Raw genomic sequence first — 57,671 nt, forward strand, 5'->3', positions numbered from 1 at the left:
GTTATTGGTTTGATTAGCTCTTTCTTTGGAGCGCATGCCATCAACATCGCAGGCCCTATGACAGCCATTTGTTCGGCTGATGACGTAGGAAAAAAAGAGAGCCGGTACACGGCTTCGATAGTATGCGGCGTCCTGTTCTCAACCTTCGGCCTGTTTGCGGCGGCGGTGGTGCCTCTCGTCATCGCCATGCCGGGAGTAATTATCAGTGTCATCGCTGGACTTGCCATGCTCGGCGTTCTCATGAATTCACTGAAGAAAGCCTTCTCTACAAACAACTTCCAGATGGGCGCATTCTTTTCTCTAATCATCGGTATGTCAGATATTAGCTTCCTGAACATCAGCGCACCTTTATGGGCAATCGTTGGTAGTTTACTCGTTTCATTCCTAGTTGAAAAAGAGCACTTCGTCTCGGATAAAAAAGTGGAAACGGCTGTGTAGGACACCGGTAACCGGCTCCCTATATTCCGTGATCTAGCCAAACAGCCAGCGTTCGCCAAGCCAAGCGATTCGTGAATACGCATACGAAACCAAAGATTCCTAAGAGATATTTAGCAACGAAGTTTAAAAGAAGTGCCAGACGGGGAAAATAAAGAATAGAAAGTCGGGAGCAATAGAAATTCGAGCATAAAAAAGCGTTTGAGCATGATCGCAAAATGCGAACTGTTCAAACGCTTCACTATGATGCCCTCGGCGGGAGTCGAACCCACATTTTGAGCTTCGGAGGCTCACGTGCTATCCATTGCACCACGAGGACTAAACGTGTAGTATCAAGCTTTAACTATAATTACTCCACTACAGAAAAAAGCTTTTCTTCTGTAAGAGACATCTTCCATTATATCGTAGAATATAATGAAAAGCAATGTGTATTTTTAAGGCAAATGATTTGACCTTTGTTGACCTTAATAGGTAAAATACAGTTATAGTTGAAATACGAAATGATTTCAACCGAACGAATATTATGAAGTAATTAAAGGAGGAAGTCTAATTGAATCTAATTCCTACAGTTATTGAACAAACAAACCGTGGTGAGCGAGCGTACGATATTTACTCTCGTCTATTGAAAGACCGTATTATCATGTTGGGTAGCGGCATTGACGACAACGTAGCCAACTCTATCGTTGCACAACTGCTATTCCTAGAAGCTGAAGATCCAGATAAAGATATCTCCATTTACATCAACAGCCCAGGTGGAAGTATCACAGCAGGTATGGCAATCTACGATACAATGCAATACATTAAGCCAGACATCCGCACAATCTGTGTAGGTATGGCAGCATCTATGGGAGCATTCTTGCTAACAGCTGGTACAGAAGGTAAACGTTACGCTTTGCCAAACGCAGAAGTAATGATTCACCAACCACTAGGTGGCGCACAAGGTCAGGCAACTGAAATCGAAATTGCCGCAAAACGCATCTTGCACCTACGTGAAAAACTAAACCAAATCCTAGCAGATCGCACGGGCCAGCCAATCGACGTCATCGCAAAAGACACAGACCGCGATAACTTCATGACTGCCGAACGCGCTAAAGAATACGGCCTAGTCGACCACGTTCTAGAACGCAGCGAAATCGAAAAGAAATAACAACAACAGGTTGTCCGGAAAGCCAAATGGCCTTCCGCGACAACCTTTTTATCTTGTGTTTTTATATAAATTGAGGGTTGGGTTTAATCTTTACCACATAATGTCTCAGCTCTCTAACTCCAGAACGAGACAGCTAGTTGATCGGAGTGGAAGGCGGCGACTCAGGGAGGATCAGCCCGACAGGTTAGACAACCAAAGGGAGCTCGCGACCTGGTTGGCTAACCGCGGGCCCTCCTGAACGCGTCCGCCTGGAACGCAGATCAACGGCTCCCCATCCTCTCTAATTCCCGTACTCCTTCATTCTAGAAAACAAAAAAGATGACGAAACCTAAAAAGGTCATCGCCACCCATATTCAACACGATCCGACTCACTGCTCAACTTCGACTAAATCAGCCAAATTCTGAAGAGCCAAATCCTCATCAATCCCGTCCGTAATCAACGTGATCTCCGTCCCCTTCGCAATCGCCAAACTCATAATTCCCATAATGCTCTTCGCATTCACCTGACGATTATCCTTCTTCAAATAAATATCAGCCGTATACTTATTGGCCTCCTGTACAAATAACGCCGCCTGTCTAGCTTGCAAACCAGGTTTAATTCCTACTTTTACTGTTTTTTCTACCATAGTGTGTGCTCCTTTTCTTCCTCTTCTCTTGAAGGATCTACTAGTTATTTAACGTAAACGATCTGCGATTTCTTCAATCTTACGCAAACGATGATTGACACCCGATTTACTGACCGGTGCACCCGTTACCAGTTCACCTAGCTCCTTTAGCGTCACGTCTTGGTGCGTAACACGTAATTGAGCAATTTCTTGCAGACGATCCGGTAATTGATCTAAACCAATCGTGCGCTCAATTAACTTAATATTTTCTACTTGCCTTTGTGCCGCACCGATTGTCTTATTCAGATTGGCAGTTTCACAATTCACTAGCCGATTCACACTGTTGCGCATATCACGCATAATCCGCACATCCTCAAACTTCATAAGGGATACATGCGCACCAATGATGCCAAGAAAATCGGATATTTTTTCTGCTTCTTTAAGATAAGCGATAAATCCTTTTTTACGTTCAATAGATTTCGCATTCAACTGAAAATGGTTCATCAACTCAACAAGTGATTGACTATGTTCTTGATAACTTGAGAAGACTTCCAAATGGTAAGAAGACGTCTCCGGATTATTAACGGAACCTCCTGCCAGGAAAGCTCCCCGTAAGTATGCGCGTGCACAGCAGTCATTTTCAATTAGCTGTGGATCGATCGTATTGATCATTTGGAAATCATGCGTCATAATTGATAATTCTTCTAGTAAATGTTTGGCTCCATCTCGGATCCGACAAATATAGATATTATTTTTCTTTAAACGCATTTTTTTTCGTACAAGCAATTCCACTTTATATGGATACAACGCCTTCACGTTCGAATACAGACGACGCGCAATAGAGGCATTTTCTGTTTGAACGTCAAGACTCAGTTGTTTATTAGAAAAAGACATAACACCATTCATTCGGATGAATGCCGCAATTTCTGCTTTCGTACAGCAGTCATCCGCCTCAATCTGCGTCAGTTCCTTTTTCGTTTTGGATGCAAAAGACATGATATTCCCCCTTTTCGGCGATCTTCATATCTATCCGCCTTCTACGTTCTCTCTATATAACGCATCAACATATCTGATACTTCCATCGTTTTATGCATGATCGTTCCATCTAATATTGTCGCAATCTCCTGCACAAATACTTCAGGCACTAGTGATTGAAGTATTTCTAGGTCATTCTCCACAAGCCAAGGTTCTTCATTTTCACTCAGGTTATGCGTACGTCTGAACGCTTCTGCATTGTTCACTAGTACTGCATCGAGAAATGGTTCTCCCGCATGATCATAAAGCGCCTGAACATGCTCAGAAGCAGTATAGCGATACGTTTCGCCACGTTGCGTAGTTAAATTACCAACATAGACCTTTTTTGCAGTACTTTCGAGAACCGCTTCACGGATATCCTGCACTAAAAGTGTTGGCAAAGTACTAGTATACAAGCTTCCCGGTCCAAATACGATTAAATCTGCATTTTTTATTGTATCCGCTGTTTCTGGCAAAGGTTTTACATCTTGTGGCGTGATGAAAACGTTACGGATTTTCCTTCCATAGAGAGGGATTTTCGATTCACCTGTAATGATTGAACCATCTTCAAGCTCGGCATGCAAGGTAATTCGCTGATTTGCTGCAGGTAGTACCGTTCCTTTAATATTCAGTACAACGCCCATCTGCTCGACTGCACGTGCGAAATCGCCAGTAATAGTCGTTAGGGCTGTAAGCATTAAATTCCCTAGAGAATGTCCTTTCAAGCCATCGGATCCCTCAAAACGATGCTGAAACATTTTCTCGATCATAGGCTCAACATCTGAAAGCGCTGCCATAACTTGCCTTATATCTCCAGGCGGCGGGACGTTATACTGGTCGAATAAACGACCTGAACTTCCCCCATCATCCGCTACCGTAACAATCGCTGTCAATTCGATCGGATAACGTTTTAAGCCACGAAGGATATTGGATAATCCTGTGCCACCGCCGAACACAACAACTCTTTTCATCGCAGTGGATTGCATATTCATGTCAACCCTTTCTTTTTTCAACGTCTCGATGCGATACATGTGTCGGGTAGTCGTCTTTAAAAACACCTGTAAAGTATTCGGCAAGTGTAACAGAACGATGTTGACCACCTGTACAACCGAATGCGATAACCGCCTGACCTTTTCCTTCTTGTTTATACTGAGGGATTAAGAATTTAAATAAATCGGTTAGCTTTTCAATTAATTCTTTTGTATCTGACCATTTCAATACGTAATCCGATACTTCGCGATTCAAACCTGTCAACGGACGTAATTCTTCCAAATAAAACGGGTTCGGTAAAAATCGAACGTCGAACACTACGTCTGCATCAATTGGCATCCCATGCTTGAATCCGAATGATACAAAATTCAAGGTGAAGTTTGGCTCGCCTGCTTCAGAAAATTCACGTGTGATTTTCTCTCGTAATTGCTTAGGCTTTAACTTAGATGTGTCAATAATAGAACGTGAAAGTCCTTTTATTTCAGTCAGTAAATGACGTTCTTTGCGAATCCCTTCGAGTAACACGCCTCCTTCAGATAACGGGTGTGATCTGCGCGTTTCTTTATAACGTTTCACAAGTGCTTCGTTATCTGAGTCGAGGAATAACAAACTTGTTTTAACATCTTCCATTTTAAATAATCCTTCGAGTGCAGTAACCATGGAATCAAATAAACTTCCTCCGCGCGTATCCATCACAGCGGCAATGCGTCTCATCTGATTATCCGACTTCATCATCAAATCCAGGAATGTTACAAACAATTCGGGTGGCAAGTTGTCTATGCAATAGAATCCCATGTCTTCAAAGCATTGCATGGCGACTGTCTTGCCTGCACCTGACATCCCTGTAATAATTACGACTTCATATTCATTTACCGCTTGTGGTTGATCCATAAATGTTATTCACCTTCCATTGATTGTTGAAGCGATTCTCGCAAGAAGCGGAATTGCTCTGTATAATAGAACGTTCCATATTGCATACCTTTCTGACTAACCGCAAAGAGCAAATTCTTGCGATCACCTTCCGCCATTGGCAGTGTATGCAAACTTTCAAGCGGATGCCATTCCAGTTCACCTTCGACGGTTGTCTTCATTAATTCTCCGGAATAATCATGTGCGACAAATGTGAAGAGTAACCATTCGTTCAATAATTCTGTTCCCTCATCATCCATAATCATCATCGTATATACGCCTTTTAAATGTGGCGAGATCGCCTGCGCACCGGTTTCTTCGAGAAATTCACGAGTAGCTGCTTCATATACAGACTCACCTTCATCGATTTTCCCTCCCGGTGCTACATACCAACCACGCCTTGGCTTCTTTAGTAATAGGACTTGGCCGTCTTTTACCACGAGCAAATTAGCAATTTTTTGCATATGTAGTTCCCCACTTTTCAAGTATGTACTTATAGTATACAACGCTTTCATTAAAAACGAAAAAAAAAGGTGACTATTCACGGAAGTTTGTACCGTAAATAGCCACAAAGTTGCTATATTATGAAAGGGGGGTCTTTCTTCTTTCTATTATCCCCCTTTTTTATTGCAGACCCATTACATAGACGTTACAAATGGATAACCTGTTTTACGCCTTCGCTTCTACTTCTTCCATCAACTCTTCAATATACTTCTGAGCTGCTTGAGCTGCAATACTGCCGTCTCCTGTAGCGGTTACGACTTGACGTAATAATTTCTCACGCACATCACCTGCAGCAAAGATTCCAGGAATTTTTGTTTCCATGATGTCGTTCGTTTCAATATAGCCGTTTTCATCCAAAATGCCAAGATCTTTGAAAGGCTCTGTTATTGGATCCAATCCGATATAAACGAACATACCTTCAGTTTCCATTTCACGTTCAGAACCGTCTTCAGTAGATACCAACGTTATAGAACCGATCTTCCCGTCTTTTTCATTCACTTGCTTAACCGTTGAATTCCAAATGAAATCAATCTTCTCATTTGCAAACGCACGCTCTTGGACGATTTTTTGTGCACGCAATGTATCACGACGGTGGATAATAGTTACCTTATTAGCAAAACGTGTTAAGTATGAACCTTCTTCTACCGCTGAGTCACCGCCACCAATTACGACGATATCTTTATTACGGAAGAATGCCCCGTCACATACTGCACAGTAACTTACGCCACGGCCCGTTAATTCTTCTTCACCCGGTACACCGATCTTTCGGTATTCTGCACCCGTAGTCAAAATAACTGCACGTGCTTTATAACTTTTCTCGCCTACATGAACCGTTTTGAATTCACGGCCGTCTTCGATTTTCGTTACGTCTCCATACGCATATTCAGCTCCGAAACGTTTCGCATGATCGAACATTTTCGTAGAGAGATCCGGACCTAAAATACTTTCAAATCCAGGATAGTTCTCAATATCTTCTGTATTGGCCATTTGACCGCCTGGCAAGCCTCTTTCTAGCATCAGTGTGGACATATTTCCACGTGATGTATAGACAGCTGCTGTCATCCCTGCTGGACCTGCTCCGACGACGATCACATCATATACTTTTTCTTCCGTTGTCATGGTGTTTTTCCTCCTTCAAAATACGCATCCCTTGGTGTTCATTCATATCACCAAACATTTTATCTGACTGGCAGATAAAACTATTGCTACATAAAATCGTACGAGAAATACACGTGAATTTCAACTTAAATGCAACATCTACAGGTAGTTATTCTTTTGAATAAGGCAGAAATTGAAGCAGTTCTTGAATATACTTAGAAAGTGTTGCAACTGATACGCTATAATTTTCTGCGATAGACTTCTTTGTCACTTTTTTGTCATGTGAAGATTGGAACATAAAATCTGCAGCGGCAGCAAGTGCATGTACATTGCTGAACATGTATTTTTGTTCAAGCGCATTTTCACATAAAGAGAACCACATTTGAAAGAGCTGTACTCCTTGCTCATCAAGCGGTTTATACTCTTCATACAATAGATCACAAATTGCTAGCGCTTTTTTCAAAGCCTTTTCGAATGGAGTAGTCACCTTGAATGAATAGTTCAGGCTGTGCGCTAAAAAAAGCTGTTCTGCAGCAGTCAATTTTTCCACATCTATATATCCCGGATGCGATAAGATCTCCTGTAAATGTGACGACTTTCCTACTAAGTACAAACCGAGCATTCGCTCACTGTGATAAGGGTTTGAAATCTTTTCAATCAAGAACGGCACATCCTCTTCGTAAGAATCCGTGTCCAGTTCTTCATCCAGTGATTTCCAAGGTTCAAAACCTTCTTTAGTAGGATCCAACTTCAACAAAGCTTCATTTGCCTGTTCTGCTACTTTTCGATGACCCGTAAAGTATGCGGCATTCGCTAGCCAGAAGTAATATCCGACATCTCCTTCAAATCCGCGCTTTTGCAGACTTCGAAGCCAGTGGTACGCTTCTTCATAACGACCTGTTAGTGCAAATGTCGCACCTAATTTATAGCGTTGCTCGAATTGATACGGTTTAATTTTCGACAACAACTCCATCATGCTGTTCAGACGTTCTTCATCTCGGTTGTAATAAAAGAACACTGCCAAGTTACATAGCGCATGGATATTACCTTTCTCTTCACGTAGGACATCATACAATATATCTTCTGCATGCTTCTCTTTGCCAATATAAAAATACGCAAGCGCCAAATTATTATGGACAGCCCATGTTTTCGGATAATCCACTAATAAATCTTCTAGCACTTCTATAGCATCTTCAAAATCTCCTTGTTCCATCATGCGACGTGCTTTTTCTTGCCTAAAAATCACTTCACCATCAAGCTGTTCGCCTTCTTCCACGAACAATTCTTCTTGATCAGCGAATTCAGAGATTTCATGAGCTTCTTCCACAAATACACCATCCGGTGCCATAGCTACATATTTCAATGCATATTGCTTCGCTTCACGCAGTAAACCAAGATGTGCGTGAACTTCCGCCAAATAGAATGTCGTCTCTTCATTATTTGGATCTAGATCATCAGCCGTTTGCAACAGCTCATACGCATCTTCAAAGCGACCGACTTCCATGATAAACACGCCGTATTCCATATGTGTCAGTGCGTCATCTGGATTCAATTCTAGTGCACGTTTATAATATTTTTCCGCATCAGAAAATTGTTCACGCTGCATAGCTTGCATCGCGCGTTTACGATAAAAATCACCGTCAGGCAGGAATGGTATAATTTTATCTTTCATAAATCGTTGGTTGTTTTTCAATCGAACTCCTCCGAAAAAGTAAGAGGAACGCACTTGACGTCCCCCTGCAATGTATCCTCTAGTATAGCACAACTACATAGCCCGTCATTCATTTCCTTTCACGAGCTGCACGTTCTGCCATTTCTTCGGCTGTATATATAATACGCACTGGATTCCCGCCAGCAAATGTACCAGCCGGAATATCTTTATTGACGAGTGACGCAGCCGAAACAATAGCGCCGTCACCTATTTTAACGCCTGGTAAAATTGTCGTATTGGCACCAATCAGTACATGATTGCCTATTTCCACATCTCCAATACGGTATTCATCTATCAAGTATTCATGCGCTAAAATCGTCGTATTAAACCCAATTATAGAGTTTTCACCGACAGAAATTCGTTCTGGAAACATGACATCCGGTACAACCATCAGCGCAAAAGCCGTATGTTTTCCGACTTTCATTCGCAAGAACAATCGATACAAAACATTTTTCCATGAAACAAACGGAGTGTAACGCGCAATTTGAATGATGATGAAATTTTTGGCTACTTTTACAATCGAGACCGTTCGGTAAATATGCCAAAGTGAATTTGCATCCCCTTTGGAAGGATGCCGCTCTGTGCGTCTCATAGCTTGATGCCCGCAGTAATTTTAAGTAAGTCGGACATATGTTGCAACATGTAATCAGGTTTGAATGTCTGTAAGTATTCTTCCCCTTTTAGTGCCCATGCAACGGCTGCAGTTCTTGTTCCTGCATTTTGTCCACCGAGTATATCGTGGAAATTATCCCCGATCATTAGTGACTCTTCTGCTGTTCGACCCAGACGTGTTAACGCCAGTAATATGGGTTCTGGGTCCGGTTTTGGATTCGTAATATCATCGAGTCCAATTACAGTCTCAAAATAAGGGGTAATTCCTAGAAGATTAATCCCTCTTTCTACCATGTCACGCTTCTTCGTGGAAACAACTGCCATCTTCACGCCAAGATCATATAATTTACGGAGCGTGTCTGTCACGCCTTCAAATTCAGTTACATAGTCATCGTGGTTCGCCAGATTCCATTCACGGTATTCGTCAATTAATTGTTCTGTCATATCCGGTGCAATCGACGAAAACGTATCATGTAATGTAGGTCCGATAAATGGCAACATCTCTTCCCGCTCAAAACGTCCAGGGAAATGTTTTTCCAATACATGTTGGAAAGAAGAGAGTATTAACTCATTTGTATCTGCAAGCGTTCCGTCAAAATCAAATAATAATGTAGTAATCGGTTGATTAGTCAATAACAGCTTCCCCCTTCTCTCTCGGCTGCTTCCATAGAATACTCACTGTAATCGTCAGTCCAATGGCAGTTACAAGCCGAATAATCAATAATGGCCAAATCGGTATACCGAGTGGCAAGAATAATAGTGTGTCCTCAATCACCGCATGGCATGCCATCAAGAATATGAAGGCCAGTGTAATATCTCGTTTTGATACGCCATCTTCCTGCACTGCTTGAATCATGACACCTGCACCGTATGCCAGCCCAATCAATAATCCAGCAACTAGTGTCATTGATGCATTCGGTTTCACACCAATCATTTTTGTAAACGGTGCCAAACTAGTAGAAAAACGCTCTAAATATTTGCGGTCTTTCACATACTGCACAAACAGCATTAACGGAATGACGATCAATGCCAGCTGCAAAACGCCAAATGCCGCCTTTTCAAGTCCCAGCAAGAAAATTTGCACAAAGCCTTCCGGTACGACTTCCGCTTGTGGCGTTAAACCGTATTGAGCGATTTCATTACCACCTGTCCAGAATAAATTAATCAGAACTCCAGCTAGCACAGCCAATCCGAGACGTACAACAAGCACCGTCCAGAGTTTGACGCCCACTTTTATGGCGACAGCTGTTTCAATGAACAGATTATGCGCAAAACTGATCATCATAGCAATGATGAATACTTCTTTCACCGTTAATTCTAATGAAATGATGCCGGCAATTCCAGCGTATAAGTTTAATGCATTCCCAAGCACGATAGGCACGGCTGCTTCACCGCGCAAGCCAAAAAGATGCATGATAGGTTCAACCAATTGCACAAGCCAAGGTAGGATGGGCGTAAATTGCAAAATGGTTACAAGCAACGTAATAGGGAAAATGATCTTACCGAGTGACCATGTCGTTTTTAATCCCACTTGTAAACCACTTTTCAACGTATTAGATAATGCGATATTATTTTTGTTTGTCATCATAGTTCTCTTTCACTTTCATTACATATCTACGATACAACAAGATGGCAATCCCAATGACAATTCCCGTTACAGATACTAACTGCGCTGCACGCAAACTGCCGATGACATACAGACTATCTGTCCGCATCCCTTCAATAAAGAATCTGCCTATAGAATACCAGATGACATAGAACAAGAATACTTCGCCACGTTTCATCTTCAGCGTTCTTCGAATCACTAAAATCAAAATGAGTCCGACAACATTCCATAACGACTCATACAAGAATGTCGGATGATACGTGATCCCGTCAATGGTCATTTGATTCATAATCCAGTCAGGAATAACCGTACTTTCTTTAAACGCTTCTGAAACCGGTCCGCCATGAGCTTCCTGGTTCATGAAGTTCCCCCAGCGTCCGATGATTTGTCCAATCAATAAACCAGGTGCCGTAATATCCGCGACTTTCCAGAATGACACGCCACGCTTCTTGCAGAATATCACGGCGGTAATGACCGCACCGATTAACGCACCATGGATGGCAATTCCGCCATTCCAAATTTGAATAATTTGGTCGGGATGATCACGGTAATAATCCCACGTAAAAATAACATAGTAAATTCGTGCACTAATAATTGAAATAGGTATCGCCCATATGAGCATATCTGTTAGTAAGTCAGGGTGCATTCCCCGCTTCAGCATTTCTCGTTGAACTATCATAAATCCTAAAATAATCCCGAGCGCAATCAAAATACCGTACCAGCGAACTTCTAAGCTGCCAATACTGATCGCGACTGGGTTAATCGCTAGCATAGATACATTCACTTAGTCGCGCTCCTCTTCATCTAATAATTCCGCATTATCTGCGATTGCTTGATCCAAACGCTTCGTAAATTCCTCTGCAGCATTAATGCCGAGACGTTTCATTCGATAATCCATCGCCGCTACTTCAATGATGACCGCAATATTCCGCCCAGGTCTTACAGGAACGGACAATTTGGTAATTTGCGAATCGAGAATTTCTACTTTTTCTTCATCGATCCCGAGACGATCATAGTGCTTCTTATCATCCCAAATCTCCAAATCGACCGCTAGCAATACACGCTTATCATCCTTCACGGAACTCGCTCCAAATAACGTCATCAAATCGATAATACCGACCCCGCGAATCTCCAACATATGCTTCAACAGTTTCGGTGACGTTCCGATCAAGACGTTATCGGACACCTGACGAATCTCAACTGAATCATCCGCTACTAGTCTATGCCCTTTTTTAATGAGTTCTAACGCAGTTTCACTTTTACCTACTCCGCTGCCACCTGTGATCAACACACCCACACCATACACATCCACTAGTACACCATGAACTGTCGTCATCGGAGCAAGTTGTCCAACCAAGTAATTCGTCAACATCCCCGAAAATTGTGTAGTTTTATAATCCGTCCGGAGAACTGGAATGTTTTTCTCCTCTGCTAATTGGCTCAATTCCCTTGGACCTTCTTCGCCATGAGCAATAATGAATGCTGGCGTATCAACCGAGCAAAGTCGCTCCAAACGCTTTCTTCGCGTAATGGCAGGCAATGTTTCAAGGAAAGACATCTCCTTACGCCCGATCAACTGCACACGTTCAGCAGGATAATAATCAAAATAACCAGCCATCTCAAGTCCCGGCCGTGAAATGTCACTCATTTGGATTTGCTTATGAATGCCTGCATGCCCAGCAATCAATTCCAATCCAAATCGATTCATCATATCTTCTACTGTTAATTCACCCATGAAATCCCTCACTTTCTGCTACGATGTACGTATTCTGGCAGTCTTTTGTGCTTATGTACAAACTATTCCAACCTATTTTACCATGAAGGAAACGAAAAGAAATGGATTACTTCTTAATCTATATCCCCTTTTTGTATCCCTTTTAAAAGAATTCTCTATATAGAGGATAAAGGAGAGTGGACAGAATTGACACTAATCATTCTTGATGCGGGTCACGGACCAGATACACCCGGTAAACGAACACCTGATGGAAAGCTTCGGGAGTATCACTTTAATGCGGCAGTAGCTACACTTATAGGAGATTTTTTAACGAAGGAAGGCATAATAGTTAAGTATACTCATGCGTCTACCCAGGACGTACCTTTAAGCGAACGAACAGCTTCAGCTAACCGAATGAAGGCTGATGCATTTGTCTCCATCCACGCCAATGCATTCGGCAATGGCTGGCACTCAGCACAAGGGATTGAGACATATATTTATCCACAAGCAAGCAAAAGTTCCGCAGCGCTCGCTTCTGCCGCGCAAAAGGCTTTAATCTCTGCTTGCCAGCGTCCTGATCGTGGCGTGAAGAAAGCGGACTTCGCCGTACTGCGCGACACGAATATGCCTGCAATTTTAGTAGAGTGCGGCTTCATGTCGAATCAAACAGAGGCCGCGTTATTGCAGAGTAAAGCCTATCAACGCCAATGCGCACGGGCTATCGCTTTTGGAATTTTATGTTGGGAGTATGGGAGGTGAATTGGTGGGTTTGATTTGACTGAGATGTGGGGCAATGAGCTGGTGCGTGATGTGATTGAGCGGATAACCCGTTGTTATGAGCGGATACGAGGCATGACTGAGCGGGTAGCTGTTGGGATAGAGCGGGTAGCCCCCACCATAGAGCGGGAACTCAGCCACAATGAGCGCTTGCACGAATTAATGAGTGCCCGAGCGATTGCCCTCCCGATGTTGCATGTCAATGAGCGGATAATCGGTATGATTGATCGCATAAACCGTTAGTATGAGCGGATACGGTCCGGGATAGAGCGGTTAGCTGTTGCGATAGAGCGCTTATCCCTCACCATAGAGCGGGAACGCACCCACAATGAGCGCTCAGACGAATTAATGAGCGCCCAAGCAATTGCCCTCCCGATGTTGCAGGGCAATGAGCGGATAATCGGCCTGATTGATCGCATAAACCGTTAGTATGAGCGGATACGGTCCGGGATAGAGCGCTTAGCTGTTGGGATAGAGCGCTTACCCCTCACCATAGAGCGGATACGCACCCACAATGAGCGCTCAGACAAATTAATGAGCACCCAAGCAACTTCCCCTCATTACATTCAAACAAAACAAAAAAACACCTGCACCGCCACAAATGGCAATTCAGGTGTTTCATTATGCTATCAAACCAAATCGACAGAGTTATAGCGAACCATAACTGAGCCCGTCTTGGACTCACCAGTAACGTGCAACGGTTCTTTCGTCGCGTCATCGGCATTTTTGCTGAAGCGGATCGTACGATGCAAAAATTGCTCTTGCTCTTCCACACGGGACACGTCATTTAATTGCAAGTCGAGCTTGCCCATGTTGGACGTAATCTCCCCCTTAACACCTATGGAAGATGGGAAGTAAATTTCAACAGAACCACTAATTGACTTCGCTTCCAATCTTTTGGCATCAGCAGATGAAGTCGTCAACGTCACATTTCCGTTTAAGGATTTCGCATCTACATCTTGTACCGCGCCATCTATATAGACACGACCGTTTAATGTTTCGGCTTCTAGCTTCTCACCAGTAACTTTTAATAAACGTACCATACCATTTGCTGTTTCTAGTTCGGCTTCATCGAATTTGATATCTGCACATTCGATTTTACCATTTGCCGTTTTGATGCGTAGATCTTTGAAAGTGACGCCTTCTACTGAACATCCTCCGTTCAACAAACGGACAGAGAGTTTATTATAAAGTGTTGATGTCGGAACGTACAAATGCAAGTTGACTTGCAACATTTTCAAGTCGCTCCCGATGCGCAACTTATTACCGTCTTTCACGAACAATAACTTTTCAAGGAACTGACTAAGTGCGCCTGCTTCAGAATCAGTATTGAAATGCTTTACAGAAAACTTCGCCATGATCTCATCATTTTCTGAAGGATGAATTTCCACAGTACCGTGATCGATATGGATGATGATTTCTTCAATATCTTCTACAGATTTACTATCTGTATGTGTAAAGGAGACAGATTTGCTGAATGGTGCTTCGAAATCGAATTCTTTCACACGGTGTACTGCCGTATCCATAAATTGCATGAAGCGGTCACCTGCTGAGACGAATTCTTTGCGGATATCTTCGAAGAAAGCATCAGCTGAAGAGCTCTCTTCTGCTGTTCTTTGTTCAGATTCCTTACCCATGGCTTCCAGTAATTTCAATGCTTCTTCAGCTGTGATTTTACCTTCTTCAAGCATCGTTAGTATTCGTATGCGTTCATTTTGCATTTCCAGATTCCTCCTCGTTTTGAACAATCTTTGCAGCAACTACCTATTTATACGGTTCTGAGGAACAAAAGTTTCATTTTCTATTTCTTTACTACTTTTTTAATTTGTTCTTTCATCCGATTACGATCTCTTTCTAGGATGGTCTTCAAATATTTACCGGTGTAGGACTCTTCGACTTCTGCTATCGCTTCCGGTGTCCCCGTCGCAACAATTTCTCCGCCTTTGTCTCCGCCTTCCGGACCAATATCGATAATATAATCGACTGTCTTAATGACATCCAGATTATGCTCAATAACGAGAACGGTGTTACCGCTATCAACTAGACGTTGTAGAACTTCAAGTAACTTAGCAATGTCATGAACGTGCAAACCTGTTGTTGGTTCGTCCAAAATATAAAACGATTTACCTGTAGAACGTTTATGCAGTTCGGAAGCCAATTTCACACGTTGTGCTTCTCCACCTGACAGTGTCGTTGCTGGTTGACCTAATTGTACATAGCCTAAGCCTACATCCACAATCGTCTGCAATTTACGATGGATTTTCGGGATATTCTCGAAAAACACCACCGCATATTCCACTGTCATCTCCAGTACGTCCGCAATATTCTTTCCTTTATACTTCACTTCAAGTGTTTCTCGGTTATACCGTTTGCCATGACATACTTCGCACGGTACATATACATCCGGAAGGAAATGCATTTCGATTTTGATGATTCCATCTCCACGGCATGCTTCACACCGTCCACCCTTCACGTTGAAGCTGAAGCGACCTTTTTTATAGCCACGAACTTTCGCTTCATTCGTCATGGCAAAAACATCGCGAATATCGTCAAAGACGCCTGTATACGTTGCTGGATTGGAACGTGGTGTTCGTCCAATTGGTGATTGATCGATATCGATAATCTTCTCCAAATATTCCACACCACTGATACTATCGAATTTTCCAGGTCTTTGTTTGGAACGATTCAATTTCTGAGCCAATGTTTTATGCAATATGTCATTGACCAACGTACTCTTGCCCGAACCGGAAACTCCAGTAACTGCAATAAATTGACCAAGAGGGAACTCTGCATCAATATGCTTCAAGTTGTTCTCTGAAGCCCCCTTGACGATAATGCTTCGCTCATCACGTGGTCTGCGTTCAGTCGGAAGTGGGATGAATTTCTTTCCGCTCAAATATTGACCGGTCAGCGATTTTTTGTTTTTCATGACTTTCGCAGGAGTGCCAGCAGCTACCACTTCCCCTCCTGCCACACCAGCACCCGGACCTATATCAATTAAATAGTCAGCAGCCATCATCGTGTCTTCATCATGTTCTACAACAATCAGCGTATTTCCAATATCCCGCATGTTTTGTAGTGTGCCAATTAATCGATCATTGTCTCGCTGATGAAGTCCGATTGAAGGCTCATCGAGTATATACAAAACACCCGTCAAACGAGATCCAATTTGTGTAGCCAGACGAATCCGCTGTGCCTCTCCACCAGACAGTGTTCCCGCTGAACGTGATAAATTCAGATAGTCGAGTCCGACGTTCACCAAGAAGCCTAAACGTTCTTGGATTTCTTTTAGGATCATATCTGCAATTTGTGCGTCTTTCTCAGAAAGGGTTAATTGGTCAAAGAATTTCGTTGTTTCAACAATCGAGCGTTCCGTGATTTTCCCGATATGCTCGCCATTCACTAATACCGAAAGTGATTCAGGCTTTAAGCGATAACCTGTACAAGTAGGACAGGATTTTTCCGTCATATATTTACCCATCTGCTCACGAATGTAGTCTGAAGATGTCTCATGATAACGGCGTTCTACGTTGCGCAAAACACCTTCGAAATAAATATCGCTATCGCGGGTATTACCGAATTCATTTGTATAGCGGAAACGAATCTTCTCCTTTTTCGATCCTAGCATTAGTTTTTCAATATCCGAATCAGCTAATTCACTAACCGGTACATCCATAGGAATTTTATAATGCTTGGCAATCGTCTTCAGAAGTTCCGGATAATACTGAGAACTTGTTGGCTCCCATGGGGCAATGGCGTGTTCTTTTAGCGTTAGTTCATTATTTGGAATGACCAAATCTGGATCGACTTCAAGTTTCATGCCGAGCCCATCACATTCAGGACATGCACCGAATGGACTGTTGAATGAAAACATACGCGGTTCTAGCTCACCAATTGAAAATCCACAAATAGGACATGCATGATGTTCACTGAAAAACAGTTCTTCTTCACCGATTACATCGACAAGAACATTACCGTCAGCAAGACGTAAAGCGGACTCTAATGAATCACTTAAACGTGTTTCGACGCCTTCTTTCATGACAATCCGGTCAATGACGATTTCAATCGTATGCTTTTTATTTTTATCTAAATCTATATTATCGTCCAAATCAATCGTTTCACCGTTGACCCGCACGCGCACATACCCTTGTCTTTTAATATCTTCGAATAATTTGGCATGCGTCCCTTTACGTTCTGAAATAATAGGTGCCAAAATCTGAATTCGAGTACGCTCCGGCAACTCTATTACACGATCCACCATTTGCTGAATCGTCTGCGTTGAGATTTCAATGCCATGAAATGGACAATGTGGTTTTCCAACTCTTGCATACAGCAAACGTAAGTAGTCGTAGATTTCTGTCACTGTTCCTACAGTAGAGCGTGGGTTTTTACTCGTTGTCTTCTGGTCGATGGAAATCGCCGGCGACAATCCTTCTATAGAGTCCACGTCTGGTTTGTCCATTTGTCCAAGGAATTGACGCGCATACGCGGATAATGATTCCACATAGCGGCGCTGTCCTTCCGCGTAAATCGTATCAAACGCCAGTGAAGATTTTCCTGAGCCAGATAGACCAGTAAGCACAACTAGTTTGTCACGTGGAATCTTCACTGTAATGTCTCTCAGGTTATTCGCTCTCGCTCCCTGAATTACAAGTTCTTTATTTTTCATGCGAACTCTACCTTTCTGCTTTCAGTTCTAATACGGTATCGCGTAACTCTGCAGCTCTTTCGAAGTCCAACGCTTTTGCTGCGTCTTTCATTTCTTTTTCCAATTTAATTAGCAATAAGCCTTTCTCGTCTTTCGATAGCTTCTTGCCGTTGGTCACCTTTTGCAAATACGATTCCGTTTCTTCAGCCACTTGAGTAGCACGGATCAATTCACGTATCGGTTTGACGATGGTTGTTGGTGTTATACCATGTTTTTCATTGTAAGCTATTTGAATTTCACGACGACGTTCCGTTTCATCAATAGCTTTCTTCATGGAATCCGTCATTTTATCCGCGTACATGATGACGCGTCCTTCTGAGTTACGTGCAGCCCGACCAATTGTCTGGATCAACGCACGCTCCGAACGCAAGAACCCTTCTTTATCTGCATCCAAAATCGTGACCAATGAAACTTCTGGGATGTCGATCCCTTCACGCAGTAAGTTGATTCCGATCAGCACATCGTATGTCCCGACACGTAACTCACGAATAATTTCTGTCCGTTCCAGTGTCTTGACGTCAGAATGGAGATACTGAACCTTAATCCCAATATCTTTTAAATAATCCGCCAAGTCTTCTGACATCTTTTTCGTCAGAGTTGTAATCAAGACACGTTCATCTCGTTCAATTCGAAGTTGTATTTCATCCAATAAATCATCAATTTGTCCTTCAATCGGACGCACTTCAATGATTGGATCAAGTAATCCTGTAGGACGTATAATCTGTTCTACCATCTCGTCTGTATGCTCAATTTCATAAGGTCCTGGAGTTGCAGAAATATACATTGCCTGTCGAATATGCTTTTCAAATTCTTCAAACATCAATGGACGGTTGTCTAATGCAGACGGCAAGCGGAAACCATGTTCCACCAAGACCTTTTTACGCGCTTGGTCTCCATTGTACATACCGCGAATTTGCGGCAAGGATACGTGACTCTCATCTACTACGATCAAAAAGTCATCAGGGAAATAATCCAGCAACGTATAAGGTGTCGCACCTGCTTCACGCAACGTCAAATGTCTGGAATAGTTCTCAATACCAGAACAAAAGCCCATCTCCCGCATCATTTCTAAATCGTAGCGCGTCCGTTGTTCTAAGCGCTGCGCTTCTAATAACTTATCGTTATCACGTAAATATTTAAGCTGTTCTTCCAACTCGATTTCAATATTTTCAATCGCTTTAAGTAACTTCTCTTCGCGTGTAACGAAGTGAGATCCCGGGAAAATAGCTACATGATCACGATCACCGATGACTTCACCTGTTAAGGCATCTACTTCACGGATTCGTTCAATTTCATCTCCGAAAAACTCAAGACGTATACAACGCTCGTCACGTGCCACCGGAAAGACTTCGACTACATCGCCTCTAACACGGAATGTACCACGCGTGAAATTGATGTCATTGCGTTCGTACTGAATGTCCACTAGCGTGCGCAATAGTTCATTACGCGGTATTTCCATCCCCTTGCGTAATGAAAAAACCATGTCATTATATTCTTCCGGCGAACCAAGGCCGTAAATACACGAAACGGATGCCACAATCAAGACATCATTGCGTTCGAATAAAGCACTCGTTGCGGAGTGGCGAAGTTTATCAATTTCATCATTGATCGATGAATCCTTTTCAATGAAAGTATCTGTCTGTGGAACATATGCTTCCGGTTGATAAAAGTCATAGAAACTGACGAAGTATTCTACTGCATTATCTGGAAAGAACTCTTTGAACTCGCTATATAATTGGCCTGCTAACGTTTTATTATGCGCAATGACCAGTGTAGGTTTATTGATTTCTGTCAGTACATTGGAAACAGTGAATGTTTTACCTGTACCCGTTGCACCAAGTAACGTTTGATGTTTCTTACCTTCTTTAATGCCGTTAACAAGGCTATCGATCGCTTTTGGCTGATCTCCTTGAGGCGTATATGGTGCCTGCAATTGAAATGTTTCGTTCAAATGGTTCCACTCCTCTTCTTAAACACCTGTCCTTCTATTTTACCACAACTAGGGTTTTTTCTAAAGAAATAACGAACGTACGTTTTAAGCTAACTCTCTATGTACTTTATTGTACCCTTGTACTTTGTGAAAGAAACTTGCAGCAAGACATTCTATACAATAAAAAAAACACTGCTAGAATGTTGCCCTAGCAGTGCCTATGAAAACATTATTTTGTTTTAAGTTCATATCCGTTCTCTTGTGAAATGTCGAGTAATTGTTGTGTATACAGGTCGAATGCTTCTTCGTCATTTTGATCCAGCGCATCGTCAATCAATAGCATGATTCGCGATTGTGTTTGTTCCCAATGAATGTGTTGTAGAAACAGATCCCAATAGATTTCGTTCAGCAGCTTTTCCGCTTGGAGAGAAGTGCCTTTGTTACCTACCGCTTTCAAAAATTCAGCATATGAGTTGTTATTATTCATCTCTCTCACCCCTGATACCTTTTAGTAATTATATATGCAATAGAATACGAATTGCAACCATTATTTTAACTATTCGAACTTTTTAATCACTTTTGTGTAATTAGATCAACATTCACTAGGTACATATATCCGTGAAAATCCGTGACAGGATTAATTTTTTACTTAAGAAATGCCGATTACCTATCACTATTTCAACTTATCTACTGTCTAGCATCATATATCTTTCATTTGCTCTTTAGTCAATCGAATTGTTGCTTCCCCGACAATGAGTGCGATAGCTGCAATCAAGAGTGGTGTAACACTTAATCCGTACAATGGTAATGCCGCCAGTAATAGAATGATTGCTTGTAGCCAAATCAATTTTCTTACTAACAAACGAACCGCTTTGATTTGCGATTTTTCCTGTTCTTCAGGAAACAGCTGATCCATAGTGAACTCGAAGCCGCCTTCAAGTGCCAATATTAACTGAACAGCAGTCGCAAACGCCAATGCCCCTACAAAGATGAACGAGACGATCGGTATCGGTATTAAGAATGCACCCAACGCAGACAGCACCGTTAATCTAACCCACAACCAAAATGTATCATCTGTACGAATAAATGTCCGGACGATCAAGTAATTTTGTACATCTTTGCGCTTGAACGTAGAACGTTTCATGGCAATATTTAACCAGCTACGCTTACTTACTGATCCGACTAGATGCGGTACTTCCGTGAAGTAATTCGCAAATCGATAGAAACGCATCATGCGGTTTTGTTCCAATTCAATAAACTGCTCATATGGAAACGGAAACTGCTCTGCTTTTTTATCCCAAAACTTCGCATAGAGCATGGCGATCAAAATTCCGATAAAGATTGCAACCGAACTCCACGTAAGAGCGAAGTAAATTGTTGAAAATGTTAAAACCAGTCGAAGCACACGGTCCGGCCAAACGAAATCATGATTGGCCACTCGAACACTGTATTCAGTCCCTACAAACAATCCTTTAAACGCAATGATCAGCAATATCACGAGGAGATAATCAGTGCCTGCGCCCACTTCCGTTGCCTTTAATAAAGGCAATGCAATGACCATGGCAATCAACGGCAAAGGAAGTTGAGAAAACGTCGACCAAGTAATTGAACGTCTCATATAGCTCGGCAATTGGTTTTCCAATGGCAGGAAAAAGACAATATCTGCCGGCTTTAGTAACGTGGTCGGTGCAGCTTTCATTAACAAGAGAGCAATGACGACGGATACAATGAAGACTGATGGGAATGTAGCGGGCACTTCTTTCAGCCATTCACTATACGCATAGCCTCCTGCTCCAATGGCGAACATGAAGACGATAGCCAAATGTCCAGTGAATACATAGCGCATATATTTCTGTAATTCATTAACATAATGGAAGAACCGTTGTCCCCAAATCTCATGCATGTTGTTCATAGTCAGGTTCCTCAGTCATTGCAATATACAAGTCATCAAGTGTTGCATCCGGTCGTCCGAAGGCCTTGCGCAAGTCGTCCATCGTACCGTTCGCACGTACCCGTCCTTCGTGCAACAAAATAATACGATCACAATATTTCTCAGCTGTCGCCAAAACGTGAGTCGACATCAGTATAGAAGCACCGGCATTTTTTCGATCAATAATTTGGTCGAGTAATGCGCGAATCGCCAACGGATCTAAACCGACGAACGGCTCATCAATAATATATAATTTCGGTTCTACTAGAAAAGCACACATGATCATGACTTTCTGTCGCATACCTTTAGAAAAGTGAGCGGGAAACCACTTCAAGCGTTTTTCCATCCGGAACTCTTTCAGCAATTGTTCGGTACGGATTTCAAACTGCTGCTTGTCCAACCCATATGCCATCGCAGTCAGTTCCAAATGTTCTAGTAATGTAAGTTCTTCGTATAACACTGGAGTCTCTGGAATATAACTAAATGATTGGCGGTAATGTTCTTTATCACTAAACGTCGCACCGTCAATCTTAATTATTCCTTCGAGCGGATTCATCACACCGATAATATGTTTGATTGTCGTACTCTTACCTGCACCATTTAGTCCGATTAACCCGACCAATTCCCCCTCTTCTATTTGAAATGAAAGGTCATGTAAAACGGGCTTACGCGTATAACCACCTGTTACATGTTCTAGTTCTAGGATTGCCATTATTTTTCCCCCTATCTTCTTTTATTATTTTAGCAAAAAAATTGTAAAATTGCTTTATCCGCCTTCGTTAACTATCTGAAAATATGCTACAATACATCCAAACATGAAAGGATGTGTAGAAATGACCTCATGTATTTTCTGCAAGATTGTAGAAGGCACGATTCCAGGAGAAAAAGTATATGAAGATGATCACGTGATCGCGTTTATGGACATTATGCCTGTCACGAAAGGGCACGTACTCCTAATTCCAAAAACACATCGTGAAAATGTGTATGAATTAACTGAAGAAGAAGCTGCGAATTTATTTAAAGCGGCCCCAAAAATCGCTAACGCATTAAAAGAAGAATTTCAACCGTCCGGGATGAATCTATTACAAAACAACGGATCTTTCGCAGGTCAGTCAGTCTATCATTTCCATATGCATTTAATTCCACGCTATGATAAAACAGATGGTCTGAAAGTAGAATTTAACACAAAAGTAGAGCAGTTCCCGATGGACGTAGTATCTGAATTAGCTACTAATATTTCAAGACGACTGCAAGAATAACACGTCGAGGATGTAAAACAGAAGAGTACGGGACTATGTTTCATAACTTGAAATGAACTCCACTCTTCTATCCAATCCTCCCACCATTAGGACAGAATGCTTTTGTTTGAATAATATTTCATTCATTTTCTTGCTCAACTACGTAATAACATGCTTTAATAAAATAATAACTATACAAAAGGAGTGTTCTCTATATGAAAGCGTCCACATTCTTTATTGGTCTGGCAGCAGGTGCTGTCACTTCTGCGGTAACTGTTCTATATTCTACACCTAAAGCTGGCAGCGAACTGCGTGATAGTGTCAAAAATGCATCACTCGAATTGAAGGATAAGTTGAAAGATGTCAAAGGGCAAGTCGCAGATCTAAAAGATTCCGTAACCGATTTATCGAAAGAAGCAAAAGAACTTGTACCAGAGACAGTTGAAGAAATGAAAGTTTCCGTGGCAGACTGGAAGCGCTCAACCGAACATAATAAGAAACGTTTGGAGAAAGAAATTTCTGCGATCCAAACAGCACTGGATGATCTCGAGAAATCCATTAGTACTCGCTAACGCATTTCCATTTAGACATCAGTTTTTTACTTGCTAATCTTTGAGTGACCCATAGTAAAACAGCTATGAACTAGCTGGATTCTATGGGCGTATACACTCAAACTGATTTATTTTATTATTCCGTCTTCTCTATTTGTTGCTTTTTTGGTATAATAAATAAAAAGACTGAAAGAAAGCAGGTGTCTCGATGGCCGATCAACATATTTCACGTAAAGACGCCATGATCTTCAATCAGCGCGTAGCCCAAATGTCCAAGGCATTATGGAAAGCTGTAGAGAAGGATTGGCAACAATGGATTAAGCCGTATGAACTCAACATTAATGAACATCATATTTTATGGATCGCCTATCATTTAGAAGGCGCCACAATTTCAGACATTGCGAAGTTTGGTGTAATGCACGTCTCAACCGCCTTTAACTTTTCAAAAAAGTTGGAACAACGTCAGCTTTTGTACTTCTCGAAAAAAGATGATGACCGACGCAATACATACGTGACGGTTTCAGAAGAAGGCAAAGCATTACTCATCCAGATGAATGAAAATTACCATAATGAAGATTATAGCGTACTTCAAGGTTCTCTTCCTATTCGCGATATTTACGGTAAATTCCCTGAATTCCTTGAAGTTATGTCTGTATTACGTAACATCTACGGAGATGATTTCATGGATATATTTGAACGCGGTTTCCAGAACATTGAGAAGACCTATGTCGATTCGAATGATTACCTTACAAAATCTGAAGTAGAGTCATAACTACCTGCTCTTCACACAGTTTAGTTTTTTCCTTTTGATCATAAATTCTGCTATGATAGTACAGAAGCAGAAAGAGGAGGTCTAAAATGGTTATAGCGATTACCATTCTATTTTCATTGTTCTACTTATATCAAATTAATAAAATGACATTTGCTCTTTGCCAATCTAGAGAGATCCCAGAAGAAAAGCAGCCAAAGATTTATCGAACTGTAAACATTCTGATTACAATCCTCATTTTATCCTTATATGTAGAAGTGTTCTTTAGCGCCTGACACTATGTATGCCCACCCCCAGTACTGGAGGCAGGGCTTTTTTTAATACAAGTATGCCGCACCGACGATAATCAACAAAATGAACAACACAACAATTAAAGCAAAGCCTGATGAACCTGATCCGCCATGTGTGTAACCGCTCATGAAGGCACCCCCTTTCACATTGTATTCTATGCGAAAGTAGAAAAAAGCGGTTGGGCAGTTTGGATGTATGGAACCTTTTTGTTTTTCATACGTTATATGGTATAGTGTTTACTTAAAGAATATACAGAATCTATACTTAGATTAGGGGAGTTAATTACATGAAAAAGAAGATGTTAGCATTTACACTCGCAGCTTCGGTTGCAGCTTTATCCGCTTGTTCTGGCGGCGGGGATGAAAAGGTTATGACGTCTAAAGCAGGAGATGTAACGAAAGATGAGTTTTATCAAGAAATGAAAACATCTGTCGGTGAACAAGCTCTACAAATGATCATCTTAGAAAAGGTTCTGGATGATAAGTATGACGTAGACGATAAGCAAGTAGACGCAGAATTTGATAAAAACAAAGAACAACTCGGTGAAAACTTCGAAGCATTTTTGGCTCAACAAGGACAAACACCTGACAGCTTCAAAAAAATGATTCGTTTGAATAAATTGCAGGAAGCTGCATTGACTGACGGTATTGAAGTTTCTGACGAAGAGTTAAACAAACGCCTTGAAGAATCTCAATCAGAAATCAACGCTCGTCACATCTTAGTTGAAGATGAAAAGACAGCAAAAGAAGTAAAAGAGAAGTTGGATAAAGGAGAAGACTTTGCGAAAGTAGCAAAAGAATACTCTACTGATCCAGGTTCTAAAGATGAAGGCGGAGATCTTGACTGGTTCGCATACGGTGTAATGGTTCCTGAATTCTGGAACGCTGCATACGACTTAGAGCCAGGCAAAATCAGTGAGCCGGTTCAATCAGATAATGGCTTCCACATCATCGAAGTAAAAGAAAAACGCAAAGCTGAAGATGAGAAAATCTCTGATGAAAAGAAAGATGAAATTCGTCACGAACTATTGATGGAAAAGGCTGACGAAAATGAGCTATTAGCTAAAGTTTCGAAGCTAGTAAAAGCAGCAGATGTGAAAATTAAAGACGAAGATTTGAAAGCTTCACTTGATTTGTTCAAGATGGAAGAGCAACCAACTGAAGGTGAAGCTCCAGTTGACGTAGAAGCACCTGCAGAAGACGCTCCAGCTGATGATGCTGAAGTGGAAGTTGAAGAAGGTAAGTAATATATGAAAAAGGTCTGCCCCGGAAGTTTCAATTTCCGGTAGCAGACCTTTTTTTGTGTTTTCAATAGACTTTTAGTGCTCTTTAGGTCACTGTTCTGTTGTAAGTGCGTAAGTGACCATGATTACGTTTCTATTTAGCATGCCTAATAAGCGGCGTGCGGTTGTGGTTCTTGCACGTGCCTTTCTTTTTCCTGTTCGTCCAGGAGGTTGTGGTTTAGCTAGCAATCTAAGCGGCAAGTTCATTGTCCCCACTTCGGCGCTGGTGGATGGCTCTCGCGTTGCATCAGGTGTAGGGCAGTTCGTAGACTTCTTTCGCAAGCAATACATACTAGATATCATGATGTAGCTGATATATTTACTATTAGAACCACAACCAAAATACATACCACTTAGTAGCACAGGCACAACTGCGGGGTAGGCCGTGGCCAGGAGACAACTGGCAGCACCACCGCCAGCTGGCTCCTGGCTGGAGGCAATCCCCCACGTGCCTGTGCGGGTCTAGAAAACGAACACTCGCTAACTCCAATACCCAACAATCAATCGAGCAACGCCCCCAACAAAAGTCACAAAGACCTGCAGCCGCATAGTCTCTTCCGCCAAACGCGTTTGTTAGTCGGGTACTGTACGCTATGTCTTGCTTTGCCGCTTAAAACCACAACCAAAATAACTACCCCTCAGTAGCGCAGGCACAACTGCGGGGTAGGCCGTGGCCAGGAGACAACTGGCAGCACCACCGCCAGCTGGCTCATGGCTGGAGGCAATCCCCCACGTGCCTGTGCGGGTCTAGAAAGCAGACACTCGGTGACTCCAGTGCCCAACAACCAGTCGCGCAACGACCCCAACCAAAAGTGACAAAGACTCGCAGCCGCATAGTCGTTCCACCCTAGTTTACTCAAACGTAGGCTTGTAGAACGAACGGTTATCCAGCGGGAATACGCGCTCGGAGAACTCGCCTGGCGTAGTCTTCGACATCACGCGGTTCAGCATATTCATCTTCGCATCAATATTATCAATATAATGAAGAATCTCCGCTTCTTTCAACATTGGACGCTTCGGACTGCCCCACTCCTCTTTACCATGGTGAGACAACACCATATGCTGAAGCAACATCACTTCCTCACCGTCAATCTCCAACTCTTCTGCCGCCTTGGAAATTTCATTGACCATAATCGTAATATGACCTAATAAGTTCCCTTCAATCGTATACTGCGTACCGACTGGACCTGACAATTCGATAACCTTTCCGATATCATGCAAAATAATACCTGCATACAGCAAGTCTTTATTCAACGTCGGATATAGCTCCGCAATCGCCTTACCTAGCTTCAACATCGAAACTACGTGATCAAGTAAGCCAGATACGTAGTCATGGTGGTTCCTCGTAGCTGCCGGATACAACACGAAGTCCTGCTGATGCTTCTTCAGTAAATGACGAGTGACACGCTGGATTTGCGGATTTTTCATTTCAAAGAAAAACTGCATCAATTCATCTAGCAAGACTTCCTTGCTTTTTTCAGATGACGGCACTAAATCTGCAATTGTCACACCCTCATCTTCTTTTACAGGACGGATGGCTTTAAGTCGAAGTTGATTTTTCCCACGGTATTCATGAATTTCTCCACCTACTTTTACGATGGTCGCCCCCTTATATATCTGGGCTTGTTCTTCACCCGCATCCCAAAGTTTCGCTTCAAGATCTCCACTTTTATCTTGCAGAATCAATGTCATGAACGGACTCCCCTGCTGTGTGATGCCTTTTGTTGCCTGCTTAATCAATAAATACATGTCGATTGTTTCGCCGACTTGATAGTCAAGTAGTTTTTTCATCAGTGGATCTCCCCTTTTACTTTTGGTCCAATCTCAATTGTATGCGGTTCACTTAGCCATTTCGATTTCATTTCTTGATGGCAAGTAAAATACAGAAATTGATGAGTTGGCTGTAACTCAGTAAGTATTTCTATCATACGCGAAAGTCGTTCATTATCAAAGTGAACAAATGGGTCATCCATTATAATGGGAAACGGTGCGCGCTCTACTAATTCATACGCTAACGCTAGTCTTAATGAAAGATAGGCTTGCTCTTTTGTAGCTTGACTGAGCTCATTCATCATGAACGATTGTCCTTCAGCAGTGATTGCCTCAAAATAACCTTCCACTGTTAAACCGAGCGTTGCGTATCGATTCCTCGTTAAACGGCTGAACCAATTATTGGCCTGTTTGAGAACTGCCGGTAATTGATGTTCTTTCCACTCACTCATCGTCTGCCGAATCGACTCACGGACAGCTTTGCGGATTACCCATTGTTGCGTCATTTCTTCCAGCTCTGCTTTTCGTACTTCGAACAATTGCTGAAGCTCACTATACGTTTGACTGGCACCCATTTGCGAGATTTCATGACCTACTTTGACTTGCTCATCTACAAGTGCCTCCACTTCTTGACGAATCATTTGTAGGCGGTTCGTCGTTTCGCTGCGCTGTCGTTCAAGTTCCGGTATGGTCCATTCTTTTACTAATGGTTCCTTACTATATAAGGACAGCTGGGCTTCTACTTCTTTCAGCTGTCGTTTCAGCAATTGTGCATCTTGATCTTGCTGATACGCTGTGTAAAATGGCTCTTTTTCCGATACGCCAACCATATCGAACAAATTTTGAATTTCTGTTGCTGTCTTTTCCAACAACTCATGCGTTTCTTGTAATTGCTCTCGGATTACAAGTACTGTTTGTTGTTTGCTCAGATGCTTTTCTTGCAAGCTATCCTGACGAAGTAGTTCCTGGCGAATCCGTTCGAATAAACTTTCTTCCGCAACAGGTCCAAGCATATTTTCCACTTCTTGGGTCAGCGATTGCAATTGTTGCGTCGTCGTTTGCAAACGTTGCTGCCATGTTCTCTGATCTATTTCCGCATCCTGGAACTCACGCAGTAATCGGAAGCTCTCCTGAATATTACATGTCAGATCGAATGGTTCATCTTGCACCAATTCTTGCAACTTCTTCACCGCTTGTTGTTTCTTGTAATGAAGTTGTTCCATTTCTTCCGCATAATTCTGCAGTTTACGATCCAGTCTTTCAATCTCCGTTGACACTTGCCGTTGGTCGCGCTGTTGCCGATCATCACGCTCAGCCAATTTTTCAAGTTCTGCTGCTAATGCTTCATTATTTCGAATGAACGATTGCTGATCTGCTACAGAATCAGGTCGTTGTTTCCATAACCAAGCACCGACCCCCGCAACTAGTAGTCCGAGACCTGCGAACAACCATTGCTGCTGCAAGACACTATATGCCCCGATCGCTAGTCCAATGAGCAATATCACGATCGGAACCATTTGATTCGGTGCTTGCTTATTTCCCGCAGAGACAATGAATTTTGCCTCCGCAAGTTGACGTTGCAGTTGGGGCCATTTTGCTAGTTTCGCTCGCTCGGATTCAGTCAATCGCAAACGGTCATTACGTTCTTTTCGTTGCTCCGCTTCTTGGCGCTCATTTTCCGCTTCTGCCAACAGTCGTTGTAATGCTTTTTGTTGCTGATCCAGTTCTTTTTGTTCTTCAAGGATCGGTTCAAGTTGGCGTTCGCGTTGTATGGAGACGTCTATCTGCCTTATCGACAACTGCTGATCCTCAGTTAATCCTAAACGATTGCTGAACTGCTGTCGTTTCTTCTCAAGCAAACGAATTTCCTGTTCAGCAGATAGTCGCTCTGTACGCAAACGATGCCATTCCGCTTCTTGTGCCACCCAGCGCTCTAACTGCCGCCGCTCGTTGTCAGGTCGCAAATCAATTAATTCCGATTGCCACTTTGCCTGTTCTTTCTCTAGGCGTGTTTTCTTTAATTGCAATTCTGATTGTTTACTGGCCAATTCTTCATAACGTCGGATTCCTGCTGCCGGGAATTCATCCGACATATGAGAAAGTTGTTCAAGTAATTGATTGCGCTGTTGCTGCAGCGGAACGATTTGCATGGCGATTCGTTGTTCTTCAGATTGTTTATAAAGGCGATGCTCTTCCAACCGTAATGCTGCCACTTGCTCGTCGAGTTCTTGCTTGCGAATAGTCAGAGGTTCATACGTTGATAGCTTCTGCTGCTCTTTTTGCATTGCTTGTTCAAGCTCACGTATCTCAGCCATTTTTTTATTCATCGGTGGTATTTTTCCAGATTTTTTGAAGAGGCCACCCATTTCTTTCTCCATCTTCTTTTCCACTTTCCAAAGTGTATCGAGACCAGTCGTGCCGGAAGCAAGTAATGTACGGCTTAAATCATTTTCATCCATTTTCTCAAGATCTTGCAACTGGAATAAGGAGAAGGAGAAAATCGATTCAAAAGCTTGTCGATCATAACCTCTTAATAACCTCTTCAGTTCCTCTTCCTCTGCCATACGCCCATCTTCAAAACGGATTAAAACGTCACCTGAAGATTTTCCACGCACCCGTTCAATCATCCAATTACCGTACGCCTGATCTTCTATATAGAGACAGCCGCCATATTTACCACCTGTTTTCGGCTCATAACGCAACTCCTGTTGATTCTTTTGAGGAAATCCAAATAAAATATGAAGGATGGCTTGCTGAATCGTCGTCTTCCCCGCTTCATTCGGTCCATACAAAAGATTCATACCAGGTCGCAAATCAATTTCCAAATTCTCATGCTGACCGAATCCATAAAGAAGTATTTTACGGATTTTCATTTTAGCCCTCCTTCAACATTTCATTCTCCAGCAATGCGGTTGCCTGCTGTTTCAATCGTTCGAAATCTGCTGGCGTCAGTGCTTCTAAATAGCGACCGGCTTTATGGCTGTATACTTCTTTCACTAAGTCATTCCAGTCATCGGTTTCCCAAGATGAAATGGTTTTTTCCACCGGTCCCAGTAATGAATTCGGAACTACTGAATAACTATTTTTTGGCCATTCAATTGCTGAAATCCACACGAAAGGTTCCATAGCTTCATACTGTTCGCGCAAAATATCGAGCCATTCTGCTTCCGCTTTAGCCAAGTCTTTTGTAAGGCCTTCCGTATGCTCCATCACTAACTCCACGACGACACTACCAGTTTCAGCTGTCAGTTGATCAATCGCTTCCTGACAAGCAGAAATCCAGTCATCTGCGTATTCGATTCCTTTACACGAAACAGTCAATGTAGTGAATACAACATCGGATGTGGCTACAAATTTCATGGAATCATTAATAGGCGTCAACGAGACATCATAAAAACCTTTGAGACCTTGCTCATTGCGATGCCGGCCTTGAATATTGCCAGGGTAAACAATCGGCGGTTCTTGTGATAATACTTGGCGCTTATGAATATGTCCAAGCGCCCAGTATCTGTAGTGCTTATCCTGTAATTCACTGATTGTAAACGGTGCATACACAGCATGCTCAGCGTCTCCTGCCACACTTCCATGCAATAGACCGATATGTATTCCCTCACTAGCTTTAGGATATTGCCTAATCATCGATTCTTTAACATGGCGTTGCGGGTAGCTGAAGCCGTGTAAACAAATTTTTTCGTCACGAATCATCAATTGTTTTTGCTCTACTTGTTCAGAAAAAACATGTACATTTTCAGGCAATGAAACTCTAGTCCATCTGCCTGCCAGATGGTCATGATTTCCGTATGACAGATAGACCGGGATATTCACTTTTTGAAGTTGTTGCATACCTTGTTGGAAACGAATTTGCGCACGCAAGCTACGGTCTTCACCGTCATAAAGGTCACCAACAATGACAATGAAGTCCGGTCGTTCTTTAACTGCGTAGGCTATGAATCGGTCGAACGCGGCAAATGTAGACTGCTGCAGTCTGGCTAACTCGTCCGGTCCTGCTGAGGCCATGCCTTTAAAGGGGCTATCCAAATGCAAGTCGGCTGTATGTAAAAAACGTATGGGTTCCATAGGTTGCACCTCTTCCACGAATACTCGTTCCTATTTTACCATATTCAATCAATTGAGGGAAAGGTGGATACGTTGTGTTTTGGGGATTTGAAGTACAGAGATGTGCTCCCAATGCTTCACTTTTGCTCTAGGCATACTTACTCCGGGGGTCCCCAGCTGGAGCTTCAATCTCTTCACACTCACAACTCCAGTTACAATTGAACTTAAGTAAGTTAAAATACAACCTTAAATAACTCGCTATTGCCAATAAATGATTCACATCTATCCACTATAAAACTAGGATTGAAGCGGAAGCTGGGGCGACTCCTGGAGGATCAGCGTGCGCCTTGAGACCCCGCAGGAAGCGGAGCGGACGAGGAGGCTCAAGCCACGCCCTCCGGAAAGCGTCCCCAGCTGGAGCTTCAATCCCATCGCACTCAGTAATTACCTAACTCGGATATTTACGTTATGACTTTGACTGGACTTTAACTCCACACAAAAAACGCCCCAAGAAGCACTGTAACTTCTCGGGACACGTAAACCTATTCTTTTCCAAGCTGAATAGCCTTCTTCAAATCTTTCAATGAACGCGATGGCCCATACATCAAGACACCACCACGGTACACCTTCGCTCCGAACCAACCCAGGATGAAGATGGTCACAACCATGATGCCAATCGAAAGCAAAGGCTCCCATAAAGGCAAATCAAGCATTCCTACCCGTAGGAACATGACGAGTGGGGCAAAGAATGGTATGAATGACGCAATTTTCAAGTAGCCCAATTCTGGATTCCCAAGCCCAGTTGCCGCGATTATGAAAGCCGCAACAATCAACAACGACATCGGCATAATCATTTGCTGTACGTCTTCTGTACGACTCACTAACGAACCAAGCAAGGCTGCGAGTGTGGCATATAAGAAATAGCCGAGTAAGAAGAATATTACGGCGTAAACAAGCGTACTTACTTCTAGGTTTTCTAAACTGAAGAATGCGGATAGCTCATTTTTCTCTCCAGCGGAAGAAAGTGTATAAGCTAAAAATCCTGACACTGCATAGACTAAAATTTGCACAATTCCAAGTGATCCGATTCCAAGCACCTTCGCAAACATATGCTTAACCGGTGAAACGCTCGAGATAAGAATTTCCATCACGCGTGATGATTTTTCTGTCGCTACTTCCGTCGCAATCATCGATGAATAAATGATAACGGCAAAGTAAATGACGAACATTAATACATACACCAAGACACGAGCTTGGTTCAGCTCTTCCTCTGATTTTGCCGTTTCTGAGATATTATGCTTTTCAAATTGAATTGGCGCAAACAGCTCGGAAACTTGTTCACCGGATAAGGCGAGCTGATCAGCTTTCACTTCCGTTTGAATGTTCTGCAATGCATCTTGTAGAGCAGAAGGCAAGGACTGTTCAACTAAACTACCCGTTGTATAAGACGCGTGGATAGTTTGTTCAGCGTCAAAACTCAATTCCATAAACGCTTCGATTTCTTCTGACTTTACTTTCTCTGATAACTGATCTTGCGTTTTCTCCGTCAGCTCCAATGAAATGCCTTGTTCATTTTGCTGAAGTTGCTCGAGTAGGCGGTCAAACAAGACTCCACTCTCATCCACAACCAGTACACGATCATCTTCTTCACTTCCCATCATCTTACCGACCTTATCTATAATACTCGGTAAATTTGCGAAGAGGAAAATCCCTGCTACCATTATAAGCGTCGTAATGAAAAATGATTTCGTTTTAGCTTTTGTTAGGAAACTTTGTTTGAAAATAATCCAAAACTCACGCATGCCCTTCCCCCACTTTCGCAATGAATATATCCTGCAAAGATGGTTCTTCTATTTCAAACTGACGAATCGGTCCTTTTTGCAATGTAGCCTGCAACAACGTATGGGCCACTCGTTCATCCTCTACTTGAAAGACTGCACCTTCCAATGAATGATGAGCAGTCGTTACCCCTTCGATGCTTTCTAACTCTAATAAAGGGAAGTCAGCACGAATTCGAACATTCTGTTTGCCGAATGAACGTTTTACGTCACGCAACTTGCCACTGACCAGTTGTTTACCATGATGAATAATACTAAGTTGCTCACATAATTCTTCCACATGATCCATGCGGTGGCTCGAGAACAGGATCGTCGCTCCGCTATTACGGAAGTCAACAATCGCTTTTTTCAACATCTCGACATTAACTGGATCAAGTCCCGAGAACGGTTCATCCAAGATCAACAATTGCGGATCATGCAATAATGCAGCAATGACTTGTATTTTTTGCTGATTTCCCTTGGATAACTCCTCTACCTTTTTATTCGTATTTTGTGGCACTTCAAAACGATCCAACCAATGAAGTGCAGCACTTTTCGCTGCTGACTTTTTCATTCCGCGCAACTGTCCTAGAAAAATTAACTGATCTAGCACTTTCATTTTTGGATAAAGACCTCGTTCTTCAGGTAAATAGCCGATGAGCGGACTCGTCTCATACGATATCGTGCGTCCATTCCACGATATATTTCCTTCTGTTGGAGTTAATAATCCCAATATCATCCGGAACGTAGTCGTCTTACCGGCACCGTTCGCTCCAAGAAATCCGTACATCGTCCCTTCTTCTACCTTCAATGACAGCTGATCCACTGCTGTAAAATCACCAAACCGTTTAGTTACTCGTTCTAATTCTAAGGCCATGCACATCATCTCCTTCCATAATCTCTCTATCACGTTCTACGTTTCAACTGACAATATGTTTCACTTTTATAAATATTCATTTACTATATTCTAAACGTTACGTATCTTTTAGCACTTTAATTCACTGAATCATTATTCATTTTATTCATTTCATAGTATACTAAGTAAAACTTAATGGAGGCGATACAATGAAAACGTACAAACTTACAGCTTACGAAAAAGATGGTTCATTGATTACAGAAGAAACTTTCACTGCTGAATCCGATGATGCAGCAAAAGAACAAGGTCATCAGTTATTGACAGAAAAAGACCTGCTCGAGCGAACGCACCGCCTAGCTTCCCCTCTTGGTAAACTATTATTATTCCATACGTGAACAAATGACAAAATCTCCGTTTTAGGGGGTTTTGTTTTTTATACGATGATCATGCACCACAGAAAAGTGTATTGCGCACAGTTTTACAAATATTTATAAAAATAGCACAAGATTTTTCGGGGACTTTGTGATACGCTAGGGTCGTTGAGAAATCGTAGAAGGAAGTGACTCGTTTGAACATTGCTTTGATTGCGCATGATGAAAAAAAGGCTGAATTGGTCAATTTCACAATTGCTTACGAGAAGATTTTTGCTAAGCATACTCTTTATGCAACGGGCACAACAGGATTACGCATCATGGAAGAAACCGATCTTTCTGTCACACGACTCATGTCGGGACCACTTGGTGGCGACCAGCAGATGGGTGCTATGATCGCGACGGGTGAGCTTGATTTGATTTTATTTTTCCGGGATCCGTTGACCGCACAGCCACATGAACCAGATGTGAGCGCCTTACTTCGATTATGTGACGTCTATGGTATTCCTCTCGCTACAAATTTAGCTTCAGCGGAGTTACTATTGCGCGCTATAGAAAAAGGCTATTTCTCATGGAGAGAAACAGCCGCCAAGTATCAATAATTCTTCAAATATATTCATAGATATAAACGAGACGCGCAGTGTTCCTAGCGCGTCTTTTTGCATGCCATTTATTGACCTATAAAGCTCGGTTTTCTTTTCTCGACAAATGCCTGTACGCCTTCGCGATGATCAGTTGAGGAACGCATGGCTGCTTGTGCTTCGCTTTCAAGTTTCACTACTTGTTCGAGTTCTGCGATGCCCGCCGCATGGAGTATTTTCTTTGTTGCTGCCATGGCAGCTGTCGGGGAGTTTAGAATCACTTGTGCACGTTGTTGTGCCGTGTTCCAAGCTTCACCGTCTGCTACCGCTTCATCCACGAGTCCGATCTGCATTGCACTTTTCCCATCGAGTACTTTCCCCGACCAGATCAGTTGTTTAGCTCTGGCTGTACCTACGCGTTCTTTCAGGAAGAAGTGACCGCCACCGTCTGGTACGAGTCCGATACCGATGAAGTTCATAGCAATTTTACTTGATTCTTCCGCGATAACGACGTCGCATGCAATGGCGATACTGCAGCCAAGTCCTGCAGCCGCACCGTGTACGGATGCAATCGTGATTTGTGGCATGCTGTACATAGACAAGGCTAATCTTGACAAATCGACCATAATATCTTCCATTTTCATCGGACCATTCGGGTCTAACATCGCCTTGACGTTTCCACCGGCAGAAAATGCTCGACCTGCTCCCTTGAACAGTACGACATGTACTGATGAATTATCCTTTAATTGATCTACGATATCTGCCAATTCTTTCATCATGAACCCGTCTAACGCGTTCATCGTTTCAGGTTGGTTAAAAGTTACTGTCGCTAATCTTCCTTCAATTTCCACGTCAATCTGTTTTGTCAAAATTAATTCCCCCTTTATATGAATGGTTGTTCATTCATTACATTATACACAATTACCTGAGCATTTGCATAACTTTAACAAAAAATTCCCCCGACATTTTTTGCGAAGGGGGAATCAGCATTATTTTATAGTTTCCGAGGACGGAAATAACTCTTCTAAATACGCTATTTTCTTATCAATAGCTTCTTCAAATCCTAATATATAAGCGCCAGGTTCTTTCGGATTATGGAATTGCGTCAACTTGCCAGTTGCTGGTTCCATGAACTTGCTTGAGGCCCCGCAACCTAAACCGATAATGGTCTGTGCTTCTTCCATGATCAAAATATTGTAGAGACTTTCTTCACCGGGTTTTGAATACCCAACATTTTCAAGATTTCCTAAAATGTTTTTCTGGCGGTAAAGATAATACGGAATATATCCGTTATCGCGTGACCACTCCTCGCCACGCGTCATCATTTTCCCTACGGTTTCACGATCCGCTACTTGATACTTGTCTTTGTTGCGTGTCATTTCAGAAGCACGCTTGAACGACAACGTGTGAATCGTCAAAGATTCCGGCTGCATCTTTTCTGTTTCCGCTAATGAATGTTCAAATTCTTCAAGACCTTCATTCGGTAAACCGATGATTAAATCCATATTAATATTGCGCATTCCTTGCTCACGGGACAACCAATATTTATCGATCGTTTCCTGTACAGTGTGATGACGGCCGATTGCTTTCAATGTTTCGTCCGTATATGACTGGGGATTGACACTGATTCGATCGATCCCCCACTTCTTCAGTACTTCAAGTTTCGGTACCGTAATCGTATCGGGACGGCCGGCTTCCACTGTCACTTCACGAACATGTTCCATATAAGGGAATGACTCCATCATCGTTTGATAGAGCGCATCCATTTCATCTGCTTCAATAGACGTTGGAGTTCCGCCACCGAAATAAATTGTTGTGATGCGAATATCACGCTCTTTTAACCATTTACCTATCGCACGCATTTCTTCATGCAAGCCGTCGAGGAAAGTTTCTACCCGCCCACTTTTACGATGAATAGCATAGGCCGGGAACGTGCAATACGCACATTTTGTCGGGCAAAACGGAATGCCAATATATATACTCACTTCTTCTTTCAATGAATACAAATCTGGCAATGCATTCAGCTGAACGTCCGCAATTTCTGCAATCAATTCACTTTTCCGCACCGATACACGATGGCGTTGCTGAAGTAATTGCTTTGCTTCATCGATCGTATGACCGTCTTGCCGGTACATATGATACAACTTTGTAGGACGGATCCCCGTTAGAATCCCCCACTCTTGATTCATTCCTGTTGCTTGTTCCAACACGTCTAGCAATACGTGGGAATACATTCTCTTTCGCTGACGTAGCTGCTCGCGTTCATCTGTCTCTTTTACCTCTTCGGCAAAATGCGACGTATAGTGCGTACCTTGCCATTGAATATCCGCAGTTATACTTGGAGATTCTTCGTAAACTTCGGTAAACCGTAGATCAATCGCTGTATCATCCGCCTGCTCTGTAACTAGTTTAGACTGTTCGAAAAATAAATTGGCCAAATGTGTGAACATTCGAATCCAATCTTGGGGGAACTGTTGATTTACATATAATTGCTGCATCATTTTCTCCTACTCTCCATCTGTTAAAAAAAACCGGCCAAGGCCGGTTTCGATGTGTCTATTAATTAAAATCCTTCATATAAATCTGCAACTGGTTTCAAAACTACACGGTTTACTTCTTCAATCAACTCGCTAAGCTTCATTTCAGCTGTTAACATAGCTAAGATTTTCGGATCTTCTTGGGCAAGTTGGGCAGTTTTCTGTGCGTGCTCCAACTCGTCTCCTTCAATCTCCTCACCCGCCATTTGTTTCTGCTGTAAATTCATTTGGATTTCGCGGAAGCTTTCGAACAATGCAAGTGCTTGTTCGTCACTTTTCACATCGGCCATCGCTGTTTTCACCGCTACATACTCATCTGTCTTGCGTAAAGTAGATTCCAATTTGTTCATATCATCATAAATGTTTACTGACATACTATCTCCTCCTACAATCCATTTAGTGTAAGCGCAATAATTCCTTGCACAATTCCAATGATCCCACCTAGAAATGCGCCTAGAACTGTAATCATTTTAAACTCTCTGCGTGAAATGCCAAGAACTAGATCTTCTAGAACCGCCACAGGGAACGTGTCTACCTGCTCTTTCACCATTTCATCCAGTTTTAGCTTCTTTAACGATTGTTCAAGCTGCGCTTCTGCTTGAGCGAATAAAAAGTTGACAATCTGTGGTGTAACCTTAGCAGCCGTCCATGTGGAACCTTGTGGCCAATAATGTAACAAGCTGTGATCGAGTCTTTCATGTAGTGCCAATTGATTGAGTGCATATTTTCTCACTGAAGCAAACACACTATCAAAGTCGAATCCAGACGTCAACTGTTCCATCGGTTGTTGCTGAACGTTCTGCCATTCTTTCCAAATCAGTTGATCTAATAAATCTTTTGTTCCAGGTGCTTCTATAAATCGCAATGCTTCCCGTTGAACCTTGCCGACCAGCGACTCCGATTCTCCGAAAAACATATTGAGCATACCGCCGAATGTCCCTTTTGAAGCTAAGAAATCATCTATCAACTTTTGGAATGTCTGTCTTCCTTCTGCCGAATCAACAAATTGACTTGCGCGTCGTAGAACAAAGTCAGAAGCTAAAGGAATTTTTTCTTCAATTTGTTGTTGCCAACGAAGCGGCATGACTTCTTCTACAGTACCTGTTGTCACTTTTGCTTTCATCTCGTATAGCTGCTGGTCGATTAAAGTAACCAACTTGTCTTCCACTTGGTCTGGAAGTTTGTCGGCACCTGCAAGCTTGAGCCAGTCATTCAATGTCTTATCTGATTGCAAGATGTATTGATCCATTTTACTTTGGATAAACGTCTCTACACGCTTTTCCATCCCAGGCGTCAACATCTTTTTCCGGAACAGATCAGGTGTCAGCAAATAATTTGTCACCGTTTTACCAAGCTGAGTCGCCAATTCATTTCGGCGCTTAGGAATCAAGCCGGGTGTGAACGGCAAACGAGTTTTTCCAATGTATTTTGCTTCATGGGGTCTGAACAGCATCTTAATCGCCAGATGATTCGTTACTCCACCTATCAATGCGCCAATAAACGCCATAAACAAAATAGTCAGCACTATTTTCAATTGCTTCACCTTATTCCACTTGGTCTTCGTTCCAATTATAACAAAAACCAGCTGAATGAAAAGCAATTTGAGGCGGAGATTTCTGACTTTACATTTGATAGCCGTTCAGGTACGTTGCAAGTAGAGTATTACTTACTATGAACCTACGTTTTCACCTACCGCCAAAGGAGGCTTTCATTTCATTGAAGAAAGAAATTATTGATCACTTGGGAAGAACCGTTGTGTATAATTTTCCACCTAAACGAATCGTCACATTATGTCCTGGTATTACGGAGACATTATTCGGAATTGGACTTGAGAAAGAAATTGTCGGACGCACACGTTATTGTATTTATCCCGAACAAGCTAAGAACGTTCCCGCAGTTGCAGGAACGAAAGACCTGAAGTTGGAAAAGATACATGAAGTACAACCCGATTTGATTATTATGGAAAAAGAAGAAAACACAAAAGAGATGGTCGACATTCTTGCCGAGTTCTATCCGGTATATGTAGCAGAAGTACAGACGATCGAAGAAGCCTATAGAATGATTACAGATATGGGATCATTGACTGATCATGAGCAACAGTCCGAGTCGCTTGTTACGGAAATTAAGCAAGCATTCACAGAACTCCCTACTCTTCCTGCTGCGCGAGTTGCCTATGTCATTTGGCAAAAACCCTATATGGTTGCGGGCAAAGACACCTACATTAACTCGTTGTTGCAAAAACTCGGTTTTATCACGCCATTTGTCGAATCATCTGACCGCTATCCAGCTCTTACAGAAGAGCAATTCAAGGAAGCTAATCTCGACTTAGTATTGCTGTCATCTGAACCATATCCCTTTAAAGAAAAGCAGCAAGTTCAGTTCCAAGAAATGCTACCTGATTCAGCGATCCAGCTAATTGATGGCGAAATGTTCTGGTATGGGGTTCGGATGCTTGAAGGTGCTAAGTATTTCAAAGACTTTTCTTTCGACGTTTGATTTAATTTACTCCATTGAATATGGTAGACATTCGAATCGCATGCTCCATATCGTCATGTAACGCGATGAAAATCGGATCATATGCCTCTTCAAAAGGAATCGTCAGAAACATTTCCTTGCATTGCTCTACCGCTTCAAGTTCAGAAACTAGTGCATTTTTAGCCGATTCTTTCAAATTCGTACAAGGCGCTGGCTTTTTCGGATTTGGCACAAACTCGTTCGTCATTATATAATGCAACTGCTGGAACATTTCGTAATGACTTTTTTCATCCTCATACGCATGGCGAATAAATTCCTGCCATAGCAAATCATTCGTCAGTTGATACATGGACTTATAATAAAAATACGACTTATACTTTTCCTCGACTGCATTACGTAGTTGAGTAACAAACACACTCTCATCCTTTCGTTCCTTTTGGTCAGTTTATGAAAGGGACGAACAGGATATCACTAATGGAACGATAAAGGAGAAAACAACATGCTACAACATTTCAGTTACAAAAAAATGTTTGAAGACACTGATCTACCAGGATGGACCATCTCTTTCTATTACCAAAACAAACAATACAAAGGCGACTACCATAAAGACGGAACAATCCATTGGACAAACGGCATACCGCCAGATGAAGAAAAAGTCTTACGAATGGTTCATGACCTTATGACTTTCCACGTCTATGAATGAGATCCACTTAAACCGACCATCCTCTAACTAGAGGAGGTGCTTTTATGGGCAACGAACAATCAAAAGGTAAACAACAGTTAGAAAAAGAGCGTTTGAAGTTACAAAACCAAAAGACTGAAAACGTCTTTGAAGACAAAAGCCGCATCCCCGACGAACAAAATGCTTTTAAAGAAACCCAACCCAAATACGGTGAGTAACAGTTTAATCTAAGACTGAAGACATTTTCCTTGTGCAAAGGACTTGATCTTCAGTCTTTTTTAAACGTTTTATAAAATTTGTAAAACAACAAAACTAATCATAAGTCGAAGCTAGCTTAACCGTGTGGCGGTGTTACCACGTCCCCTCCACTCTTTAGTTCGACACATTATGTACCTCTGGAATGATTTTTTTCCCTTCTGTAAGCAAATCGAATTGTAATTTCTCTATAAATAAATTATTATAAAAGATAACTAACTTTACTTTACAGGAGGTGTACGCTTTGTTCTTTTCCCTCATCTGGGTTAAGCGCGAAGCTATTATTTGGATATTGCCATACGATTGGCAGCATTTGCTGCCTTGATCGCAATCACCGCTTTTTTTGTTGCGTGTGAATTCGCAATCGTGAAAGTCCGCTCATCGCGTCTCGACCAATTAATCGATGAAGGTAATCAACGCGCGGTTCTTTCAAAAAAAATTGCCGATAACTTAGATGAATATTTATCCGCTTGTCAGCTCGGAATTACGATTTCGGCACTTGGCCTAGGTATGCTCGGGGAACCAACAGTTCGCATGATGCTAGCTCCCGTTTTTGACATGTTTACGCTCGATGCCAATGTCGAAACCATTCTTTCATTCACTATCGCTTTAGCGATCGTCACCTATTTGCATGTCGTGGTAGGAGAACTAGCTCCAAAGACCATCGCATTGCACAAGGCGGAAGAATTATCCCTATCCCTTGCCGTCCCACTGAATCTATTTTACCGTCTTATGTACCCGATCATTAAAGGAATGAACGGATCGGCACGTCTTGTTACACGATTGCTAGGCTTCAAATCCATTTCCGAACTAGAAGTAGGTCATACAGAAGAAGAATTGCGCATTATCTTATCCGATAGTTTACGTAGCGGTGAAATCAATCAAGCAGAGTACAAATACGTCAATCGTATTTTCGAGTTTGATGATCGAGTCGCTAAAGAAATTATGCTTCCACGAACAGAAATGATGACAGTCGATAAAGATATGACGTTATCCGAAGTGTTTGAATTACTAGGCGTAGAACAGTTTACCCGTTATCCAATTATCGACGGGGACAAAGATCACGTGATCGGGCTTATCAACATGAAACATTTACTGACGGCCTATATTAAAGATCCGTCAAATGGCAGTAAATCGGTCACCAATTATATGCAGCCAATTATCCGAGTGATTGAAACGATTCCAATTGGAGATTTACTCTTAAAGATCCAGCGCGAACGTATTCATATGGCTGTTTTATTGGATGAATATGGAGGGACTTCAGGTCTCGTCACTATTGAAGACATATTAGAAGAAATTGTTGGCGAAATCCGCGATGAGTTCGACATGGATGAACTACCTGAACTTCAAATTGTGGGTCCAGACCATTATATTTTAGATGCTAAGATGTTGATTGAAAACGTCAATCACGCATTAAATATTGAAATTCTTGAAGATGATATCGACACGATCGGTGGTTGGTTCATGGATCAACGCTTTGAAGCTATACAAGGAGAAAAGATTATTGAACAAGGATATGAGTTTACTGTTAAAGAAGTAGACGGTAATCACATTCTTTATCTAGAAGCTAAAAAGCAACCTCCCGACATCGCAACCAATGAGGCTACCGATTCGTCCAAATAAAGCTTTCCTGTTTAAACGGGAAAGCTTTTATCTATTATCTAATTATAAGGAGATGCTCCATGAATAAAAAACAGGAAAACTGGCTCCTTTCCATATGGACCGTCGCACTAATCGCTACTCTTGGCTCTTTGTATTTTTCAGAAATCAAAGGTTACATACCTTGTACGATGTGCTGGTATCAACGGATTTTCATGTATCCTATTGTATTGATCGGTTTGATCGCACTCATTCAGAAAAATATTTCAATTGCCTGGACTACGGCTTCCCTCGCTTTTATCGGCGGTTGCATTTCGCTTTACCACTATGGTATTCAGAAACTGGCTTTTCTACAAGACAGCGCTCCTGAATGTGGCGGGGCTTCTTGTACAGGTGCTTACATCAATTATTTCGGATTTATCACGATTCCTTTTCTTGCATTGATAGCATTCGCTTTTATTTTCATCGCAAGTCTTGTAATCTTGAAACAGACAAAGGAGTGAAACACATTGAAAAAATTATTAGCCATTGGTGGAATTATAGTCGTGATCTTCGTTTTGATCATCGTCCTTAATAATAAATCCAATGAGACAAAACTGGCTGACAATCCGTACGGTACAAATAATCTACAACAATCCACAATTGATTTATTAGACAATGAAAGTTATCAGAACGTCGCACTTCCTGAAGATATCTTCAAAAAAATTGAAAGTGGCGAACCAACAACCGTTTATTACTTCAGTCCGGAATGCCCGCACTGTATGGATATGACTCCGCGTTTAATGCCGATTGCAGACGAATATAATGCACATGTCTACCAGTATAATTTGCTTGAGTATGGAGATCAGATAAAACCGGAATACGATATTACAGCATGGCCTGCACTAGTCCACTATAAAGATGGAAAAGAACAAGGCAGAACAGTCGGCTCACAGCCTGACGATCAAATAAGAGCATTCTTTGATGAATTCGAAAGCAACTAAGGAGACTACGTAGATGACAAGTTTTCATTATACAACTCAACAACCCGGTGAAACGATTGAAAAATTACTGAGAGAACAATGGCAAGGCGGTAAGAAATCGGTTCATCAAATGCGCATGGATAAGAGCGTAACGGATTCGGAAGGACAACCAGTGGAATGGAAAGAACCCCTCCCCGAGGGCACGGAACTGATCTTCGGTTTCTCTGAGGCACAGTCCGACTACAAACCAGAACCTTCCGACTCCTTACGTGTGCTATGGGAAGACGAGCATATACTTGCGGTACACAAACCCGCCGGAGTGTCCGTACATCCAGAACACGTACCTGGTACTGGCACATTGATGAACGAAGTCATGGGCTATATCGATGCAAAAGGTGGCAGCTATGCAGAGCATATCCACCGCCTAGATCAACACACGGCTGGAGTTTTGCTTATCGCAAAACATCCACTAGCAAAAACTATGTTCGATCGGATGTTGGAACAGAATCAAATCGAACGATATTATACGGCTGAACTTGAAGGCCAGCTAAGAAAACCGCGTGGCACGATTAATATGCCAATTGGTAAAGATCGCTATCATGCCACTAAGCGCAGAGTATCACCATCGGGCCAATCGGCAGTCACGCATTTTAAGGTGATTGAACGTAAACCGGATACGACACTTGTTGAAGCTCAGTTGGAAACAGGCCGAACACACCAGATTCGTGTCCACTTCTCTCATATGGGTCACCCCGTAGTTGGAGATCAGCTGTATGGCAGCGAGACAATGGCAAGAGGACCATATAAGCTAGTTGCTACAAAGGTCGCTTTCACACATCCTATTACGTCAGAGTTGATTGTAGTGGAAACTGAATAAAAAAAGAGCTGTCCAGGAGGTCGTAGAGACCACTGATGACAGCTCTTTTTCATTCCTGTTTTATTACTTGGAAAGTTGTTCGTGAAGTATAAAGAGACTTGTAATCTGGTTAGCATTTGAACTTGATTCTAATTAAGCCAAAGACAAAAACAATACTCACACTAACGACAGTGAGTGAGCTATTTCCTTCAATTCCCTCCTCGTAGACACCCTACTTTTTGCTATCAAACCTAACATTGCAAAAAAAGAATCCCATGGAGTATGCTGACTTCTAGGACATTCAAAATTTATCACTTCACTAACAACAGCCACATATCGTGGTCTAAACAGTTGTCCACCTCTTTTGCATCTTGACCCCTTTACCTCAATAGCTCCACTTAAAACGAGTCTGGATCCATACCTGTCCGTTCATCACGGTTTAACGCGTTGATCATCGACATATCCGTAAATGTTAATTCAAAATCAGCTACCTCACAATTTTCGTGAATACGGTCAAGTGACACAGACTTTGGAATGACGATCAAGCCATTTTGGATATGCCACCTGATGATGACCTGTGCTACAGTCTTCCCGTGCTGTGCAGCGATTGCAGTGAGTGTTGCATCTTCAAGAATTTGCCCTCTAGCTAGCGGACTCCAAGAAGTTACCGCAATTTGATGCTCACTGCAAAACTGCCGCAATGGCTCTTGAGTTAAACGAGGATGGAGTTCTATTTGATTCACCATAGGACGGATATTGGCAAACGTAAATATCTCTTGTAAATGAGCTTCATGATGATTCGAAACACCAGTAGCCCGAATCAATTTTTCATCATACAGTCTTTCAATTGCACGATATGTATCCACATAACTGTCGGCAACAGGCCAATGGGTCAAATACAAATCTAAGTAATTCATGTCCAATCTAGTTAACGAACGTTCGAATGCGCGCAGTGTTTCATCATATCCTTGCTCATCATTCCATACTTTCGATGTCACAAATAAGTCTTCACGTGCGATACCAGAGTGACGGATTGCTTCCCCCACAGTTTGTTCATTATCATAAATAGATGCTGTATCAATTGCGCGATAGCCTAGTGAAACCGCTTTCTCGACGGCTTGCATGGTCTGCTCAGGTTCTGTCATTTTATACGTACCTAAACCGAACTGTGGCATTTGCACACCGTTGCTCAGTGTAACCAGCTGATCAAAAATCGTTGACATAAAAAATCCTCCTTTATACACTCATAGGGTAATTGTACATTATTTCACAGAATTTACGAATGCTTTTTCAGTATAACAGGTTGATTTCTTCTGTAAAAACGAATATTATTGTCTATGGACTTTATTATGTTCGTAATATAAGGAGAGATTTCACAGTGTTCCAATTAAAGAAGAATCAAACGACTGTCAAAACAGAACTACTGGCAGGGATGACCACTTTCCTGACGATGGTCTATATCGTCATCGTTAATCCCATTATTTTATCGGAGGCCGGTGTCCCATTTGACCAAGTCTTTTTAGCCACTATAATAGCTACTGTCATCGGTACACTTTGGATGGCCTTATTCGCTAATTACCCAATCGCTATTGCACCAGGTATGGGGTTGAACGCCTACTTTGCTTCAGTCGTCATAGGGTCAAACGGTCAACTGGACTATTTATCAGCTTTTTCTGCGGTCTTTATAGCAGGTCTGATTTTCGTATTATTATCAATGACTTCTTTCCGGGAAAAGCTAATAGAAGGAATTCCCGAAAATCTTAAACATGGTATTACAGCTGGAATTGGATTGTTTATCGCTTTCATCGGGATGCGATTATCGGGATTAGTAGTTCCTCATGAGTCCAACATCGTACAGCTAGGTGAACTCACCTCGCCTGCCGTATTACTGACTTTGTTCGGATTGCTCGTGACGATTATTCTTATGAATCGCAATGTCTACGGGGCTATTTTTATAGGTATGATTGCAACAGGTATCGTCGCCTTCTTCACGAAGCAGTTACACTTCGATGGTGTTGTAAAAATGCCTCACCTGCCTGAAGGAATTCTTGTATGGAATCCTGTACAGGCCATGGAAGATGTAATTTCATACGGTTTATACGGTGTCGTACTATCATTTCTACTCGTTACTTTATTTGATACGACGGGAACGATGATCGGCGTAGCCAAGCAAGCAGGACTCATGAAAGGTAATTCTTTACCTCGTGCTCGCCATGCGCTTCTAGCCGACTCAGTAGCCGCCACAGTCGGCTCAATGGTCGGAACTAGCCCTACATCCGCTTACGTCGAGTCGTCCTCTGGTGTAGCCGTAGGCGGTCGTACAGGGTTAACTACATTAACGGTTGCCGTGCTATTCATAGCCGCTGCGTTTTTCAGTCCGATCGTTAGCGCCTTATCTGGCGTCGCAGCCATTACGGCACCTGCTTTGATCATTGTAGGTAGTTTGATGATCGGAGCGGTAAAAAATATAGACTGGGATTCATTCGACGAATCGTTCCCAGCATTTCTAGTTATTTTAACGATGCCACTTACTTCAAGTATTGCGACAGGTATTGCACTTGGGTTCATCACATACCCGTTACTGAAGATTACAAAGGGGCAAGGTAAGTCAGTTCCTGTGTTGATGTATATCTTTGCGGTATTGTTCACCTATCAGTTGCTATTCCTGCCTCATTAAGATTTGTTAGTAACCTGTCACATAAAATGACGAAGATTATTTCATTTATATATTTTTTACGGTATACTGTATGAAGGACTATCGATTTCATAGGAGGTACAAACAATGAGACTAATTCTAATTATGGCCGTTTGTTTTGCATTCTTATCTGCAATCTTGACTGGCGGATATGAAAATAAGCCAGGCGAATCAAAAACGAATCAAATGAAGTAAATAGAAAGGGATTGGCCATGAGCCAATCCCCTTTTTTTATACATTACGTTAAATGTGCAAATCTCTGTTGACGAAGCGCTTCATAGATTAGAATCGCAGCAGTATTCGACAAGTTCAATGAACGGATATGCTCATCGTTCATCGGAATACGCAAACAACTTTCTCTATACTGCTCCGTTATTTCATTTGGCAATCCGGTTGTTTCTTTGCCAAACACAAAGAAAATATCCTTATCGGTATCCGAATAATCAAACGTGTCATAGCTCGTCTCTCCGAATTTTGTAATGAAATAAAACTCGCCCTCAGGATACGCGTCTATAAACTCTTGAATTCCATCGTGATACGTAATATCAACATGCTCCCAGTAATCCAGTCCGGCACGTTTCAACATTTTATCTTCAGTAGAAAAACCAAGTGGCTTGATTAAATGGAGAGCAGTATCGGTACCCGCACACGTACGGGATATATTTCCTGTATTCGCGGGAATTTGTGGTTCGAATAATGCAACGTGAATCGTCATCTTACTACCTTCTTTCAATTAATATGCAGCTGTTCTAGAGCCTGCTTAATTTCACTTACCACAAACTCATCTTCTTCTATAACCAAACATTCTTTCAGCACCTCTTGTACTTCTGTCGTTCCAATCTCCCCAAGTGCCCATGCCGCTGTTCCTCTAATCATCGGTCGCGGATCTTCTTTTATTAATCTCGTTAGTTCCGGTATCGCCGATTCATCTTTAAAATGAGCTAATGCAATGAGTGCATTTCGCTGAATCGGATTTTTCCCACGCCAAGAGCCCGACATATGACCATACTGCTCTTTAAATTGACGATTGGATAAGGACAATAGTGACAGCAACAAAGGTTTAACGAGCTCGGGCTCAGGCGTAAATGACAGTTGATGCTTGTGATTCATTCCTTTGTTTTTTGGACAAACCGTTTGGCAAGTATCACATCCATATAACCGATTCCCGATTTTGTGTCGGAATTCTTCAGGTACAGGTTTCTTTGTTTGTGTCAAAAATGCAATACAACGCTGGGCATCTAATTGTCCAGGCTGTACAAGCGCACCAGTCGGACAAGCATCCAAACATAAATTACAGTCTAGACATTGATCTTCCATCGGCTCATCTGGTGCAAATGGCAAATTCGTAATCATCTCGCCTAGATAAACGTAGGATCCGAACTCCGGCGTAATGATTGAACAGTTCTTAGCCGACCAACCGATACCCGCACGTTCTGCTACTGCACGATCTACAAGTTCTCCTGTATCTACCATAGAACGAAGTCGCGCATCGGGTACCTTAGTTAAAATGAATAATTCCAGTTGTGCTAGTTTATCACGCAATACGGTATGGTAATCTTCACCCCAAGAAGCCCTGCAAAACATACCACGACGTTCCCCTTTTTTCCCACGGGGACTGTCTGACATTTTCGAAGGGTATGCAACTGCTATAGCAATAATACTCTCTGCTTGATCTAGTAATAATAAAGGCTCCGTTCGTTTCTCTATATCCGGCTCTTCAAAACCGGATTGATAGTTCAATCGTTGCTGTTGTTTCAGACGATCTTTCAATTTCACAAACGGGGCTGCTGTCGTAAAACCAATTTTGTCTATTCCAATGGACGCCGCAAACGTTTGTATTTCATGCTGTAACTGAGCGACATTCACCATTCCCCGCCTCCCTTATGATAAGATGAAGTAAAATTACAAGCAGGTGATACTGATGCAACTTACTATTGATTCTTCTATATTCACGAAAATCCCTGATTTTAAATTAGGCTTAATCTATTATAACAAAACAATCGTCTCTGCATCACCTCAAATGCTAAAAGGACGATTACAATTATTCCAAGAACAACTATATTTCGAGCTACTCGACAAAGATTTGACAGATTTCAACGGTCTAGCGGAATGGCAATCCATTTGGACAACTCTCGGTGCAGACCCATCGACTAAGCCGCCAGCTCTTCAGTTACTCTTACAACAGATCAAAGATCGTCGCTATACATCGTCCTTCCATAGTGCAGAAGATCTGAACACTTTCTTTTCCTTGCAATACGAAATCCCAACAGTTATTTATGATGCTGACAAAATAGCGGGAGATATTATGTTGTCTGTCGGCACGGCTGAGGACGGCTACGAAGGATTGAATAATCAATTCAATACCTTTGAAAACATCTTACTTCTAAGCGACGGATACAGTCCGTTTGGTAGTCCATATGTTGATTCAATACGAACAGCCGTAACAGAGGAAACCGAAAACATCATTCAATTGCTTTTCATTCATCCTTCGCTAGATAACGACAAGGCTCAACAATTAGCTGAAGCTTGCGGGAAAATGTTCACCAGCATAAATGGTGGCAACTATCAGAGTTCTGTATTGAATAGTAAGAATCCAGACTTTATACTAACAGACGAGGTGAAATCATGAACATTACATTAGCTGAAGGTATTAAATTAAAAAGTATCTTATCTAAACAATTACGTGAACTGGAAACAGAAGCCCAACGAGTCGCTTTCATAACGGTTGAAAAAGGTGCACCACGTCCAATAATCAGCCGAACATTAAAAGACGTAGAAGCCGAGATGGAACAAGTTAGACTAGATCAACGCAAACTAGATTATCTCATCTACGTAGCAAACAGCACAAATACAGTAGAATTCGAAGACAAACAACTATCATTAGTTGAAGCCATTGAACTGGCTATCCAATTGCGTGCAAAGTCTTCTTACTATAAACAATTCTCTTTAGCGAGTAAAGAAGAAATACAATATGGTTTTGCCGAATCCACTACGATTTATCGTGTAGCATTATTTGATCCAGAAGAATATCGACTGAAAGCACAGCAAGCTGAAAAAGCGGCACACCAGTTATCGAATCGAATTAACATGAAAAACTATACAATCGTTCTTGATTTTGATGGCGCTAACTACTTTTAACCTCAAAAAGGTGAGACTCCTTTTTGAGGCATAGAGTGGGGAATATGAACTCAAACTTGCTGAAACCAATTACTTGTTACCCTTTACACATTGACCAATGACCTATTACCAACTATGTCCATGGCAATGAACCCTTAATAAGTAACACCCTTTCATATTTCTCCTCTATGGCCTGCTGCCTGTCATTTTGACAGGCAGCAGGTATTTTTATAGCTTTTCATTGTACAAAGAGGAGGGCTAGAGCTAGCCAGAAGTAACATGAAGATTAGTTCATGTTAAGTAAAAACACTTGCGTTATGAAGTGGTTGAAGTCTCGCTTTTGGGTCTATATACGCTTTCGCATGATTCACGGCTATAGGTGCTTCACCTAGGCCTGTTGCAATGAACTTCACTTTTCCATCGAATGTCGTAACATCCCCTGCTGCACAGATTCCCTCAATATTGGTTTCCATTCGTGTATTGAACTTGATAGAATTTCGTTCCAATTCAATACCCCATTGTTGCAACGGACCGAGCGAAGTACTATTTCCATAATTAACAATAAGTTGATCAGCCGCTATTCGCTATTCATTGCCATTCCTTGATGCGAGTACAACTTCAGTAATTTCCCCGTTCGATCCTTCAATTACTTTCACAGAAAGCGATGTTTTCACATCTACCTTTGATTGCATCAGCTGATTCACACTAGTTTCATGTGCTGTAAAACGCTCTCTTATGTGAACGAGCGTAATGCTAGATCCTCTAACATCAACGCCGCCACAAACATTGACTTTCTTATCATTAAAAAAGTCATTCATTAAATAGAAAAAATAAGAATTAAATCAATTAAACTTTAATACTTGCATATGCAAGTAATTAGGATAGGGGGTGAGATTTTGAAAAAAATAGATGCTATTCTTTTCTCTGTATTCATGTCAATATTCATGAGTGTCCCAATGTCATTTGTGATGACTGCTGTGAATGTTGGTTTTACTAGTGTTTTTATAAAAGCGTTTCTAGGAAGTACAGTAATTGGGACAATTGTTGCAATTCCAGTAGCTTTTTTGGCCATGCCAATAGTGGGTAAACTTGTAGCTTTAATTATGGGTAAAATCGAACGGAGGATAGTAAATGAATGAATGAATGAATGAATGAAAATGATGTATACAGACGCGAAGATCTACCAGGCTTTATTATTAACCAAACAGCAAAGTTAATAACAGATTTATTACATAAAAACTTTATATTAGCCAATCAGGAGATTACACCAGAGCAATGGATCATTCTCGATGAACTATGGTCTAATGACGGTTTAACTCAATTGAAAATAGCGCAAGCCAGCTTTCGTCAGCAAACCAGTACGTCAAGAATCATTGATAATCTAGTGAAAAGAGATTTGGTATATCGTTCCCCAAATCCTTTAGATAAAAGAAGTAATCTCATTTATTTAACAAAAAGAGGAAAGGAATTGCATCAATCGTTAATTAAAACAGTCAAACAAACAATTGCCTGCAAGTATTAAATAAAATTTCAGCTACTATTTCTAATAAGTAGTTGTTTGTTGTACATCATCAAATTAGGAGTGGTTACAGTTGGGGATAAAACTTATTAAAATATCAAGTTTATATTTTGTAGTTGGTGTTGTATTAGGAATGGTCATGGGAATGGCAGGTTTGTATCAATTTATATCCACCCACGCACATATCAACTTATTAGGATGGGTTTCCATGACGCTATTTGGTTTGATTTATCATTCTTTCCCTAGTATCACCCAGAATATATTAGCAAAAGTTCATTTTTGGCTTCACAATATTGGATTACCAATTATGTTGCTTGGTCTGATTGCTTTTGGTCTAAGGTACAACGCAGTAGGTATTCCATTGATGAGTATTGGCGGAGTACTAATCGTTATTGCTACTATCATTTTTTCTATTAACTTGTGGAAAAATTTACATCAACCGACAAATTAATTTCGGGTATTAGCATGTACCTCCAAACGTAAATTGGCCGACTAATTAGTATAGGAAGCGAGTATTCATGGACGTTCATTTCACTTACCTTAGTTAGAAGGTGGCTGTAAGAATCCCCAGTAGGAATTGAGTCCGAGAGCTAGAACCCGCTAATCCAGCTTGAAAGATAGGTCAGATTTTAAGCGTTTTACTAAGTCCTTGATGGTCGGAATACGTTCGATATAACGCGATTGCATTCACCATCATTTCTCCATGGCTACCACATAGGCTCTGTTGCCGTATAATAGTCAAAGGGAGTACCTCCAGTTTTTTGGGTGTTTTAGTTGACTACCATTATACAAGACTTGGGGAGGTACTTCTTTTTTGATGCCTTGAAACCAGTGGGAGCCAAGGGCTGGGAATTATGGAATTCATTTAAGTACCTGAAATTGAATTTCAAGTTCCAACAATTTTCTTTCCTCTAGGCTGTTTACTATTAGTATTCGGTTCCAAAGTAATTCCTATTGTGTCAAATGAATTAAGTTTTGACATGTCAACTGTTAGGACACCGTAACCTTCCTTATCTGGTCTAAAGATACCCGCACTTTGGCGTTGACCATTGTCGATCAACCACACTTGGTATACTTCTTGCCCTTTCGTTTGAGGGAAATCAAATACATTTACGACGAGCTCCTCTTTTCCACTTTTGTTTATTAAAAATGCTTGACCATATACTTCGCCCTCTTCTCCTTCTGCAACATTTAACTTCATGGTAGCTGATATCTCACTGAATTTCTCTACTGATGGTCCTTGAATAAGGGGAGTAATTAACATAAAAATACCTAACAACATCGCGGCACTCAAACTAGTCGTCAGCGGAGTAAACTGGTTACGTACCGATTGGATTAAAGTTTTTATTTTTCCCCATGGCGTTACGTTCTCATCTTCACTCTCGAGCACAAAATTCAACACTTCTTCTTTTAACCCTAATGGTTCTTCTACAACTTCAAAATCGAAATGCATAGCTTCCCATATTTCATCGTCCGCTCCAATTAAATCACTTAGAAGGGATTGATCAGACAAAGACTTTTTTTCGCCTAGATCTTTACTGTCATTGTTCATTGTTGCTCTCCCCTTTCCAAGTTTAATCTCAACTGTTTTAATGTCTGATGAAGCCGACTTTTTATCGTACCAAGAGGTTCTTGTTCGATTTTGGCGATTTCCTTAAGTGTGCAACCTCTCCAATATAAAAGATTGATTAGACGCCTTTGTTTCTCTGTGAGTTCAAGTTTTGCATTCTGTATTAACTGCAGGTCGATATGCTCGTCAATTTTATTTTTCGGATCCGCAATATATTCAATCGAATCATCGTCGCTCATAAACTTGTGTCGCCGTTCTTTCTTTACATAATCTAGACAAATATTTCTCGTAATTGTTAATAGCCAATTGATAAATTTCCCTTTTGACGCAGTATAATGACTTTGAGTCGTCCAAAGCCTCAAATAGACAAGTTGGGTAATCTCCTTTGACATTTCCATTTGATTATTGGAAAACTTGTAAGCATAGCTATATACAAGCTTACCGTATCGGTCATATAATTCCTCAAGTGCGTTGCGGTTCTTCACTTTAACTAACCGAAACAGTTCCTCATCGTTTTTTGTACGCACACCACTACACTCCTTCCTGATTGAATATTCTTACTTCTTTAATCATACCAACAAGATTGCTTGCTGTTAACAGGAGGAAATTTATGGTCATACAAAAATACAGAGGCTGGGACATAACTATCTCACCCCGTTTCCCTGCACTCCGAAAGGCACGCTTTCCGAGGGGCGTGGCTTGAGCCAAGCGAACAACGAAGAGTTCGCTTGGCCGTATTTCTGTGTACTTTGCAGAAATTAAGGCACCTGTCCAGGGTCTCAAGACGCACGCTGATTCCTCAGGAGTCGGCCTTTCTCCGTTCCGGTACACTCTGATACTCTAAAAAATATTTACTGATAAGAACAGAAAAAACGTAAAGGACTCCCCTTACGTTTTTTCTGTTCTGTCCCAACCTAATTTACAAAAGTTATTTTCCCAACTCGGTCTCGTTATTTACTACATACCAGACATCTTTGACGCCTTCCCCATTAACGTCTCCCTGTGCCTCGTCCTTCACAAAGTAATAAAGTGGATACCCTTTAAACGTCAACTGTTCTTCACCATTATCTTCCCTAGTGATGCTACCGAAGTCGGCCTTATCATAACCATCTGGCACTTCATAATCACTAGCTTTTACAAGCGGCCAGTTTACAAGGCAGTCATCTGTACAGTTACTCTTTCCTTCCGCGTCTTTTTTGAAATAATATAATGTCATTCCTTCATCATCCGCTAAATACTCGCCAGTGCTGTCATTCGATAGGACTTGTAGGGCCGGCCCAGCCGGTTCTGACTCATTGCTCTCGTCTTTGACTGATTCTGTAGGTTCTGAACCTTTGTCTCCATCTTTGATTGATTCTGTACTTTCATTTCCACATGCAGCTACTACGCCAAGTACAAATAACAACAGTAATCCCAAAAACCATTTTTTCATCATTTATTCCCCCTATACCAAAGTTTTTTACGCGTTCACTTAAGGTAACGACTTGAATGGATAAACGGTTTGCTGTTTTTTAAAACTCTTTACTTCCATCCCCACTTTTGAAAAACTTCATGGGCTTCTTCTGTTTGTAAATAAGTTAAAAAGCTTTCTGCTCCCTTTTTATTCGCACCTTTTACTGTTAAGGCTGCTGGCGTCCCTCTATATAACTTTTCTTCTTCCGGAAACGTTACCAAGTCCGTTTCATTTTGAAGACGGTAATGCCAAGATTCATATGTGATCCATGCATCGATTGTCGAATCTGAATTCCAGAGTTCTATTGCCTCAGCACTCGTTTTAACTGAAAACGCAATATTTTGTTGTATGCCGTGAATTAGTCCTTTACGACCCGCCAAATCTTCCCAAAGTCCAAGTTGACCGGCTCCGTTGACATCGACAATGCGGACTTGATCTTTCGTTAAATCAGCAAACGTTTGAATACTTTTTGGATTTCCTTTCCTCACAAGAATTCCTGCGGGACGAGAATATAATTCAACCCAAGAGTCTTCTTTTACTAATCCTGGATGGGAAAATAAAAAGTTACGTAACATGTAGGAAGAGCCACCGTAAATAATATCTGCATCTTGTTTTGCATTATCAATCCATTCCCCTTCCGGTCCCGCAATCACTTGAACCTGAATGCCTTTTTCTTTTGAAAAATGCTTCGCTAACTCTTCCATCGGACCAAAAGGACCACCCGGACCATAAACATAAACAATATTATCATCCTTTTTCGACTTAACTTGCTTTTCACTATCCATGCCAGTCATCAAAATCAATCCCGCAACAGTCAGAATGACGAGCAGCAAAAAAACAATTTTCTTCAATCCTCTCGACCACCTTTCAAATAGTACTTCTACTAAAGGAAACGACGGAAAAGACAAAATGGTTTGATAGAAAATTATTTTAAAAGAAACGCGAAGTTATTCAAAAGAAGTAAGGGACTTTCTTCAACAAGAAACGTTTGTAGTATAAGACTGAGTCAATTGTTAGTTGGAGATAGTTAACGATGTGAAGAATTATTCGATTATATAGGCAGTGGCTTATCACAATAAGAAATAAGCGGATTAAAAATAACCAATGGTGAATATATATAATATTTGTTCATGTTACATAAATTTCATTATTATGGACACCTTAACCTACATCTAACTTATTGAACATAACTTTGTGGGAGGTTTTTCGTTTTGAATATAGCAGAAAACACGTTATCTATTTTTGCTTTAGGTGGCATAAATGAAATCGGGAAAAATATGTACGTACTCCAATATGAAGATGACATTATCATTATCGACTGTGGTGCCAAGTTCCCAGATGAAACCTTATTAGGTGTGGATTTAATTATTCAAGATATATCATACTTACAAAACAATAAAGATAAAATCCGTGCATTGATTGTGACTCATGGGCATGAAGATCATATTGGTGGTATTCCATACTTACTAAAACAGCTAAGTATTCCTATATATGCGACTAACTTGACCCTCGGTTTAATTAAATTGAAATTGAAAGAACACGGACTTCTACGTGCAACGGAACTAAAGACGATTAATGCGGATTCGAATGTTGAGGCAGGTACGCTAAACATGACATTTTTCACTGTAAATCATAGTATTCCGGATTGTCTAGGAATTGCCATTCATACACCAGTAGGGACCGTTGTACACACAGGCGACTTCAAGTTTGATTTAACACCTATAAATGAGAAGTATACAGATTTTCATAAAATGACCGAGATCGGGAACCGTGGAGTGCTGCTTCTATTATCCGAGAGCACTAATGCTGAACGCCCTGGTTTCACACAATCTGAACGCGTAGTTGGCGAACATATTGAAGATGCTTTTCGCAAGGCCAACCAAAAAATATTTATCTCTACATTTGCATCAAACGTTTATCGGGTTCAGCAAATCATAAATGCTGCCCTTAAAACAAATAGAAAGGTTGCCTTGCTTGGTAGAAGTATGGTGAATATTGTATCCGTCGCAGCAGAACTCGGATATTTAACAATACCTGATGGCACTTTAATAGAGGCAAATGAAATTAATCGGATGGCACCTGATGAAATTGTCATTATTTGCACAGGCAGTCAAGGTGAGCCTATGGCAGCATTATCACGTTTATCGACTTCAACGTACCGTCAAGTATCTGTATTGGCTGGAGATACCGTCATTCTGGCATCAAGCCCTATACCTGGTAACGAAAAAAGTGTGTCACGCATCATCGATAATTTATTCCATTTAGGGGCCAAAGTTATCTATGGATCCGGTAGCACATCAGGTATGCATGTTTCGGGACATGCCTTCCAGGAAGAGTTAAAACTCATGCTCACCTTGATGAAACCAACATATTTTATTCCCATTCATGGCGAATTTCGTATGCTTCAGCAACATCGAACATTAGCCGAATCTGTTGGCGTGAAAAGTGAGAACGTCTTCATTATTAACAATGGAGATGTAGTAGATATTAAGAACACTGCTGCTAGTCAAACAAGACGAATACAAGCCGGTAATGTTTTCGTGGACGGACTAGGTGTTGGAGACGTTGGGAAAATTGTATTACGTGATCGTAAATTGCTTTCAGAGGAGGGTATGCTGATTGTTGTGATTTCCCTAAGCAAAACGGACGGGCAGATCATTTCAAATCCTCATATAATTT

Annotated in this window: 62 protein-coding genes and 1 tRNA gene (2 of these 63 cut by a window edge); 24 read left to right on the top strand and 39 right to left on the bottom strand. The window is 41.6% G+C overall.

Annotation, left to right across the window (positions count from 1 at the left end; genetic code table 11):
- Positions 1-438: the final stretch of a benzoate/H(+) symporter BenE family transporter gene (locus H605_RS0109995; RefSeq protein ID WP_029054093.1), read on the top strand. Its footprint begins 789 nt before the window's first position; 438 of the gene's 1,227 nt are visible here — the last part of the coding sequence; the start codon falls outside the window, past its left edge; it ends in the stop codon at positions 436-438.
- Between the two features lie 244 nt (positions 439-682).
- Here the strand turns inward: H605_RS0109995 and H605_RS0110000 are convergent.
- Positions 683-754, bottom strand: a tRNA-Arg gene (locus H605_RS0110000).
- Positions 755-985: 231 nt separating this feature from the next.
- Between H605_RS0110000 and clpP the strand changes: the two genes are divergently transcribed.
- A complete protein-coding gene (gene clpP / locus H605_RS0110005; protein WP_029054094.1) occupies positions 986-1,582 on the top strand; it encodes an ATP-dependent Clp endopeptidase proteolytic subunit ClpP in 597 nt (198 codons plus the stop codon).
- A gap of 368 nt (positions 1,583-1,950) precedes the next feature.
- On the opposite strand, the gene H605_RS0110010 is transcribed toward clpP, so the two are convergent.
- The 12 genes from H605_RS0110010 to hprK all read right to left on the bottom strand — a co-directional run bounded on the left by H605_RS0110010 (position 1,951) and on the right by hprK (position 12,366).
- Positions 1,951-2,208, bottom strand: a complete 258-nt coding sequence (locus H605_RS0110010; protein WP_029054095.1) for an HPr family phosphocarrier protein — start codon at positions 2,206-2,208, stop codon at positions 1,951-1,953.
- A gap of 48 nt (positions 2,209-2,256) precedes the next feature.
- On the bottom strand, positions 2,257-3,183 hold the full coding sequence (whiA, locus tag H605_RS0110015; protein WP_029054096.1) for a DNA-binding protein WhiA: 927 nt from the start codon (positions 3,181-3,183) through the stop codon (positions 2,257-2,259).
- A 41-nt stretch (positions 3,184-3,224) separates the two neighbouring features.
- Positions 3,225-4,187 (bottom strand): gluconeogenesis factor YvcK family protein, encoded by a 963-nt coding sequence (locus H605_RS0110020; protein WP_029054097.1) that lies wholly within the window; start codon positions 4,185-4,187, stop codon positions 3,225-3,227.
- 7 nt (positions 4,188-4,194) lie between these two features.
- Complete coding sequence (gene rapZ / locus H605_RS0110025; RefSeq protein WP_029054098.1) at positions 4,195-5,082, bottom strand: RNase adapter RapZ; 888 nt, start codon at positions 5,080-5,082, stop codon at positions 4,195-4,197.
- A 5-nt stretch (positions 5,083-5,087) separates the two neighbouring features.
- On the bottom strand, positions 5,088-5,564 hold the full coding sequence (locus H605_RS0110030; RefSeq protein ID WP_029054099.1) for an 8-oxo-dGTP diphosphatase: 477 nt from the start codon (positions 5,562-5,564) through the stop codon (positions 5,088-5,090).
- 205 nt (positions 5,565-5,769) lie between these two features.
- Positions 5,770-6,723, bottom strand: a complete 954-nt coding sequence (trxB, locus tag H605_RS0110035) for a thioredoxin-disulfide reductase (protein ID WP_029054100.1) — start codon at positions 6,721-6,723, stop codon at positions 5,770-5,772.
- A 148-nt stretch (positions 6,724-6,871) separates the two neighbouring features.
- The gene (locus H605_RS0110040; RefSeq protein WP_099690554.1) at positions 6,872-8,395 is read right to left on the bottom strand and encodes a tetratricopeptide repeat protein; all 1,524 of its coding nucleotides are present in this window, start codon (positions 8,393-8,395) and stop codon (positions 6,872-6,874) included.
- A gap of 88 nt (positions 8,396-8,483) precedes the next feature.
- On the bottom strand, positions 8,484-9,005 hold the full coding sequence (locus H605_RS0110045; protein ID WP_029054102.1) for an acyltransferase: 522 nt from the start codon (positions 9,003-9,005) through the stop codon (positions 8,484-8,486).
- Positions 9,002-9,658 (bottom strand): pyrophosphatase PpaX, encoded by a 657-nt coding sequence (gene ppaX, locus H605_RS0110050; RefSeq protein ID WP_029054103.1) that lies wholly within the window; start codon positions 9,656-9,658, stop codon positions 9,002-9,004. The genes H605_RS0110045 and ppaX overlap by 4 nt, the downstream gene beginning before the upstream one ends.
- A complete protein-coding gene (locus tag H605_RS0110055; RefSeq protein ID WP_232321256.1) occupies positions 9,651-10,613 on the bottom strand; it encodes a nucleoside recognition domain-containing protein in 963 nt (320 codons plus the stop codon). Before H605_RS0110055 ends, ppaX begins: the two co-directional genes overlap by 8 nt.
- A complete protein-coding gene (gene lgt, locus H605_RS0110060) occupies positions 10,594-11,415 on the bottom strand; it encodes a prolipoprotein diacylglyceryl transferase (RefSeq protein ID WP_029054105.1) in 822 nt (273 codons plus the stop codon). The genes H605_RS0110055 and lgt overlap by 20 nt, the downstream gene beginning before the upstream one ends.
- On the bottom strand, positions 11,416-12,366 hold the full coding sequence (gene hprK / locus H605_RS0110065) for an HPr(Ser) kinase/phosphatase (RefSeq protein WP_029054106.1): 951 nt from the start codon (positions 12,364-12,366) through the stop codon (positions 11,416-11,418).
- A gap of 186 nt (positions 12,367-12,552) precedes the next feature.
- On the opposite strand from hprK, the gene H605_RS0110070 reads away from it, so the two are divergent.
- Positions 12,553-13,104: an N-acetylmuramoyl-L-alanine amidase gene (locus tag H605_RS0110070; protein ID WP_029054107.1), complete on the top strand. Its 552-nt coding sequence runs from the start codon at positions 12,553-12,555 to the stop codon at positions 13,102-13,104.
- Positions 13,105-13,751: 647 nt separating this feature from the next.
- On the opposite strand, the gene H605_RS0110080 is transcribed toward H605_RS0110070, so the two are convergent.
- From H605_RS0110080 to H605_RS0110105, 6 genes are all read right to left on the bottom strand, one after another.
- Positions 13,752-14,843, bottom strand: a complete 1,092-nt coding sequence (locus H605_RS0110080) for a DUF4097 family beta strand repeat-containing protein (RefSeq protein ID WP_029054109.1) — start codon at positions 14,841-14,843, stop codon at positions 13,752-13,754.
- Between the two features lie 80 nt (positions 14,844-14,923).
- Entirely contained in the window at positions 14,924-17,791 is a 2,868-nt protein-coding gene (uvrA, locus tag H605_RS0110085) for an excinuclease ABC subunit UvrA (protein ID WP_029054110.1), read from the bottom strand.
- A 7-nt stretch (positions 17,792-17,798) separates the two neighbouring features.
- Complete coding sequence (gene uvrB, locus H605_RS0110090; RefSeq protein WP_029054111.1) at positions 17,799-19,781, bottom strand: excinuclease ABC subunit UvrB; 1,983 nt, start codon at positions 19,779-19,781, stop codon at positions 17,799-17,801.
- A gap of 208 nt (positions 19,782-19,989) precedes the next feature.
- The gene (locus tag H605_RS0110095) at positions 19,990-20,247 is read right to left on the bottom strand and encodes an IDEAL domain-containing protein (protein ID WP_029054112.1); all 258 of its coding nucleotides are present in this window, start codon (positions 20,245-20,247) and stop codon (positions 19,990-19,992) included.
- A 213-nt stretch (positions 20,248-20,460) separates the two neighbouring features.
- A complete protein-coding gene (locus tag H605_RS0110100; RefSeq protein WP_211225430.1) occupies positions 20,461-21,663 on the bottom strand; it encodes an ABC transporter permease in 1,203 nt (400 codons plus the stop codon).
- Positions 21,656-22,402: an ABC transporter ATP-binding protein gene (locus H605_RS0110105; RefSeq protein ID WP_029054114.1), complete on the bottom strand. Its 747-nt coding sequence runs from the start codon at positions 22,400-22,402 to the stop codon at positions 21,656-21,658. The genes H605_RS0110100 and H605_RS0110105 overlap by 8 nt, the downstream gene beginning before the upstream one ends.
- A gap of 121 nt (positions 22,403-22,523) precedes the next feature.
- On the opposite strand from H605_RS0110105, the gene H605_RS0110110 reads away from it, so the two are divergent.
- The 4 genes from H605_RS0110110 to H605_RS0110125 all read left to right on the top strand — a co-directional run bounded on the left by H605_RS0110110 (position 22,524) and on the right by H605_RS0110125 (position 24,523).
- Positions 22,524-22,949: an HIT family protein gene (locus H605_RS0110110; RefSeq protein ID WP_029054115.1), complete on the top strand. Its 426-nt coding sequence runs from the start codon at positions 22,524-22,526 to the stop codon at positions 22,947-22,949.
- 194 nt (positions 22,950-23,143) lie between these two features.
- On the top strand, positions 23,144-23,500 hold the full coding sequence (locus H605_RS0110115) for a YtxH domain-containing protein (RefSeq protein WP_029054116.1): 357 nt from the start codon (positions 23,144-23,146) through the stop codon (positions 23,498-23,500).
- A gap of 187 nt (positions 23,501-23,687) precedes the next feature.
- The gene (locus H605_RS0110120) at positions 23,688-24,251 is read left to right on the top strand and encodes an HTH-type transcriptional regulator Hpr (protein WP_029054117.1); all 564 of its coding nucleotides are present in this window, start codon (positions 23,688-23,690) and stop codon (positions 24,249-24,251) included.
- A gap of 86 nt (positions 24,252-24,337) precedes the next feature.
- Positions 24,338-24,523: a hypothetical protein gene (locus H605_RS0110125; RefSeq protein WP_029054118.1), complete on the top strand. Its 186-nt coding sequence runs from the start codon at positions 24,338-24,340 to the stop codon at positions 24,521-24,523.
- 42 nt (positions 24,524-24,565) lie between these two features.
- Here H605_RS0110125 and H605_RS18660 read toward each other — a convergent pair whose 3' ends face one another.
- Positions 24,566-24,667 (bottom strand): YjcZ family sporulation protein, encoded by a 102-nt coding sequence (locus H605_RS18660; protein WP_081657910.1) that lies wholly within the window; start codon positions 24,665-24,667, stop codon positions 24,566-24,568.
- Between the two features lie 158 nt (positions 24,668-24,825).
- On the opposite strand from H605_RS18660, the gene H605_RS0110135 reads away from it, so the two are divergent.
- Positions 24,826-25,785 (top strand): peptidylprolyl isomerase, encoded by a 960-nt coding sequence (locus tag H605_RS0110135; RefSeq protein WP_029054119.1) that lies wholly within the window; start codon positions 24,826-24,828, stop codon positions 25,783-25,785.
- Positions 25,786-26,673: 888 nt separating this feature from the next.
- Here the strand turns inward: H605_RS0110135 and yhaM are convergent.
- From yhaM to H605_RS0110165, 5 genes are all read right to left on the bottom strand, one after another.
- A complete protein-coding gene (gene yhaM / locus H605_RS0110145) occupies positions 26,674-27,612 on the bottom strand; it encodes a 3'-5' exoribonuclease YhaM (RefSeq protein WP_029054121.1) in 939 nt (312 codons plus the stop codon).
- Positions 27,612-30,464, bottom strand: a complete 2,853-nt coding sequence (locus H605_RS0110150; protein WP_029054122.1) for an ATP-binding protein — start codon at positions 30,462-30,464, stop codon at positions 27,612-27,614. Before H605_RS0110150 ends, yhaM begins: the two co-directional genes overlap by 1 nt.
- A 1-nt stretch (position 30,465) precedes the next feature.
- Positions 30,466-31,668 (bottom strand): metallophosphoesterase family protein, encoded by a 1,203-nt coding sequence (locus H605_RS0110155; RefSeq protein WP_029054123.1) that lies wholly within the window; start codon positions 31,666-31,668, stop codon positions 30,466-30,468.
- Between the two features lie 521 nt (positions 31,669-32,189).
- Positions 32,190-33,449, bottom strand: a complete 1,260-nt coding sequence (locus H605_RS0110160; protein ID WP_029054124.1) for an ABC transporter permease — start codon at positions 33,447-33,449, stop codon at positions 32,190-32,192.
- Positions 33,442-34,341, bottom strand: coding sequence for an ABC transporter ATP-binding protein (locus tag H605_RS0110165; RefSeq protein ID WP_029054125.1), 900 nt, complete (start codon positions 34,339-34,341; stop codon positions 33,442-33,444). Before H605_RS0110165 ends, H605_RS0110160 begins: the two co-directional genes overlap by 8 nt.
- A 188-nt stretch (positions 34,342-34,529) precedes the next feature.
- On the opposite strand from H605_RS0110165, the gene H605_RS0110170 reads away from it, so the two are divergent.
- Entirely contained in the window at positions 34,530-34,715 is a 186-nt protein-coding gene (locus tag H605_RS0110170; protein WP_029054126.1) for a YhzD family protein, read from the top strand.
- A 173-nt stretch (positions 34,716-34,888) separates the two neighbouring features.
- Entirely contained in the window at positions 34,889-35,293 is a 405-nt protein-coding gene (mgsA, locus tag H605_RS0110175; RefSeq protein WP_029054127.1) for a methylglyoxal synthase, read from the top strand.
- Between the two features lie 68 nt (positions 35,294-35,361).
- On the opposite strand, the gene H605_RS0110180 is transcribed toward mgsA, so the two are convergent.
- The 4 genes from H605_RS0110180 to H605_RS0110195 form a co-directional block, all read right to left on the bottom strand.
- A complete protein-coding gene (locus H605_RS0110180; RefSeq protein WP_155979512.1) occupies positions 35,362-36,144 on the bottom strand; it encodes an enoyl-CoA hydratase in 783 nt (260 codons plus the stop codon).
- A 117-nt stretch (positions 36,145-36,261) separates the two neighbouring features.
- Positions 36,262-37,770, bottom strand: a complete 1,509-nt coding sequence (locus H605_RS0110185) for a coproporphyrinogen III oxidase (protein WP_029054129.1) — start codon at positions 37,768-37,770, stop codon at positions 36,262-36,264.
- Between the two features lie 65 nt (positions 37,771-37,835).
- Positions 37,836-38,183, bottom strand: a complete 348-nt coding sequence (locus tag H605_RS0110190; protein ID WP_029054130.1) for a YlbF/YmcA family competence regulator — start codon at positions 38,181-38,183, stop codon at positions 37,836-37,838.
- A gap of 11 nt (positions 38,184-38,194) precedes the next feature.
- Positions 38,195-39,352, bottom strand: coding sequence for a DUF445 domain-containing protein (locus tag H605_RS0110195; RefSeq protein WP_029054131.1), 1,158 nt, complete (start codon positions 39,350-39,352; stop codon positions 38,195-38,197).
- A 173-nt stretch (positions 39,353-39,525) separates the two neighbouring features.
- On the opposite strand from H605_RS0110195, the gene H605_RS0110200 reads away from it, so the two are divergent.
- The gene (locus H605_RS0110200) at positions 39,526-40,305 is read left to right on the top strand and encodes a helical backbone metal receptor (RefSeq protein WP_029054132.1); all 780 of its coding nucleotides are present in this window, start codon (positions 39,526-39,528) and stop codon (positions 40,303-40,305) included.
- A 1-nt stretch (position 40,306) separates the two neighbouring features.
- On the opposite strand, the gene H605_RS0110205 is transcribed toward H605_RS0110200, so the two are convergent.
- Positions 40,307-40,699 (bottom strand): ferritin family protein, encoded by a 393-nt coding sequence (locus tag H605_RS0110205; protein WP_029054133.1) that lies wholly within the window; start codon positions 40,697-40,699, stop codon positions 40,307-40,309.
- 84 nt (positions 40,700-40,783) lie between these two features.
- On the opposite strand from H605_RS0110205, the gene H605_RS0110210 reads away from it, so the two are divergent.
- The 6 genes from H605_RS0110210 to H605_RS0110235 all read left to right on the top strand — a co-directional run bounded on the left by H605_RS0110210 (position 40,784) and on the right by H605_RS0110235 (position 44,659).
- The gene (locus H605_RS0110210) at positions 40,784-40,987 is read left to right on the top strand and encodes a YheE family protein (protein WP_029054134.1); all 204 of its coding nucleotides are present in this window, start codon (positions 40,784-40,786) and stop codon (positions 40,985-40,987) included.
- Between the two features lie 44 nt (positions 40,988-41,031).
- A complete protein-coding gene (locus tag H605_RS18940) occupies positions 41,032-41,184 on the top strand; it encodes a hypothetical protein (protein WP_155979513.1) in 153 nt (50 codons plus the stop codon).
- 322 nt (positions 41,185-41,506) lie between these two features.
- Positions 41,507-42,844 (top strand): hemolysin family protein, encoded by a 1,338-nt coding sequence (locus H605_RS0110220; protein WP_029054135.1) that lies wholly within the window; start codon positions 41,507-41,509, stop codon positions 42,842-42,844.
- Positions 42,845-42,903: 59 nt separating this feature from the next.
- Entirely contained in the window at positions 42,904-43,323 is a 420-nt protein-coding gene (locus H605_RS0110225; RefSeq protein WP_029054136.1) for a disulfide oxidoreductase, read from the top strand.
- Between the two features lie 6 nt (positions 43,324-43,329).
- On the top strand, positions 43,330-43,803 hold the full coding sequence (locus H605_RS0110230; protein WP_029054137.1) for a thioredoxin family protein: 474 nt from the start codon (positions 43,330-43,332) through the stop codon (positions 43,801-43,803).
- Between the two features lie 13 nt (positions 43,804-43,816).
- Entirely contained in the window at positions 43,817-44,659 is an 843-nt protein-coding gene (locus tag H605_RS0110235; RefSeq protein ID WP_029054138.1) for an RluA family pseudouridine synthase, read from the top strand.
- A 377-nt stretch (positions 44,660-45,036) separates the two neighbouring features.
- On the opposite strand, the gene H605_RS0110240 is transcribed toward H605_RS0110235, so the two are convergent.
- The gene (locus tag H605_RS0110240; protein ID WP_029054139.1) at positions 45,037-45,861 is read right to left on the bottom strand and encodes an aldo/keto reductase; all 825 of its coding nucleotides are present in this window, start codon (positions 45,859-45,861) and stop codon (positions 45,037-45,039) included.
- Positions 45,862-46,016: 155 nt separating this feature from the next.
- On the opposite strand from H605_RS0110240, the gene H605_RS0110245 reads away from it, so the two are divergent.
- Positions 46,017-47,315, top strand: coding sequence for an NCS2 family permease (locus H605_RS0110245; protein WP_029054140.1), 1,299 nt, complete (start codon positions 46,017-46,019; stop codon positions 47,313-47,315).
- Between the two features lie 256 nt (positions 47,316-47,571).
- Here H605_RS0110245 and trmL read toward each other — a convergent pair whose 3' ends face one another.
- Both trmL and queG read right to left on the bottom strand, forming a co-directional pair.
- Positions 47,572-48,048 (bottom strand): tRNA (uridine(34)/cytosine(34)/5-carboxymethylaminomethyluridine(34)-2'-O)-methyltransferase TrmL, encoded by a 477-nt coding sequence (gene trmL, locus H605_RS0110255; RefSeq protein ID WP_029054141.1) that lies wholly within the window; start codon positions 48,046-48,048, stop codon positions 47,572-47,574.
- 14 nt (positions 48,049-48,062) lie between these two features.
- Positions 48,063-49,199: a tRNA epoxyqueuosine(34) reductase QueG gene (queG, locus tag H605_RS0110260; protein WP_029054142.1), complete on the bottom strand. Its 1,137-nt coding sequence runs from the start codon at positions 49,197-49,199 to the stop codon at positions 48,063-48,065.
- 55 nt (positions 49,200-49,254) lie between these two features.
- Here queG and H605_RS0110265 point away from each other — a divergent pair, with 55 nt between their 5' ends.
- A complete protein-coding gene (locus H605_RS0110265) occupies positions 49,255-49,962 on the top strand; it encodes a B3/B4 domain-containing protein (RefSeq protein ID WP_029054143.1) in 708 nt (235 codons plus the stop codon).
- Complete coding sequence (locus tag H605_RS0110270; protein WP_037561881.1) at positions 49,959-50,471, top strand: hypothetical protein; 513 nt, start codon at positions 49,959-49,961, stop codon at positions 50,469-50,471. The genes H605_RS0110265 and H605_RS0110270 overlap by 4 nt, the downstream gene beginning before the upstream one ends.
- A gap of 275 nt (positions 50,472-50,746) precedes the next feature.
- On the opposite strand, the gene H605_RS19435 is transcribed toward H605_RS0110270, so the two are convergent.
- Together H605_RS19435 and H605_RS19440 are read right to left on the bottom strand one after the other, a co-directional pair.
- The gene (locus H605_RS19435; RefSeq protein ID WP_257788269.1) at positions 50,747-51,031 is read right to left on the bottom strand and encodes an FAD-dependent oxidoreductase; all 285 of its coding nucleotides are present in this window, start codon (positions 51,029-51,031) and stop codon (positions 50,747-50,749) included.
- 3 nt (positions 51,032-51,034) lie between these two features.
- Positions 51,035-51,268, bottom strand: a complete 234-nt coding sequence (locus H605_RS19440; protein ID WP_232321258.1) for a hypothetical protein — start codon at positions 51,266-51,268, stop codon at positions 51,035-51,037.
- 78 nt (positions 51,269-51,346) lie between these two features.
- On the opposite strand from H605_RS19440, the gene H605_RS0110285 reads away from it, so the two are divergent.
- From H605_RS0110285 to H605_RS0110295, 3 genes are all read left to right on the top strand, one after another.
- On the top strand, positions 51,347-51,589 hold the full coding sequence (locus H605_RS0110285; RefSeq protein WP_051210550.1) for a DUF2798 domain-containing protein: 243 nt from the start codon (positions 51,347-51,349) through the stop codon (positions 51,587-51,589).
- An 8-nt stretch (positions 51,590-51,597) separates the two neighbouring features.
- Complete coding sequence (locus H605_RS17735) at positions 51,598-51,972, top strand: MarR family winged helix-turn-helix transcriptional regulator (protein ID WP_051210551.1); 375 nt, start codon at positions 51,598-51,600, stop codon at positions 51,970-51,972.
- Between the two features lie 70 nt (positions 51,973-52,042).
- Positions 52,043-52,420: a cbb3-type cytochrome c oxidase subunit I gene (locus tag H605_RS0110295; protein WP_029054147.1), complete on the top strand. Its 378-nt coding sequence runs from the start codon at positions 52,043-52,045 to the stop codon at positions 52,418-52,420.
- Positions 52,421-52,855: 435 nt separating this feature from the next.
- Here the strand turns inward: H605_RS0110295 and H605_RS0110300 are convergent, their stop codons facing one another.
- From H605_RS0110300 to H605_RS0110320, 4 genes are all read right to left on the bottom strand, one after another.
- A complete protein-coding gene (locus H605_RS0110300; RefSeq protein ID WP_029054148.1) occupies positions 52,856-53,521 on the bottom strand; it encodes an anti-sigma factor in 666 nt (221 codons plus the stop codon).
- On the bottom strand, positions 53,518-54,066 hold the full coding sequence (locus tag H605_RS0110305; RefSeq protein ID WP_029054149.1) for an RNA polymerase sigma factor: 549 nt from the start codon (positions 54,064-54,066) through the stop codon (positions 53,518-53,520). The genes H605_RS0110300 and H605_RS0110305 overlap by 4 nt, the downstream gene beginning before the upstream one ends.
- A gap of 401 nt (positions 54,067-54,467) precedes the next feature.
- Complete coding sequence (locus tag H605_RS0110315; protein ID WP_029054151.1) at positions 54,468-54,971, bottom strand: COG4315 family predicted lipoprotein; 504 nt, start codon at positions 54,969-54,971, stop codon at positions 54,468-54,470.
- Between the two features lie 89 nt (positions 54,972-55,060).
- Positions 55,061-55,843 carry an extracellular solute-binding protein gene (locus H605_RS0110320; RefSeq protein WP_029054152.1) on the bottom strand — a complete coding sequence of 261 codons (783 nt, stop codon included), beginning with the start codon at positions 55,841-55,843 and terminating at the stop codon, positions 55,061-55,063.
- 360 nt (positions 55,844-56,203) lie between these two features.
- Here H605_RS0110320 and H605_RS0110325 point away from each other — a divergent pair, with 360 nt between their 5' ends.
- Positions 56,204-57,671 carry the 5' portion of a ribonuclease J gene (locus tag H605_RS0110325; protein WP_029054153.1) on the top strand. Its footprint extends 206 nt past the window's final position, so only the first 1,468 of its 1,674 coding nucleotides appear in the window; its start codon is at positions 56,204-56,206; its stop codon lies beyond the right edge, outside the window.

Source organism: Sporosarcina ureae DSM 2281, assembly GCF_000425545.1.
Taxonomy (GTDB): Bacteria; Bacillota; Bacilli; order Bacillales_A; family Planococcaceae; genus Sporosarcina; species Sporosarcina ureae.

Excerpts from the sequence above, each read along its gene's own strand:
- H605_RS0110010 (WP_029054095.1), bottom strand. The coding sequence starts at position 2,208 with ATGGTAGAAAAAACAGTAAAAGTAGGAATTAAACCTGGTTTGCAAGCT.
- whiA (WP_029054096.1), bottom strand. The coding sequence starts at position 3,183 with ATGTCTTTTGCATCCAAAACGAAAAAGGAACTGACGCAGATTGAGGCG.
- H605_RS0110020 (WP_029054097.1), bottom strand. The coding sequence starts at position 4,187 with ATGCAATCCACTGCGATGAAAAGAGTTGTTGTGTTCGGCGGTGGCACA.
- rapZ (WP_029054098.1), bottom strand. The coding sequence starts at position 5,082 with ATGGATCAACCACAAGCGGTAAATGAATATGAAGTCGTAATTATTACA.
- H605_RS0110030 (WP_029054099.1), bottom strand. The coding sequence starts at position 5,564 with ATGCAAAAAATTGCTAATTTGCTCGTGGTAAAAGACGGCCAAGTCCTA.
- trxB (WP_029054100.1), bottom strand. The coding sequence starts at position 6,723 with ATGACAACGGAAGAAAAAGTATATGATGTGATCGTCGTCGGAGCAGGT.
- H605_RS0110045 (WP_029054102.1), bottom strand. The coding sequence starts at position 9,005 with ATGAGACGCACAGAGCGGCATCCTTCCAAAGGGGATGCAAATTCACTT.
- H605_RS0110055 (WP_232321256.1), bottom strand. The coding sequence starts at position 10,613 with ATGATGACAAACAAAAATAATATCGCATTATCTAATACGTTGAAAAGT.
- hprK (WP_029054106.1), bottom strand. The coding sequence starts at position 12,366 with ATGGGTGAATTAACAGTAGAAGATATGATGAATCGATTTGGATTGGAA.
- H605_RS0110080 (WP_029054109.1), bottom strand. The coding sequence starts at position 14,843 with ATGCAAAATGAACGCATACGAATACTAACGATGCTTGAAGAAGGTAAA.
- uvrA (WP_029054110.1), bottom strand. The coding sequence starts at position 17,791 with ATGAAAAATAAAGAACTTGTAATTCAGGGAGCGAGAGCGAATAACCTG.
- H605_RS0110095 (WP_029054112.1), bottom strand. The coding sequence starts at position 20,247 with ATGAATAATAACAACTCATATGCTGAATTTTTGAAAGCGGTAGGTAAC.
- H605_RS0110100 (WP_211225430.1), bottom strand. The coding sequence starts at position 21,663 with ATGCATGAGATTTGGGGACAACGGTTCTTCCATTATGTTAATGAATTA.
- H605_RS0110105 (WP_029054114.1), bottom strand. The coding sequence starts at position 22,402 with ATGGCAATCCTAGAACTAGAACATGTAACAGGTGGTTATACGCGTAAG.
- H605_RS0110110 (WP_029054115.1), top strand. The coding sequence starts at position 22,524 with ATGACCTCATGTATTTTCTGCAAGATTGTAGAAGGCACGATTCCAGGA.
- H605_RS0110115 (WP_029054116.1), top strand. The coding sequence starts at position 23,144 with ATGAAAGCGTCCACATTCTTTATTGGTCTGGCAGCAGGTGCTGTCACT.
- H605_RS0110120 (WP_029054117.1), top strand. The coding sequence starts at position 23,688 with ATGGCCGATCAACATATTTCACGTAAAGACGCCATGATCTTCAATCAG.
- H605_RS0110125 (WP_029054118.1), top strand. The coding sequence starts at position 24,338 with ATGGTTATAGCGATTACCATTCTATTTTCATTGTTCTACTTATATCAA.
- H605_RS18660 (WP_081657910.1), bottom strand. The coding sequence starts at position 24,667 with ATGAGCGGTTACACACATGGCGGATCAGGTTCATCAGGCTTTGCTTTA.
- H605_RS0110135 (WP_029054119.1), top strand. The coding sequence starts at position 24,826 with ATGAAAAAGAAGATGTTAGCATTTACACTCGCAGCTTCGGTTGCAGCT.
- yhaM (WP_029054121.1), bottom strand. The coding sequence starts at position 27,612 with ATGAAAAAACTACTTGACTATCAAGTCGGCGAAACAATCGACATGTAT.
- H605_RS0110150 (WP_029054122.1), bottom strand. The coding sequence starts at position 30,464 with ATGAAAATCCGTAAAATACTTCTTTATGGATTCGGTCAGCATGAGAAT.
- H605_RS0110155 (WP_029054123.1), bottom strand. The coding sequence starts at position 31,668 with ATGGAACCCATACGTTTTTTACATACAGCCGACTTGCATTTGGATAGC.
- H605_RS0110160 (WP_029054124.1), bottom strand. The coding sequence starts at position 33,449 with ATGCGTGAGTTTTGGATTATTTTCAAACAAAGTTTCCTAACAAAAGCT.
- H605_RS0110165 (WP_029054125.1), bottom strand. The coding sequence starts at position 34,341 with ATGGCCTTAGAATTAGAACGAGTAACTAAACGGTTTGGTGATTTTACA.
- H605_RS0110170 (WP_029054126.1), top strand. The coding sequence starts at position 34,530 with ATGAAAACGTACAAACTTACAGCTTACGAAAAAGATGGTTCATTGATT.
- H605_RS0110185 (WP_029054129.1), bottom strand. The coding sequence starts at position 37,770 with ATGCAGCAATTATATGTAAATCAACAGTTCCCCCAAGATTGGATTCGA.
- H605_RS0110190 (WP_029054130.1), bottom strand. The coding sequence starts at position 38,183 with ATGTCAGTAAACATTTATGATGATATGAACAAATTGGAATCTACTTTA.
- H605_RS0110210 (WP_029054134.1), top strand. The coding sequence starts at position 40,784 with ATGCTACAACATTTCAGTTACAAAAAAATGTTTGAAGACACTGATCTA.
- H605_RS18940 (WP_155979513.1), top strand. The coding sequence starts at position 41,032 with ATGGGCAACGAACAATCAAAAGGTAAACAACAGTTAGAAAAAGAGCGT.
- H605_RS0110225 (WP_029054136.1), top strand. The coding sequence starts at position 42,904 with ATGAATAAAAAACAGGAAAACTGGCTCCTTTCCATATGGACCGTCGCA.
- H605_RS0110235 (WP_029054138.1), top strand. The coding sequence starts at position 43,817 with ATGACAAGTTTTCATTATACAACTCAACAACCCGGTGAAACGATTGAA.
- H605_RS0110240 (WP_029054139.1), bottom strand. The coding sequence starts at position 45,861 with ATGTCAACGATTTTTGATCAGCTGGTTACACTGAGCAACGGTGTGCAA.
- trmL (WP_029054141.1), bottom strand. The coding sequence starts at position 48,048 with ATGACGATTCACGTTGCATTATTCGAACCACAAATTCCCGCGAATACA.
- H605_RS0110265 (WP_029054143.1), top strand. The coding sequence starts at position 49,255 with ATGCAACTTACTATTGATTCTTCTATATTCACGAAAATCCCTGATTTT.
- H605_RS0110270 (WP_037561881.1), top strand. The coding sequence starts at position 49,959 with ATGAACATTACATTAGCTGAAGGTATTAAATTAAAAAGTATCTTATCT.
- H605_RS19440 (WP_232321258.1), bottom strand. The coding sequence starts at position 51,268 with ATGAATGACTTTTTTAATGATAAGAAAGTCAATGTTTGTGGCGGCGTT.
- H605_RS17735 (WP_051210551.1), top strand. The coding sequence starts at position 51,598 with ATGAATGAAAATGATGTATACAGACGCGAAGATCTACCAGGCTTTATT.
- H605_RS0110300 (WP_029054148.1), bottom strand. The coding sequence starts at position 53,521 with ATGAACAATGACAGTAAAGATCTAGGCGAAAAAAAGTCTTTGTCTGAT.
- H605_RS0110315 (WP_029054151.1), bottom strand. The coding sequence starts at position 54,971 with ATGAAAAAATGGTTTTTGGGATTACTGTTGTTATTTGTACTTGGCGTA.